The organism is Desulfogranum mediterraneum DSM 13871 (assembly GCF_000429965.1).
In the GTDB taxonomy this organism is placed as follows: Bacteria; Desulfobacterota; Desulfobulbia; order Desulfobulbales; family Desulfobulbaceae; genus Desulfogranum; species Desulfogranum mediterraneum.
Genome location: NZ_KE387007.1, coordinates 1 through 57,671 on the forward strand (window position 1 = coordinate 1; position 57,671 = coordinate 57,671).

The following is a 57,671-nucleotide window of genomic DNA, read 5'->3' on the forward strand; positions in this document are numbered from 1 at the left end:
AGACTACAACGTTGATAGGTCGGGTGTGGAAGTGCAGTAATGCATGGAGCTAACCGATACTAATTAGCCGTGAGGCTTAACCATATCCTTTTTTAAACAAAGTATTTACCCTGCTACTTTAATTGTCACAGTTTTTGATATATCGGTGACCATAGCGAAGAGGCTCCACCCGTTCCCATTCCGAACACGGAAGTTAAGCTCTTCAGCGCCGATGGTACTGCATGGGTGACTGTGTGGGAGAGTAGGTCGTTGCCGATTCTTTTATAGAAAAAGCTCCAATCATCATTGATGATTGGAGCTTTTTTTTTGGGGTTTTGAATCTGGTCCTTTTCCAGCTGCCGGGCAATGATCAGGGCTTGAATCGGAACAAGGCCGGCAGGTTCATGATGTGAGGCCCTTAAAGGGCCCTGAAATCAAAATGACTACAATTCATGATCTCAGGGGCGGATGGAATGGCTCCGTGCCTTCCCAGGGGCTGATGAAGGGGTTTACGGGCCTCGGGATCTGTTTCCCCGCCTTTTCCCAGGCCTCAGTCCATAGTGCTGAACCACAGCCTGAGACCTTCACTCCTCCCGCTCCAGAATCTTGTTTACTGCCGCAACCATACTCTCCTTGGGCAGGAGGCGTTGAATCGAATCTACCCCATCTTACTTTCGCAATATTCGGCTTAGAGAGAGTGCCTCGATCACCATCTTTTCCATGGCGTCCCTGTGGCTGCCCGGCCAGTAGATTTTATCACAGCCCGGGCAACGGAAAAAGGTATCATAATATTTACGGGTCAAGGGTTCCAGCAGGGGCAGCAGATCCTCTTTGGCTGCCGGTTGCAGCAGTGCATTGCACTTTATACAGCGACTGAATGGGTTGAGCCGCCCAGACAGGCCGTAGTAGGCGATAATTTCAGCCAGCTGTTGAATGGGATCTTCTGAGCGGATCAGGTGGCCGTGTTCGATAATTTTTCGCCGGAGCAGACCACGATCCCTGCTCAGGAGGATACATCCCCTCTGGGCAGCCAGCAGGGCGAGCTCGTGATCGGTCCATTGGGGCTGATATAGGGTATCCATCCCGATCATGCGCAGGTAGGTTCGCAGCCTGGCCACATTGACATCCACCAGGAAGCGGAGTCGGGGCAGTGGCTTGGGGCGCAGGAAGCTGGGCCGGCATGGATCCACTGGAGGAACAAGGGGGTAAATCCGGATCTGGTCGCCGGGACAGGGCTGATAAGAAAAGTCTACGCTCTTGCCATTGACAGAGATGGCGCCGATCTCTGTGTGGGGAATGGTGAAGGACTCGATGGTATCTTTGATGGACGTCCGGTGTTCGAGGCTGTGGTAAAGCCTTGGCATCATTCGCAGGGAGCCCTGCAGAAGAGGGCGCAGCGCGCCATGAAACTCCAGACCTATTGCCCCGCTTTCTTGACCAGGGGATATTTTTTTATCGGCACACATAGAGGTGGGCTCCTCTCCGCCCCTTGAACAGGTTTCCCGCACTGCCGGCCGGACGCTCAACGCATGGAAGCTGCTACGCCACCTGGTGTCGGCCTTGTCCGCAGCACAACGTTTGTCTGATCCTCTCAACCCTCCTGCTTACGCCCCTGCCAGCACTCGGCGGATGGTGCTGGCAATCTTGAGCAGCTCATAGGGCTTAACCACAAAGGCACTGATGCCTGCCTCTCGGGCCACCTGTTCGTTGAGCAACTCACTGTAGCCACTGACGAGAATTATCGGGATATCCGGGCGAATCCGGAGACACTGCCTGGCCAACTCAATACCGGTCAGCTTGGGCATGGTCATATCGGTGAACACCAGGTCAAAGGCCTCGGGGCTGCTTCGAAACAACTCCAGGGCCTCAAGGCTATTGGTGGTGCCGGTGATAGTGTATCCCAGGGTTCCCAGCATCTCTTCCCCCATGGTCACCAGCATTGGTTCGTCATCCACCAACAGGATGTGTTCGTCTCCCCTGGGCGCTACCTCTCTTTTCAGAGCGTTGCCACTGTGGCGGAGATCCTTTTCCAACCGAGGCAGATAGACCTGGAAGGCACTCCCTCTGCCCGGCTCACTGTCCACGCTGATCGCGCCATTATGCCTTTCAACGATCCCCAGGACAACGGCGAGTCCCATACCCGTCCCCTCCCCCGTCTCCTTGGTGGTAAAGTAGGGTTCAAAGATCCGTTCCATCAGTGTTGGTTCAATACCTTGGCCGGTATCCCTGATCTCCATCCTGATATATCGACCAGGAGCAAGTTCTGGAATCTGAGCAACAGGCGCATCGGCTGTCTCGACCGGCTCCAGGGTTATTGTCAGCTTGCCCCCTGTTCCGGCCATGGCCTGGGCGGCGTTGCTGCAGAGATTCATCAGGACCTGGTGCATCTGGGTGGCATCGGCGAGAATCGTGTCGTCTGGTTGGCTGATTCGAAAATCCCGACTCAGCTCAATGGTGGTTGGCAGGGATGAGCGGATGAGCTTGAGTACCTCCTTGGCAATCAGGATCAGGGATATCGGTCGTAACTGCTGTTCACTCTGACGACAGAAGGTGAGGATCTGATTAACCAACTCCCCGGCTCGTTTCCCTGCCTGGTAGACCTGGCCCAGATAGCGTTGTACATCAGGGGCAATGGGGCTGCTGGTCAGAGCCATCTCGGTGTAACCGATGATGGCGTTGAGGATATTATTGAAGTCATGGGCAATGCCGCCTGCCAGATTGCCGATGGCTTCCATCTTTTGGGACTGGAGCACCCTGGCCTCCAGTTTTTTTCGTTCGGTGATGTCGATCAGTGAGGCCACCTGCCGGCTGCTCCCCGGGATGGTGACCACCGTGGTAAACACCTCCACCAAGCGATGGTCTTTTCTCTGGATCTGTGCCTCGTAACTGTCGGCTGCTCCTTCAGCCGCCACCTGCGCGTTGGCTTTGCCGAGCCGGAGCTGCTGTCGACATTCCCTGACGATCAGCTGGCTCCAGCTCATGGTTCGCTCTATCTCTTGACGGGAATAACCGGTGAGCCGGATAAATTCAGCGTTGACCAGGGAGATGGAGAGGTCCTCTTCGAAGATGACCATTGCGGTGCCGGTATTGTCAAAGATGGTCCGATAGCGTATCTCCGAGTCGCGTAACTCCTGCTCCATCCGTTTCCGCTCGCTGATATCCAGGACCGTGATGTTGTATTCCCGGGCCGGACCTTCTTCGGTTGTGCTCCCTGCTAGTTTCTCCTTGTCCCTCTGTTGGTGAGGCGAAGCGGCGATCAGTGTTGAGTTTAAGAGGACATCGATAACACGGCCGTCTCTGCGGCGAAATTGGCTCTCAAGACTGGCCATGCCCTTTGCTTTGATCTCGGCATGGATCTGGTCTCCGACCCGGCTGTGCTCATCTTCCGTGAGGTAGATCAGGCGGCTCGACCGTCCCACCAACTCCTCCTCAGCATAGCCCAGGATTTCGCAGAGTCGGGTGTTGACCTCCAGAAAGATGCGATTGGCAACAATGGCAATACCCGTTGGGGATGCCCTGATAATGCTTTCCATCCTGGCCTCTTTTTCCTGCAGGGCTCCGACGGATTGCCGCCGTTCTTTCTCGGCGCGCAGCGCCCTGAGCCCATAGGCGACATCGGCTGCCAGTTGGGTGAGCAGCTGCTGCTCTTCAACGGTAAAGGCCGCCGGTTGCTGGGCCACGATGCAGAGGACCCCGGTCTGGCGGTCAATGAACAGGGGAAAGGCGATCACAGAACGACAGCGTCGCTGCTCAACGGCAGGACACCAGCAGGCAAGGTCCGTGTCTTTGCTCAGGTCCTCATAGACAACCGTTTTACCGGTCCTGATGGCCCGGCCAAGGGGGTTTCTGCCCTCCTGGCGATCCGCCCAGGAAAGATGGATCTCGCTTTTCAGGCAGGCGAGTTCGCAACCGGCATAGGCCACGGGGCGAACGGTTTGGGCCGGATCCTGTTCGGCAAAGGCGACACAGGCCGTCTTGTAGTTACCGCTCTCCACGATGATGCGGCAGATGCCTTCGATAAAGGGCAACTCATCCGTGGAGTGGACCAGGGCCTGGTTGCATTCACTGAACATCTGCAGGGAACGATTCAGTCTGCGCAGTTCTCCCTCTGCCCGGTTTCGCTCCTCGATCTCTGAGCTCAACTCGGCATTGGCCAGGGAGAGCTGATCGGTACGCTCTGCCACCAACCTGGTCATCTCCTGCTGGAGGCTGTAAAGGCGGAGGTGGCTTTCAATCCTGGCCAGAACTTCGACCGGTTCAAATGGCTTGGAGATATAGTCAAGGCCACCGACGGCAAAGCCCTTGAGCTTGTCCTCGGTCTCGCCCAGGGCACTGATAAAGATGATCGGGATATGGCAAAAACGTTTGTCTGCCTTGAGGGTGCGACAGACCTGGTAGCCGTCCATCTTCGGCATCTTGATATCGAGCAGGATGAGATCCGGCAGCTCCACCGCCACGGAGCGCAAGGCCAGGGGACCGCTGGTGGCCGGGCGCACCCTATAGCCGTGGTCAGAGAGTACCTTGGCCAGGAGTTTAATATTGCTCGGGACATCGTCCACGATCAGAATCTGGTGTTTCCCGGCATCAAAGCTCTTATCGTTCATCATCGCCTTCCTGCACGCTGCTCGTCTCCTTTTCCAACAGTTCCAGTAATGGTTGATAATCCATACTCTCGACCTGTGCCTTCAGGGCTGCCTGGGTAGAGGGGGCCTCGACCGTCTCGACAAGCTCCCGCATCCGGAGGGTATCCAGGTGCAGCACGGCCTCATGGAGTTCCCTGCGCAGCTCAGCGGGCAGGGACGCCAGCTGCGCCGGTGTCACCCTCTCTTCCTTATACTCTCTTTGCACTCCTTCTCCCAAGGGTTCGTAGCGATAGCGTACCCCAAGGTAGTGGGCCAACATCCCAAAAATTTCCTGATGACGAAATGGTTTGCATACCAAGTCGTTACAACCGGCGGCCAGAATGGGGCCTCGTTCTTCCTTAAAGGCATGGGCGGTCAAGGCAACGATGGTGACCTCATCTCCCCCCTCAGCGGTCATGGCCCTGATCAGTCTGGTCGCCTCCAGGCCGTCCATCTTCGGCATCCGGATATCCATCCAGATAAAGTCAGGGTGCCAGCGGCCAAAGGTCTCCACGGCCTCTGCTCCATCCTCTGCCTCCCGGACCGAGAACTCGGCGTTTTTCAGGAGATGGACCAGCAGGGTCCGGTTTTCCTCCCTGTCTTCCACCACCAGGATACGGGGGACCTGCTGACCCGCGGCCAGGCCGATGACCCGTTTCTGGGGAGAGGGGACGGAGAGCGGACCCTGCTCGGCCTCTTTGACCGGGATGGCCAGCCGGAAGGTGCTGCCGAGACCAGGCTGACTGCTGAGGCCGAGCTCACCGCCCATCATCCGGGCATATTCTCGACTGATGGTCATGCCCAGGCCGGTTCCGGTCTGGCTGTGCCGGCCGCTTTCGGTCTGGTCAAAGGAGCTGAAGACCCGATCCTGTTCATCTGCAGCAATGCCCGGGCCTGTGTCGCGGACCTCTACGATCAGCACCCGGGATTCAGGGAGCCTGGTGCTGAGGGAGAGGGTCACGGAGATGGAACCCCGGTCGGTGAATTTTTCGGCATTGTCGATGAGGTTGACCAGAATCTGTTGCAGTTTATGGCCGTCCACCACCAGGTAGCGGGGCAGCTGTTCCAGGCCCTCAAGGTGGAAGAGGACACCCTTGGCCGTGATCCTGGGACGGAACATCGCGTCCAGATCGTGACAGAGACCGTGGATATCACAGCCCGCCTCTTCCAGGGGATTGCAACTGGATTCGATTCGGGAAATTTCCAGGATATCGTTGATCAGGGCCAGCAGGTGCTCTCCGCTGCGGTTGATGGTGATCAGGGGCTCCTGCTGGTCTTCAGGGGTTGCAGGGTCCTGCTGCATCAGCTGGGTATAGCCCAGGATAACATTCAGCGGGGTGCGCAGCTCATGGCTCATGTTGGCCAGAAAGGTGCTCTTGGCTTGGTTGGCCGCCTCTGCATGCTCCTTGGCCCGGGCCAGTTCGGCTGTGCGTTCGGCGACCAGTTCTTCCAGGTGATCCCGATAGTGGACCAGCTCCTGCTGGGCCTCTTTCATCTCGGTGATGTCGTTGATGGCGGCGAAGCTGCCGATAAAGGCCCCCTCTCTGTCATAGAGGGGTTTTGGGGTGACCATGCTTACCAGGGACTCACCGTTTTCTTTAATCCACTCCAGCTCATAGCGCTGGGACGCGTTCTTGCGGCGTTCTGCAAACTGGGCACGAAACCTGGTCCGACTCTCCTCGGTGAGCAGGGAGACCAGTTCCCGCCCCAGCAACTCCTCCCTGGGGATATCGATCATGATGGCGAACTGGGGGTTGGCATAGGAGATCTGCTGGTTGAGGTCAATGGAGACCACCCCCTCTCCCATGGTTTCGATCAGGGCACGGTAGCGTTCTTCACTGGCTCTGAGTTCAATTCCCGCCTGTCTGCGTTCGGTGATATCGGCGTGGGTGCCGACCATACGTAGCGGTTTGCCTGACTCATCATGTTCCACCACCATGCCCCGGGAACGGATCCAGCGCCAGTCGCCGGATTGGGTCCGCAACCGGATCTCGATCTGGAATCGTCTGCCGTCCAGGTACTCCCGGACCGTTTGTTGGGCTTGCTCCCGGTCATCGGGATGAATCAAGCCCAGCCAGGAGTCAAAGTTCTGGGGGAAGGCATAGGGTGGGTAACCCAGCATGGTATAGTAACGGGGACTGAAAAAGGCGGTCCCGCTGGGGATATCCCAGTCCCAGACGCCCTCGTTGATGGCGTCCAGGGTCAGGGTCAACCGTTCCTGACTCTTCTGTAGGGCTGCCTCGGCACTTCTTCGTGCCGTCAGGGTGGCCAGCAGCCAGAGGAGCAGCAGAGACTCGGCAACCACAAAGCCGGCTATGGCGAAGATCTTGCCCATATCCCGTTCATAGGGGGAGGCTGGTTTGTTGATGAGGATGCTTCCGGTGGGCAGCTCGTTCTCGTCGATATTGAAGCGTTGCAGCTGGGAGTAGTCAAAGAAGGCCCGGGTAACTCCCTGCCTGAGAACCGGGAGCGTATCAGGATCTTCGCCTGCCAGGATGCGTTTGCCCAACTCGGCGGCAAGTTTCCCCTGGTAGTAGCCGTCAATCAGCTCCCCGCCCACCACACCGTATCCCAGATAGAGCTCCAGGAGGGCATAGATCGGTACCGGGCTGGCTGCAGATAGGCGGCGGGCAAAGTCGGGGGCCGCAAGGTAACGGCCGGCCGCGTCCCGGAGGAATACCCCCAGCAGGACCACGGTGTCATCCGGAAGTTTTCGAACATGCGCCATGGCTGCCTCTTCGGTCATGGCTGGGGCATAGCTGATCTTCAGCCGGGGATAGCGGCCGGTGAGTTGTTCGCGAATAGAGTCGGCCCAGGCCCTGCCGGTCAGATCAGGATCATTGAGGACAAAGACCTCCCTGGTCCCCGGATGGAGCTTGAGGATGATCTCCAGGGTCCTGGCAGCATCAAATTCTTCTACCGCCCCGGTGACGAGAGGCTGGTCCTTTAGCATCTCGTCGCGGAAGAAGTTGACCCCGCAGAAGACCACCGGAACCAGGCCGAACAGCTGCCGGCGATACTGGAGCAGGAAGTTCAGGGCAAAGTTATCCGAGGCCAGGATCACGGCAAAGGAGGTGTTCCTGTACTTATGGGCGTAGAGTGCGCGGAGCATCCCGATATAGGTAGGGTCGGCAATCCGCTTGGTATCCATGTATTCAAAGTGGAGCTCCAACCTGTTGTCAACGGGCTGGAGCGCCTCGGTCACCGCCCTCTTGATGCCATCGTCCCAGCGCAGGCCGGGGTGGTAGGAGGCGAGAATGAGCACATCTCTTCTGGAGGCGTCAACCGGCTCGGCTGTCCATGCCAGGTGATCTGTCGCCAGCAGGACAGCAAGCAGCGCCAAGAGCAGTATGGCTGGTCTCAGGCTGTTTACCCTTGGTCCTCTCAACACGCCTCGCCCTGTTTCCAGGGGGGCAGCCGAGGTCCGTAGGGGCAGGGGTGGGCCCTGCTCTGCCCTGTTGTCTGCTGAAGGGGAGGAGATTCGGTCTGCAGATCGCGTCGGCAAAGAAGGGCCAGATGCTCCCGAGTTCAAGCCGTGGCTCATCTCTGCTCCTTTCAGGCGCAATCCAGGACCTGGCCATCGTTTGCCAGCACTTGGATTGCGGGACCATCTGATCGTAAGGAGTGGGTGGAGCAGCTCAGGCAGGGGTCAAAGGCGCGGATGACCGCCTGGAGGCGGTTGATTACCGCGTCGGTGAGTTTGGGGCCTGTGAGGTAGTGGCGGGCTACCTGGAGCAGGCCCCTGTTCATGGCCAGGTTGTTGTTGCCGGTGGCCACAATTAGGTTGGCCCAGGTCATCAGGCCGTTGTCGTCCACCTGATAGTGATGAAACAGGGTGCCGCGGGGGGCCTCGACCACCCCGATACCCTCTGGGAAGTTGGCCTGACCAAGGGCCCGGACCCGGGGACTGAGGATATCCGGATCTCGGAGCAGGCGTTCCAGGGTTTCCAGGCAGTAGAGGATCTCAATCAGCCGTGCCTGGTGGTTGTAAAAAGAACTGAGCAGCGGACCCTGGTCCTGTCGACGAAACTCGGTCCACTCCTGGTGGGCCAGGGGGGTGGTGATGCCGTTACAGACGTTGAGCCTTGCCGCAGGGCCCACCCGGTAGATACCCTCCGGGTAGCCCAGGGGTTTGTAGTAGGGGGATTTAAGGTAGGAGTCTTTTTCGACGGCTTCACCAATATATTCCTGGTAGCGTGCGGGATCCACCTGATCGGCGACGATCTCTCCCTGTCCGTCGATGAAACGGAGCTTCCCCTCCACATGGGCAAGCTTCCCCTGCTCATCGACCAGGCCTAAAAAGGAGCTGGGGAAGTTGGCAAAGGTCGCGATCTCCCCCTGGTATCTATCCATGGATTGTTTGCAGAAATCCAGGCTGCGTTTGATGATCTCCAGGCCTTGGGGGAGGAGGGAGAGCAGCTGGTCCCGATGCTCCGGGCTCAGCGGTTGGTTGACGCCCCCCGGGACTACCCAGGAGGGGTGGATACGTTTGCCGGCAAAGCCCTCGATCACCTGTTGGCCGATCTTCCGCAGCCGGATGCCGTCCTGGGCAAAGGCGGGGTTTTCCTGTAATACCCCGAAGATATTTCGGTTGTCCGGATCCGAGTCCATGCCGAGCAGCAGGTCCGGTGAGGAGAGATAAAAGAAACTCAGGGCATGGGACTGGATAAATTCCCCACAGTTGAGCAGCTGGCGCAGTTTTGCAGCGGCCTCTGGTACCCGGATGCCCATGATAGTGTCACAGGCCCGGGCCGAGGCCAGGGAGTGGCTGATGGGGCAGATGCCGCAGATCCGTTCCACCAGGGCGACCATCTCGGTGTAGGGTCTGCCGGCACAGAATTTTTCAAAGCCACGCAACTGGGTCACATGGAGGCGTGCATCGGCGACCTTTCCCTGCTCATCCAGGGTGATGGTAATCTTGCCGTGACCCTCGATCCGGCTGACCGGCTCAATAACGAATTGCTGCCCCATAGAGCTGCTCCTGCTGTTGGTTGTTTGCCGTGTTGGCTTTTCTGTTCAAGCGCCGAATCTGCTCTTAGCGCTGAGATCCGGGATGCGGCCTGCCAGTAACTCGCTGAGTAAAAAGAAGATGGCCTCGCTGGGCGGTGGGCATCCCGGCAGGAAGAGATCAACCTCCACATAGGCGTGGAGCGGACGGACTCGGTCCCGCAGAGGCGGCACCTCCTCTTTCGGCAGCTGCAGCTGGCTGCTGGCCGTGGCCGTATAGACATGACGTAGCACCTCTTCCAGCTTGAACGCGTTGCGCATGGCAGGTACATTGGCCGTTACCGCACAGTCACCCAGGGCGACCAGCAGCCGGCTCTGTTTGCGAATCAGCTGTAGTTTCTTGAGGTCGTCTTCGTTGCCCACCGCACCTTCCACCAGGGCGATGTCAACCGCCTCAGGAAAGTCGAGGGTATCCACCAGGGGACTGTAGACCAGTTCAATCTGCTCAGCGAGCTCCACCAGCCGTTCATCTATATCCAACAGGGACATGTGGCAGCCGGAGCAGCCGTCCAGCCAGGTTGTGGCGATACGTGCTTTGTTCATGGGCGTGCTTTCCCTTTTCAAGGTGGCCTCAAGTTACTCCCGCCTGTTTGTCCGCATGGCCAGCAGCTGGGGGAGAAAGTGGCGATGTTTGATCATCTCGGCAACGGATGTCCCTTTTTCTGAAAGGGCACCGGTCGGACAGACCTGGACGCATTTGCCGCAGGCGGTGCAGCTCTGAGAGGAACCCCAGGCTTGGTTCAGGTCGGTGATGACCCGGGAGGAGATGCCCCGGCCCATCACATCCCAGGTATGGGCCCCCTCCACTTCCGCACAGACCCGGACGCAGCGCAGACAGAGGACACAGCGGTTGGGGTCCCGGATAAAACGCGCATGGGAGCCATCCACCTCCAGGCGAGGGTGGAGGTACTCGTAACGGACATGGCTCAGCCCCAGTTCCACGGCCAGCTCCTGCAGTTCACAGTGGCCGTTGGAGACGCAGACCGCACAGACGTGATTGCGTTCAGAGAAGAGCAGTTCCAGGATCTTGCGGCGGTAGTCCTGCAGGCGCTGGGAGGCGGTGCTGATCACCATCCCCTCCTGGGGATAGGTCAGGCAGGCAGGGACCGGCCTGTTCTGGCCGCTGATCTCGACCAGGCATAAACGGCAGCCGCCATGACCGGACAGGCCGTCGAGTCGGCAGAGGGTCGGGATATGGATCTTGTTCTGGCGGGCAATCTCCAGGATGGTCTCATCGGCCCGGCCGCTGAGATCCTGGCCGTCTATCTGCAGAGTGAGGATCCGTGGCGGAGGGGTGTTTTCTTGACTGTTTCGGGAAGCTGGGGAATGGTTCATGGCCTCTCCCTGGTGGTCGCCATGCTGCAATGGTGGGCAGGGCAGCGTTGGTTGTCAATATGGGCCCGGTACTCGTCTCTGAAATAGCGCAGGGTACTCAGGACCGGATTGGCTGCGGTCTGGCCGAGTCCGCAGAGTGAGGTGTTTTTGACCAGGTCGCAGAGTTCTTCCATGGTGGCGAGATCCCCTGGTGTGGCCCGCCCCTGGGTTATCTTGCTGAGCAGGGCATGGAGCTGGGTGGTGCCCACCCGGCAGGGCACACACTTGCCGCATGATTCGCTCATACAGAATTCCATGAAGAACCTGGCCACATCCACCATGCAGGAGCTTTGATCCATGACGATCATCCCGCCGGAGCCCATGATCGAGCCGACCTGGGCCAGGGACTCATAGTCCACCCCCATATGCAGATACTGCTCAGGGATGCAGCCGCCCGACGGCCCGCCGGTCTGCACGGCCTTGAAACGGCCTTGGTCCGGGATGCCGCCGCCGATCTCGAAGACGATCTCGGTCAGGCTGGTACCCATGGGGACTTCGATCAGGCCGGTTCGGCAGACCCGACCGGCCAGGGCAAAGACCTTGGTGCCCTTGCTCTTTTCCGTACCGATAGCGGCAAACCAGTCACTGCCGCGGCGGATGATGGGTGCAATGTTGGCAAAGGTCTCCACGTTGTTGATCAGGGTCGGGCAGCCCTTGAGCCCGCTTTCCGCCGGATAGGGGGGGCGGGGGCGCGGTTTGCCCGGGAGCCCTTCGATGGAGGCAATCAGGGCGGTCTCCTCCCCGCAGACAAAGGCCCCGGCGCCCAGCCGTAGCTGAAGATCGAAACTGAAGCCGCTGTTACAGATATTCTTGCCCAGGATCCCCAGCCGTTCGGCCTGGGCGATGGCCTTGCGTAGCCGTTTCACGGCCAGGGGATACTCTGCCCGGACATAGATGAAGCCTTGGGCTGCACCAAGGGCATAGGCTGCGATGGCGATTCCCTCCAGCACCCGGTGGGGATCGCTCTCCAAGACGCTGCGATCCATGAAGGCGCCGGGGTCGCCTTCATCGGCGTTGCAGATCACATACCTGGTCTGACGGAGTGCCTTGGCAACGGTGCTCCATTTCAGGCCGGTGGGGTAGCCTGCCCCGCCCCGACCGCGCAGGCCGGCCCTGGTGATCTCCTCGATCACCTCGGCCGGGGTCATCTCGCGGAGGACGGTATAGAGGGCCGCATAGCCTTCTGCAGCGATGTACTCTTCGATCCGTTCCGGATCGATGCTGCCGCAATTCTCCAGCACGATCTTGTGCTGCTTGCTGAAGAAGGGCAGGGTGCCTGCACCGTCTGCATCTGTCTTTGCGGTGCTGGTCAGGCCATCGACTATGGACCCGGCATCTGTTGGCGCACATCCCTGATAGAGCCTGTCTGCCGAGGCGACGGCGACCAGGGGCCCGGCAGAACAGAGCCCCAGGCAGCCGACCCCCTTCACCTGGACCTCCTGCTCCAGCTCCCGATCAGCCACGACCTGCTCCAGGCTCTCCTGCACCTCCCTGCTGCCGCAGGAGAGGCAGCCGGCCGCCTGGCAGACATGGATGCGGTGTTGAAAGCCCTGTTGGCGCTGCTCTTCCGCAGCCGCTATCTGTTGGAGGTCTTTATGCTTCAGGGTCATGGCTGAGCCACCTCTCTAGCTGTTCTTCCATCAGCGCTGGGTTGAGTTTACCGGCAACCCGGCCGTCAAAGACCGCCGCCGGCGCCAGCCCGCAGGAGCCCAGGCAACGGGCAACCACCAGTGAGACCTTGCCGTCTTTGCTGGTCTCGCCGGGACCGATGGCAGCGGATTGTTGGATTTGGTCGAGCAGGGCAGAGGAACCACCGATATAGCAGGCCGTACCCATGCAGACCACACAGCTGTGTTCGCCGGGCGGCTTGAGCGAGAAGTAGTGGTAAAAGGTGGCCACCGCATAGACCCGGCTCAAGGGGACCCGGAGGACATGGGCCACATAGGCCATGGCCTGGTGGTCAAGAAAGCCGAAGGTGTCCTGGACGGCATGGAGCGTTTCAATCAGGGCCTCGGGCTGATTGTTGTTGAGGCGCATGGTGCGGTTGACCTGCCGCCATTGACGATCTTGGGTCAGGGCGGCAAAGTCTTTTTCCGAGCAGATGTTGGCTTCAGCCTGCTGTCTCATGATTCCCCCCGGTGCTCGGAGCACCTGTAGAAGTGGACCTCAGTGAAGTGAAAGAGAGCTGCCGGCTGCGTATACCGGTAGAGATGTATCTATTATAGTGCTAATTTTTTGCAAGAGCCAATAAATAAAAGTGTCATTTTAGAGGTGTGAAATATTGGTCTTTTTCCTCTTGGCCTTGACAGGCTGCTCGGTGGAGCAGGCCCCTGTCTTGGGCCCATTCTCACGACAACAATATCGCAGCTCCCTTGGGTGCTCGATTCGGGCTCAGGGCGTTGGGAGATTCGGATAGACCCAAAAAGATCAGCAGCTCGCTTGATTGCTTTGGGGGTGGAGAGCTTTTGTGCTACCATCGATCCAGATGTCAACAGCAGGGGGCTGGAGTGGTTTGGCCTGCAAGGGAAGATCTATTCAGAATCAAGAGGGAGAGCAATATGCGGTTCGTTCAGCTGGTACTTTTCGTAATGGTCGTCCTCCTGGCCGGGTGTGCAGGGTTCAATCTTGATGCCCCAAAGGGGGTTGTCGACAATACCTTCTACTCCTCAAAGTTTCCCAGAATCATGGTTGAGGTGGAGGAGACCCTCCACTATCAGCAGAAGGAAAACAACAGGGAGCTTGCCCTGGGCAGTAATCTCAGGAGATCGACCCATGTAGAGCAGGATCTCTACGCCTTTGTCAGTGAGGATAAGAAAAGCGTTCTGGTGATCCGGGTCGAGCGGCTGCGGGAGCTCAACTGGTATATGAACACCCCGGACTACTCTCAGCAACCCAACTGCTACGCCAGCGGCACGGAGAGCCTGGCCGGGGTCCGATTCAGCACCGGGATCTCTGCAGTCAGGAAAAAGAACCACACCCTGCTGCTCAAGAGTTATGGGGCCGTTTTTGGGGATGCGATCCTCTTACAGATCTTTTACGCCGAAGAGGTGGCTGATAGCTGGGCGCAGACCACCTCCCTGCAGAGCAAGGAAAAGGCGGCTGAGCTGGAGGCCTTTAATCAGCGGGCAGGGCGCAGCTTTACGGTGGGCGACTACAGGGAACCTGCAGCCCTGGCGGCCAGCAATTAGGGGGAGCTGGCTGTAGCTTCCGGGATATTTAGAGTAACTCCAGTGATCAAGACGGACTTTCTTGAGTCGGTCAAACAGGCAAACTATGGAAGAGGCCCTCTAACTATGGAAGAGGCCCTCTGTTGGTGATCAGATAGAATCGGAACGATTTGCTGGCTGCTGCTGTCCGGTTTTCAGAAGGGAGATGAGGAGCAGGCTGGTGAACAACGACAGCAGGCAAACACTTACGACCCCATGCCATCCATAGGCGCCCCAGACCGGTCCTAATACCATTGAGGCTAAGCTTCCCCCGCCAATGCAGAAGAAGATATAGAGAGATGAGGCGCTCCCTAAAAGCTCAGGCGAGACGCTGTCTCCAACCAGGATGAAGACCAAGGGCTGACAGAGATAGACCGAGAGAAACAGGATCAGCAGGCCAAGGCTTATCCCGGGGAGAGTTGATGATATCCCCACCATACAGCAGGAGATGAGAGCGGCAGATAGTCCCCAAAGGATGATCTTGCCAATGCTGACCCTGTTGGCCAACTTTCCTGAAAATGGGGCAACAAGTGCTGTGATGCCGGCAAAGCTGATCCAGCCAATCTCTCTGGAGCTGAAGTTGAACGGAGGGTTGTTGAGTCGGTAGCTGAGGAAGGTAACAATGCCCATGAAGCTAAAAAAGAGTGTGCCTCCGACCAGCATCAAGCCAAGAGTTCTCATCCTCAACAACAGTTGATATGATTTTTTGTAATCATCCGCAAGGCTAAGAGTTTTCCCCTCCTTTGGTTCCTGGGGAGAGGGAAGTGAAAGCAGGGTCATTGTCGAGGTTATCAGGACCATCACGGCAAGGGTCCTGTAGCTCCACTGCCAGCCGATGACGGACGTCAAAATGCCTGATAATACTCTGCCAAATATCACCCCTAAGGTTGCAGCTGCGACGATTGTGCCAACATAAAAACCCCTATGGGGGTGGGGTGCAAGCCTTGAGATGTATGGAAACATTGCAGCAGGAATCAGCGCCGCACAAAAACCTATAGCTGTCATACCAGCCAACAGACCGTTAAAGCTCGCTGCAAAGGAGGTTGTGATCAGCGTTATGGCCAGCATCGCCGCACCCCAAAAAGAAATTTTGGCCAGGTTTCCCCTGTTCATCAAGGGCCCTGCAAGAAGAAAGGTTATTGAGTAACTCAGAGAAACGGTACTAAACGAGATCCGTGCCAGGGCGATGTTGACCTCGAAATATCGTGAGAGCTCCAGGAAAATTGACTGATTCATAAACACCGTGGAAACGGCCAGCATCGTCGCTGAGCAAGCGGACAAAATTGTTACTATTTCAGTCTTTTGCACGGTGGTCCTCGTCTCGTGATTGTCGATTCTTACGTTGCGTGGTACGCTGATCCTGTACTGTTAATCTGTATTGTATTATACAAATGTAAAATATAATATCAAGAGTAAGGGCGATAGATGAGCAAACTCGATTTTTCGATATTACGAACATTACGCATCAAGAAGGGGGTCTCGGCCGAAGATGTTGCCCGGGCAACTGGCCTGACGCGAGCCACAGTGGTTAAAGTTGAGAGTGGGGAGGGGAACCCTACAATGAGTACGGTTGGAGCACTCGCAGAGTATTTTAAGCTCTCCTCCAGCGAATTGATTAAGATCGCCGAAGGTTCCAGTTGCGAGAAGGTGGTCTCCAGATCCATGAAACGCGGAAAGGTCAAGGGCCGTATGCTCTCCTTCAAGGATCTCGAACTGTTTCATTTTCAGGTGAGCGCCGGTGCAGAGGTCGAATCAGATCCAAAACTCCATGAACACACCAGAGAGGTCTTTTTGGTGTTACAGGGAAACGTTCTGGTTACCGTTGGTGAAGAGGTCCATGAATTGAATTCAGGTGATGCCATTCGCTTCAAGGCACTCCAGCAACATAGCCTGTCGGTGCTTGAGGATTCAGAGATCGTGATGATGCATTACAATGTTTGATGGTCCCTTTTTTCAGAGAGGGCCTCTTCGCTAACAGTAGCCGTGGAACCTGTTGCAAGGGGAATTGCTCAACCACCTGCCCCTGGCAGGGGCCCTGATAACAGGGGCTGGATTTTTTACGCTGGCCAGCTGGAGAAAAGTGGTTCTTGAGCGGAGAAAAATGCGCAATTTCTTGCCTGACCAGGGCTGTGTCATTATTGTCTGCCTGTTAAGAGAAGTGCTTAAAGGGTGCACCTGGGGTGCCGGATAATTGGAAGGAACAGGGAGGAGCTTGGATGATGGATGCGGAAAAATTACTGCGCAAGGTGTTGGCTGGAGCGGTGCAGGGCAGCAGCGGCAAGAAGAAGAAAAAAAAGAAACATAAACGAAGTGATGATCTTATGGGAGGGGTCCTGGGTGGACTTGCCTCGGGCAAGGGCCTGATCACGGCCATCGGGCTGGGCGTTGGCGCCTATGAGATCCTCAGGAAGAAGTCGCCTCCAGCCGTCGGCCACACTCCTGCGCCTCCCCCGGGGAGCAACTCCTTCTCGGCCGGCCCGCCTGTTGGTGCTGCTGTGCCGCCCCCTATTCCTCGCTCCTCCCCTGTGCAGGCTGCTTCGGATCCGGCTGCAGGGACGGCAGGGCGTCCACTGAGCCCGGCAGAAGAGGAGAGCGGAGGCGCTGAGCAGGAGTTGGCGCTCAGGCTGATCCAGACCATGGTGGCGGCCGCCCATGCCGACGGGAGCATGGACAGTGGAGAGGAACAGCGGATCCTGGCCCAACTCCAGCAACAGGGGCTTGATCAGGAAGAGAAGCTCTTTCTCCTGGCCCAGCTGCATCACCCCAGAACCATCGACGAGTTGGTGGCCGGGGTCGATGAACCCCAGGTTGCCCAGGCCATGTACAGTCTGGCCGCCTCCACCATCGTGGTGGACACCCCTGCGGAGCGGCAGTGGCTGGATCAGCTGGCCGCCGCCCTCTCCCTCTCCGCCAACATCCAGCACTTTATCGAGCAGGAGCTGTAAGCGCGGCCGAGCCGACCAACAGGTTGGCTGTCCCCGCACCATGGGACGGGGCCGCTGGCCGGGCTGGAGCTGCTACTTCTTAGATGTTGTTTTGCTGCTGGTTTTCTTTTTCTTGGTCCGCCTCTTCACCTTTTTTTTCTTCCGGTCCCGGTCATAGGGGCTGTCCACCTCATACTGCCGGCCGTTGATCTCCAGGTCCAGGTCGCCGTCCGCCTCAAAGCTGTATTCAAAGGGGAGGTCGGTCCTGGGTTGCTGGAGACGGTTGAGCAGGTAGTTCTTGCCCTGGTAACTGACCTGGACCTGGTTGGCGGAGAGATAGCGGGCCTCAAAGGGAGGCGGCTCGCCACCGCAGGCGGCAAGCAGGAGGGGGACCGCGCAAAAGAGGAAGAGTCGGTGAGAGAGGTGCATGGTGTCTCCTGGACTGATCATGGATGGGAAGGCCTTTCCGATGAGCATAGCATGAACCAGGGGAGAGTTCATGGTCAAGCTGCACGCTTTTGCTTAAAAAAAAGCCGGCTAAGGGGGGCAGCGGTTCATGGGCGCTGTGCCGGTGGGCTGGGTGGATGGACCCGCTCGTCGCGGGAGGCGGAGATCTCCGGGAGCCGGCAGCAGGAGCCATTGCGGGGAAGGGTGATATCCAGTCGGGTCCCCTCTCCGGGGGTGGAGCTGATCTCCATGCTTGCCCCGATATTCTCCAGTCGATCGCCAAGGGTGGAGAGGCCGAAGCCCCTCTTCATGGTCTTGATATCAAAGCCGCTGCCATTATCCTCGATCTCGATCCGATGGCGCTCCTTCTCCCGGGTGAGGACCACCGAGGCGTAGCCGGCCCGGGCATGTTTGATACAGTTAATCACCCCCTCCCGTACCGAGCGGTAGAGGGTGACGCGCTGGTGTTCGTTGAGCTTGAGGGGCTCGTCCAGCAGGTTGAGAAAATCCATCTCCAGGTTATGGCGGGTCGAGGTGTCTTTTACCAGCCATTCCAGGGCCGCCTCCAGACCAAAGTCATAGAGCACCGGGGGACTGATCTGAAAGGTGAGGGAGCGGGTCTCCTCCAGGGCGGTCTGCAGGTGGTGCTCAACCTCCAGGAGGTCCTCCTGGCCGGGGGTCTTGCGGTTATGCCTTCTCAGGCCCGAGAGACCAAGGGCCAGCAGCTGGCTGACCGAGTCGTGGAGGTCCTCGGCCAGGGCCCTGCGCTCCCGTTCTTCGGTGGTGACCAGTTCGGTAGAGAGATTGCGTAAGCGTTGCTCGATATTCTGGCGCTCAGCGTCCATCAGTCGTTTCTGGATGTTGACCAGGTGCTCGGATTTTTCCCTGATGATCCGCTCCCGGCTGAGGATCTCCCGGTTATGTTCGGCCTGGATCAGCTCGGTGTTGCGGATCAATGCAGCCACCGTGGGTACGGCAGAGAGCAGCCTGGTCCAGATGCGTTGGCGAAATCCGGGGTCCTGGAAGGTCAGTTCAAAGTCATAGATGGCCTGGCCCGGTTCACCATACTCCCGGGGACCGGCCTCGATGCAGCTGAGCTTGCTCTGAATACGGCTTACCCCGGCCAGCCGGGCATAGGATTCAAACACTCCCCGGTGCCATTCCATGCCGAACTCCTTCATGATGATGTCCGGCCTGTGGATCAGGCGGATGACGATATGCCCCCTTTTCATGCTCCGGATGAGTGCCTCCTTGGTCCGGTTGTACTTGTCGTTTTCCCGGACAAGCCGTTCTGTCAGCCGGTAGGGACCGATCAGGGGGACGCCGATGGCGGTTTTTAGGCAGGATTGACTCTGGTAAAAGCTGCTGCCGCAGAGGTAGGCAAAACCCGGATCAGGAAGCAGCTCCTCTATGGCAGTATAGAGGGCCATCATCAGCCGGTTGGAAAACCAGTAGTCTGCAGACTCCAGATGGTGGAGGCTGAGTGGTTCGAGTCGGCCGTTCTCCAGGTTCTTGAGGCTAAAGGGCTCGCCTTGTTGGACCAGGGAAAGGAGTTCATCCAGGTCCAGCTCCGGATGGTGCCGGCGCAGACAGACGATCAGCCAGGCGGTGTTGAGGCTGGAGACCTGTTTGGCCATGGGGGCAGGCAGCAGGCCGCTTGGGGCCTCCTGGCCCGCCTGGCCCCGGCCTTGTGGCTGGTCAATCTGAGTCGATACGCATGCCATGGGCTGGGCCTGAAGAGAGGGAGCGGTTTGGGAGCAGCCGGCTGGGGAGCTGGCTGCCCGTTATTGAGGAATCTCGCGTCAGCAAGAAGCCTTGAGGGGGACGAGTTAGAGCTGCCAGGAGAGGGTCATGGCCAGGGAATGGTTGTCCTGGCTGTGGCTGCCGTTGAGCACGGCTGCCGGACCGTCATTGTCGATCTCCCGATCCTGATAAAAATCATAGGCATAGCTGAGGCGATAGCTGAGCCTGCCTAACTGTTTGCCGATACCAACGGTGAGGGTCTGTTTGTCCATACCACTGGTGCCGGGCTCAAAGGTGGCATCAGGCACCGGATTCTCCTCATAGAGGTAGCCCAGAGAGAAGCGGTAGCCGGCAGCGTTCTGATAACTGCCGCCTAGCATGTAGCCCCAGACATCATCCCAGTTCTTGGGGATGAAGGTCTGCCGTTTCCCGGCCACGGGCAGGGCCGTGGTGACGCTCAGGCGCTCATAGCTGGAGTAGTGTTCATAGCGCAGGGCCGCCTCTACCACCCATTGGGGGCTGGGTGCATAGGCGATGCCGACAAAGAATTGAGCGGGCAGGGTCAGCTCTGCAGCCGCCGAGGTGGCAGGGAAGAGCGAGGAGAGCATGGTCGGTGCGGTTTTTGGCAGGTCATAGTGGAGGTCGCCGTCCAGGTCGAGCTCCACCTGGCTGCGGTAGGAGGCGCCGATGGTCCACTGCTCGACCGGGTTGAGAGTGGCGCCGATATTCCAACCATAGCCGGTGGCGTCACCCTTGAAGCGTTGGCGGCCGTCGGCCTGGGCAAAGGCCTGGAGCGGGATCATCTGCTCCAGGGTGGCTTCGGAGCGTACGGCCCTGATGCCGACAGCCACGGCCAGGCGTTCATGGAGTTGCATGGCCAAGGAGGGGTTGATGTCCCAGGTGGTCAGCTCCGAGGAGGTGGTGAGGTAGCGAAAGATGGTATCTTCGGGAAACTCGCTTCGCAGGCCAAAGCTGTTGTTGACCCCCAGGGCCAGGGAGCTGCGCTCTGAGAGGCGGTAGCTGGCACTGAGGTGCATCGGGGTACAGATGTTGTGCTCCGACTCATAACTCTGCCCGGTGCGTGTGGAGTCCAGTTCTTTCTCCGGGGATACCAGGGTCAGGCCCAGGTCCAGGTTGAAGCCGTTGAATTCCAGCTGCAGGGCCGGGTTGTAGAAGAGGGAGGAGAGGCCTTCGGCGTGGGCCACAGAGGCGTTAGCTACCCCCATGGGGCCTGCCCCCTGGGTAAAGTTGGAAAAACCGGCTGCCTGGGCGCTTCCGCAGGGGATCACGGTCAGGAGGATGAGGGCCTGGATCGTAGAGAGAGAGCCTGGCCACAGGCAGCGTTTTATTGCGGCTGTGTTGCTGCTTCCGGGGCCGGGACAGGGTAGAGAGATTCATGCTACTCCTTGGTCAACAGTGGTTTGGTAGAGGGGGCTTTTCCCGGGAGCCGTTGGCGAAGATGGCCGCTTCCAGCCTCTTCCTGTCCAGGCCATGGTGCGGGGGCTGGTGTTGGTCCAGGTTCTGGTGGTGCGTTTGAGCGGCTTCAGGAGGCAGAGCGGCTCTGTACCTGGAGAAAAAACGCGAATATACCATGATTGCCCTCTTGTTCAGCAAAAAAGGGCAGAGAGACAGTCCCGATAGACAGCTCCGAAGGGCTCAGGGTACCACCGGGTGGCGACGCTGCGCTGCTCCCTCTGCTGCCGGGCCGATGATCTTGCCGGATCTGCCCAGAGGATAGGGGTGTTTACGGTACCAGACCGAGACCACCTCGATGTTGAAAGGGCGTTTGAGGCTGTAGATCTTGACGAACTCCTGCTCCAGCTTTTCCGGATCATAGTAGTAGCGGTAGATGGAACCTTCCGGGTTGTCCCTGCCCCGGCCATCGTTGATGGTACCATTGATATGGATCATCAGGTAGTTGACCTCCTCCATGGTGTAAGCGGGGTGAAAGCCGTTGAGGTTGATCAAGCCACGGTGTTCCATCCGAGGCCGGAGGATATGGTCGGCATGGGTGAAGTGGAGGATCCGTTCTCCTGGAGGGATATTCTCCCGCATCCATCGGCAGGCCTGTTCCAGGCCGTCGGACGGGGTCTGGGCAACACTGCGGTAGCCGATGGTGGAACGACCTCCCAGGTAGCGTGCTCCCAGCCACTGATAGCCGTTGAGGTGGGTGTAGGGGTAGGTGCGGACCAGGTCGATGGTGGTGGTGACCAGGGCGGCAGCGATCAGGATCCAGGCTGTCCGTCGGTAGCGGCCCAGGAGGTTCTGCACCAGGTCGGCCAGGAGGATGGCGGCAACGGGGAAGAGGGGCATCATGAAGTAGGTCTGGGCATGGACCATCTTCAGGATCAGGAAGGCCAGGTAGAGCAGAAAGAAGATCAGCGGGGTCCGCAGGGCTGGACGCCGCTGCCATTGGCAGAGGGCTGCCACGATCCCCAGGCAGAGGCCGATACCCATGATCAGGCCGGACTTGAGGAGCAGCACCAGGAAGTGGAGCACGGCCGCCTCTCCGGCAAAGGCCCAGCTGAAGGCATCGTTGCTGGAGGTGAAGATCGCCGCCAGGCTGGTGAGGATGGTCGGATTGGTGATATGGACCGGCGGCAGGACCAGGAAGGTGACCGCGGCCAGGGCCAGGACCAGCAGGGGAGAGCCGAGGTAGCCGGCCCTGTGTTTGCGTTTGAGGCCAAGCAGAAGCAGCACCAGCAGCCAGAGGCCCAGGGCGCAGAGGTAATGGCCGAGTACCGCGGCCTTGCTCAGGCCTTGATAGGCAGCGGGGAGCTCCTCAAGGTCTGCCGGGCCAGCCAGATAGTAGCCCCCGGCCACCACCAGCAGTCCCAGGCTCAACAGCCCCAGGCAGAGCACGGTTCTTCCCAGGCCGAATTTCGCCACAGGGGCAGGAGGGAGGGGCAGCCTGCCTGCCGTGGGCAGCAGCAGGCTTAAGGTGGCGGCTACCACCAGGGCTGCTCCCGAGGCCTTGGCCGAGAGCACCAGGCCCAGGCAGAGGCCGCAGGCCAGGACCCACTTCAGGGTCTGCTCCCTTTTCAAGGCCGTCACCAGGTAGAGCAGCCAGCTGGCCAGGCAGGTGATGAAGATGTCGCCCTCGGTAAAGGCCACCCTGGAAAAGGAGAGGAAGTAGGGGCTGATGGCCATGATCAGGCAGGCAATCAGGCCGGTCTGTATGCTGAACTCCCGGCGGCAGTAGAGAAAAACCGCGACCAGGGTGAGGATACCCAGGAGGCAACCGACCAGGCGGGCTGCATGGAGGGGGTTGTCGCTGAGATTGAACAGCAGCCAGGAGCTATACATGGGCAGGCGGACGTTGGTGGCATCGAGATCGCTGCCCCTGAGCCAGCCCTGGGGGGCGGCATCGTAGCTCTGGGCAATGGTGAGGTCGGTCTGTTCATCAAAGGAGATCCCGATCTGGGGAATCATCGGTACGATCAGTACCGTATAGAGCAGGATGATGGCTGTCAGAAGTACATAGGGGAGAGCCGTGTTGCGGGGCATGTGTATCATGGGAAGCGAAGATCTGTCCGGTTGCTGACCGGGATTTGGCGGGCTGAACCGCTGGTTGGCTTTGCCGGCGGGGGCGTGAATGGGGCGTGGCTATCGCTCCGGGCAGCAGCGTTTGGGCTTCGGTCCGGCACCGGTCGAGTTTGTGACCGTCGATCATGAGGCGACAGCGTGCACGGCCGCAGAGGATACCACATTGGGAGAGTGGCGTCATGGGGAAAAACTGTTCTGCCCTGATTTCAGCTGTGGCGGTCGGTGCAGGGCGGCTTGGAGCGGTTGGTATTGATTGTTTTTCAGGCGGCGTTCTTGTTTGATAGCCAGGGCCTGGCTCCGGCACAGAGGATCAGAGGAGCCCCGGGTGCTGGTTGATCTCTTCCTCGATCTTATCCGGATCCGGGGCATTGTAGCGAATCAGGTTCTGGAGATGGACCAGGCTCTCCGGCTCGATCTGGTTGAAGCAAATCGCCACCTGCTCAGGCGTCACCCGGATAATCTCACCCTCTACCTCGATCCTGGGCTGGGCCTCGGGGCTGTCACCCAGCGGGATGGTGATATGGCAGGGCCCCTGCCGGGCATACTCCGCTTGTGCCGGGATCAGGCAGCCGCCGATGGCGATATCATCCAGGGTATCGATCAGGTAGGCCGAACCATCGGCCAGGGTCAGGGTCAGAGAAAAGTTGAGATGGATGCGAGAAAATTTTCTTTTTTCCGATGGCATAGTTCACACCTGGTCAGGGGTTGGGGAGGTCATCAGCTGCCTCCTGCTGAGGTCTCGGTCCACTCTTCCCGGTGGACCCGGGCAGGGTTGTAGCGGGTTCGCGCTTCAGCCGTCTTGGCCGGCCAGCCCAGGGCAACTGCGGCAACCGGGATGATCCGCTCAGGCAGACCGAAGAGTTCGGCCAGACCGCTCATCCGTTCTTTTCGCGGGTGCACGCCGACCCAGCAGGCGCCCAGTCCCAGGACATTGGCAGCCAAAAGCAGGTTCTCCATGGCCGCGCTGAGGTCCTGGAGCATGAAGGAGAGCTCCTGATCCAGGGCCAGCTCAATATCCCCGCAGACCAGGATTCCCAGCGGCGCCTGCCGCAGCATCCGGCCATAGGGCTGGATCCTGGCCATGGCGCGAAGTCTCTGCCGATCGCGAATGACCAGGAAGTGCCAGGGATCCTTCTTCTTGGCCGAGGGCGCGGCCATGGCAGCCTGGAGGAGGTCTTCCACCAGTTCGTCGCTGACCGCCTGCTCGGTGAAGGAGCGGATACTGCGTCGGGAGAAGATGAACTGCAGCGCAGGGTTCATCGGCTCACTCGTCCGTGGCCCGCCGGCTCTGTCGGGCGTCACGATTTTGTTGGAGATAGTCCGTGACCAGGGCTGCGGCATTTTCCGGGCTATCCACCACCTTAAAGAGGTTGAGGTCTTCGGGGGCGATGCAGCCCTGGAGGACCATCTCCTTTTGGACCCAGTCGAGCAGGCCCTGCCAGTAGCTGCTGCCAAAGAGAATGACCGGGAACTTTCTGATCTTGTTGGTCTGGATCAGGGTCAGGGATTCAAAAAACTCGTCCATGGTGCCGAAGCCGCCGGGGAAGATGACATAGGCCATGGCATGGCGGACAAACATCAGCTTGCGCACAAAAAAGTAGCGGAAGGTAATGCTGACGTTCTGATAGGGGTTGGGCGCCTGTTCATGGGGTAGGACGATGTTGAGCCCCACCGAGGTGCCGCCGGCCTCAATGCAGCCGCGGTTGGCGGCCTCCATGATCCCCGGTCCGCCGCCGGTGATGACGGTCAGCTGCTGGGCGGTGAGCAGGGCAGCGGTCTTGAGGGCGGCCTGGTAGTAGGGGGAATCTTCCTGGAAACGGGCGCCGCCGAAGACCGAGGCCGCCGGACCGATATCGTTGAGGGTTTCAATGCCGTCAATGAGCTCCGACTGGATCCGAAAGATCCGCCAGGTTTCTGAAGTTCTCAGGTCTTCCATAGGGGTACCGGTGAAAAGGCCCCGCTAGCGTGCGCTACCGGGGCCGATTGAATTGATCTGAATCAGAGGGCGTCGAGGGGATGCCAGGCCAGGCCCATCTCCCTGCTTCGCCCTCCTGATGATATGTTATAACAAACCGTCAAAGAAGTCATTACCCTTGTCGTCGACCAGGATAAAGGCCGGGAAGTCGACTACTTCGATCTTCCAGACCGCTTCCATACCCAGTTCCGGGTAATCGAGGCACTCGACCTTCTTGATGTTCTCCTCAGCCAGCAGGGCTGCAGGACCGCCGATGGAGCCCAGGTAGAAGCCGCCATGCTTCTTACAGGCATCGGTGACCTGCTGGGAGCGGTTGCCCTTGGCGATCATCACCATGGCTCCGCCCTTACCCTGGAGCAGATCCACGTAGGAGTCCATCCTGCCGGCCGTGGTCGGGCCAAAGGAGCCCGAAGGCTTGCCTGGCGGGGTCTTGGCCGGACCGGCGTAGTAGACCGGGTGATGCTTGAGGTACTCGGGCAGCGGCTCACCGCTGTCCAGCAGCTCCTTCCACTTGGCATGGGCAATATCCCGGCCAACGATGATGGTTCCGCTCAGGGAGAGCGGGGTGGAGACCGGGTGCTTGGTGAGCTCGGCCAGGACCTTGTCCATGGGTTGGTTGAGGTCGACCTTGACCACCTGGGCGTCGCTGCGGTCACGATACTCTGCCGGGATCAGCCGGCCGGGATCGCTGTCCATCTGCTCGATCCAGAGGCCGTCCTGGTTGATCTTGGCCTTGATGTTCCGGTCTGCAGAACAGGAGACCCCCATGCCCACCGGACAGGAGGCGCCGTGACGGGACATCCGGACCACCCGGATATCGTGGGCAAAGTACTTGCCGCCGAACTGGGCGCCCAGGCCCAGCTTCTGGGCCTCTTCGAGCAGCTCAGCCTCGAGCTCCACGTCCCGGAAGGCCTGGCCCAGCTCGTTGCCGCTGGTGGGCAGCTTGTCCAGATACTTGGCAGAGGCCAGTTTGACGGTCTTCAGGTTGCTCTCTGCGCTGGTGCCGCCGATGACAAAGGCGATGTGATAGGGTGGACAGGCGGCGGTTCCCAGGGTCTTCATCTTCTCCACCAGGAACTTTTTCAGGGTGCCGGGGTTGAGCAGGGCCTTGGTCTCCTGGTAGAGGTAGGTCTTGTTGGCGCTGCCGCCGCCCTTGGCCAGGAAGAGGAACTTGTAGTCGTCCCCGCCAGTGGCGTAGATGTCGATCTGGGCAGGCAGGTTGGTCTTGGTGTTGACCTCATCATACATGTTGAGGGGGGCATTCTGGGAGTAGCGCAGGTTCTCTTCGGTATAGGTGGTGAAGACCCCGGCAGAGATCTGCTCGGCATCGTCGCAGCCGGTCCAGACCTTCTGGCCCTTCTTGGCAACCACACAGGCGGTGCCGGTGTCCTGACAGACCGGCAGCACGAACTCCGAGGCCACCTCGGCGTTGCGCAACATCGCCAGGGCCACTTCCTTGTCGTTGGCCGAGGCCTCGGGATCGCTGAAGATCTTGGCAACGCTCTCGTTGTGGGCAGGGCGCAGGAGAAAGGAGACCTCGCGCATGGCCTGGTTGGCGATCACCTTGATGGCTTCCGGTGCGACCTTGAGGATCTTTTCACCATTGAACTCTTCTACGGAGACGTACTGTTCAGAACCTTCAAGTAAGCGATACTTGGTTTCATCTTTTCCCTGGGCAAAGGGATCCTGATATACAAACTCTGCCATGATACTACTCCTTATGGGTTGAATAGAGTGGAACCGATTGGCCGGCAATCGGTATATTCAAAAAGGTATACCCCCCTTTTAGATCGTGTTGCTGAGGCGGCTGTGGCGCCGGGAGTTATGGCTCCGGCCAGCTGCAGACACCGCCCCTTTTTTTACTCCGCCAGGCAACCAAAGGCAAGTCCCTGGTATCAGAAAGTCAATTTTTCCTGGAAAAACCAACGAATGGGCCATGAATGGCTATTCATTAACCAGGCTCAGTAGCTCAGCTTGGTCCCTGCTGCGGCAAAGAAAAAGCGTTCCTTGAAGTGGTGGTGCAACCTGGCGCTGTTGTCCAGGCCGGTACAGTGGGAGGCGCCGATATGGGGGATCTCAAAGGCCTCCAGGGCCTCCACCGTGGCCTGAAACTGGTCGCTGCCGGCAAAGCCCAGGTGGGTGCCGCCAAAGAGGGCATGGATGGGTTCGCCGGGGAACCGGGCGCTGACGTGGTTGAGGATGTTGATCAGACCGGCATGGGCACAGCCCAGGATGACCACCAGGCCCTGATCCGAGCGGACCACCAGGGACTGGTCGTCCCGGAGCTGGTCCTGGACCCATCTCCCTTCACCGGCCGGGCATTTCATATGGGGATCAGGCGGCTCAAAGGTGGAGATCCTGGGAATTTCACCGCTGAGGAAGATCCTGGGGAAGATCTCGGTCAGCTCCCTGATGGGGAGGAAACGGGCACCCAGGGACTCCAGGTATTCCCGGCGAAAGTGGATGCCGATCTCCCGGCACTCCTCGTCCTTGAGCCAGTAGCGGCTGCTGAAGCCATCGGGATGGAGAAAGACATCCGTGGGGCCGGTGCGGCGGAGGGCATCGGGCAGGCCGCTGGTGTGGTCATAGTGGCCATGACTGATGACGATTCCGTCCAGCTGGTCCAGGTGAACGCCCAAGCGCTCGCTGTTGTGGAGCAGACCCAGGCCCTGGCCGGTGTCAAAGAGGATCTGGTGGTCGTCGGTGGCCACATGGACGGCCCAGCCGTGTTCGCCGATCAGGCCCAGGGCGGTGGTCACTGAATTTTCACAGAGTACCGTACAGTCACATCGCATAGCTGCCTCCTCAATCGCTGTTCATGTTGTCTGGCAGAAAGTGTATACCCTCCAGCTACAGTCTCTACTGCCAGGGCCAAGGGTTTTCCAGGAAAAGTCCAGTTGCCTGCCATTTTTCTTGCTGGGTTCCAGGGTAAAAGAACTGCTGTCCTGCTCAGGCTGAGTCTGTGGGACGGCTGGTGGGACAGCCCCCGTGCTGTCGCCGAGGGTGGGCTTGGGGCTGAAGCGGAGCAGCTCGATCAGACCAACTCCGCCATCACCTGGTTGGCCAGGGGCTTGCCCTTGGCGCTCAGGCGCAGCCGGGAGCCCTTGAGCTCCACCAGCTGCAGCTCCACCAGCCGGCTGAGGGTCTGGCCGTAGTAGCTGAGTCCATCGATGCCGAAGCGGCGGTGAAGGGCCTCCAGGTCCACCCCCCGGATCAGGCGCAGGCCGATGACCACGGATTCGCGAAAGTAGCTCTCCTGGTCCAGGGTCTCCTGGTCCCCCCAGGCCGGGGTGCCGGCGGCCACGGCTCGGCAGAAGCGGCTGAGCTGCTTTATTCCGGTCCAGCGCCTGCCCCCATGGCCGCTCACCGCAGCCGGTCCCAGGCCCAGGTAGCTGCCGTTATGCCAGTAGTTGAGGTTGTGACGGCACCGGTGGCCGGGGCGGGCATAGTTGGAGATTTCGTAGCGCTCCAGGGGGCTGGAGCCGAGGATGATCCGGGTCTGTTCCATCATGGCCAGGACCTCCTCCTCCCCGGGCAGGCGGAGCTCCCCCCGTGCCACGGCCCTGGTCAGGGGCGTACCCTCTTCCAAGGTGAGTTCGTAGAGGGAGAGGTGATCCGGTTCCAGGGCCAGCACCGTTTCCAGGGTCTGCCGCCACTGCGCCGCGTCCTGGCCAGGGAGGCCGTAGATCAGGTCCAGGCTGAGGTCGCTGAAGCCTGCCGCGCGTGCCGCCTGAAAGGCGCGTAGCGCCTCTTCCCGGTTGTGGCCGCGGCCGATCAGGGCCAGGGTGGCATCGTCCAGGGACTGGACCCCGATGGAGAGGCGGTTGAAACCGGCCCGGCGCAGTGAGTTCATCTCCCGGGGGCTGATGGTGGCCGGGTTGATCTCCATGGAGACCTCGGCCTGGGGCTCCAGCCGGAAGGCCCGGGCCAGGCGGCCCAGGAGCTCTGCCGGCAGTTCCCTGGGCAGGATAGAGGGGGTGCCGCCGCCAAAGAAGATGGTGGCAAAGGGGAGCCGGTCCCAGGGGGGACGGCGGCTGAGCAGCTTCAGTTGGCCGAGCACAGCCTGGTAATAGTCGCGGATATCTGTGGGGCTGCCGACAAAGGAGCTGAAGCTGCAGTAGCTGCACTTGCTCTGACAGAAGGGGACATGGAGGTAGAGGCCGGGGCCGATGGCGGTCATGATCGCTGGTTCACTGGCTGGGGAGCGGGTTGTCTGGTGAGCAGGGGGCGGAGCAACTGTTCAGCCCAGCTGGGCCAGCAGCCCGCTGCACTGTTCACGGATCTGCTCCATCCGGCCATGGTCGGCAAAACTGTAGACCTCTTTGCCGGCGCCGATGATCAGGTGGTCCAGCAGCCTGATGTGGAGGAAGGAGCAGGCCAGGTAGAGGGAGCGGGTCAGCTCCTGATCCTGGCTGGAGGGCATCAGTTTGCCTGAAGGGTGGTTATGGGCGATGACCAGGGCCGCGGCATTATGGGCCAGCGCCTCTTTGATCAGTTCCCTGGGGTAGATGGTGTTGACCGCCACCGTGCCCTCGGCCACCACCCGGGCATCGATAATGCCGTGGGCACTGTCCAGAAAGACCACGGTGAGTACCTCTCGCTCCAGGCCCCGCATGGTGTGGATCAGGTAGTCGGCCACCTCCCGGGAGGAGTGGAGATAGTGTTTGCCTTTCAAGCGCTGGCGGAGGTAGCGGCGTGCCACCCCCTGGATGAGCTGGAGGGCAAAGACGTTCTTGGGGCCGATCCCCTTGATCCCTCTGAGCTCATGGCCAGGGGCATCCAGCACCGCAGGCAGGGAACCGAAGTGGGCCAGGGCTGCCCGGGCCGCTGCCTTGCAGTCCGAGCGGGGGGTGCCGAAGCTGAGCAGCAGCTCGACCAGTTCTCCATCGCTGAAGGCCTCGATTCCCTGGTCCAGGAACTTGTCCCTCAGCCGCTGGCGATGGCCCCGGCCCTTCTGCTGCCACTGCTCCCTGTTCACGGCCTTTGTCCCAAGGGCTTAGGGGGTGTTCAGCTCTTGCTGAAACAGCTTGTTGGCCAACTTGGGATTGGCCTTGCCCTTGGTGCGCTGCATCAGCTGGCCGACAAAGAAGCCCATCACCTTGGTCTTGCCGTCGCGAAACTGCTGGGCCTGTTCCTGGTTTGCGGCAATGATCTCCCGGACCATGGCCTGGAGTTCGCCCTCATCACTCATCTGGACCAGTCCCTTCTCCTTGACAATGACCTCCGGATCCTGGCCCTTGTCCAGCATCTCGGCAAAGACGGTCTTGGCGATCTTGCCGGAGATGGTGTTGTCCTCGATCATCTTCAGCAGCCGGGCCAGCTGGCTTGGCCGGACCGGGCAGGCCTCGATCTCCTCGGCCCCATACTCACGGAGCAGCTCGGTGCCCATGAAGTTGCCCAGCTTCTTGGCATTGCCATACTCGGCCAGGGCCAGCTCAAAGTAGTCGGCCAGTTCCCGGGAACTGGTGAGGATCTCGGCATCATAATCGTTTAGGCCCAGCTCCTCGCAGAAGCGCCTGCGCCGGTGGTCGGGCAGCTCGGGCAGGCCTGCGGCAACCGTGCTGATCCAGTCCTGGTCCACCACCACCGGTACCAGGTCGGGATCAGGGAAGTAGCGATAGTCATGGGCCTCCTCCTTGCCGCGCATGGTCTCGGTCTGGGCCTTGTCCGGATTCCAGAGCAGGGTCTGCTGGATGACCCGGCCGCCGTCCAGAAGGACGTCCCGCTGCCGCCGGACCTCGTACTCCATGGCCAGCTGGACGTTTTTAAAGGAGTTCATGTTCTTGAGCTCGGTGCGGATTCCAAACTCCTCCTGGCCCACCGGCCGCAGGGAGATGTTGGCATCACAGCGGAAGCTGCCCTCCTGCATGTTGCCGTCGCAGATATCCAGGTAGCGGACAATGGCGTGGAGCTTCTTCAGGTAGGCGGTGGCCTCGGCCGGGGAGCGGAGATCCGGTTCACTGACGATCTCCAGCAGGGGGGTGCCGGTGCGGTTCAGATCAACATGACTGACCGGCTCGAGCTCGTCATGGACCAGTTTGCCAGCATCTTCCTCCATGTGAATCCTGGTGATGCCGATGGTCTTTTTGGTTCCCTCCACCTCGATCTCCAGTTTGCCGTGCTCGGCAATGGGCAGTTCAAACTGGGAGATCTGATAGCCCTTGGGCAGGTCGGGATAGAAGTAATTCTTGCGGGCAAAGATGTTCTCCTGGTTGATGGTGGAGTCTGTGGCCAGGGCCAGCTTGATGGCCGCCTCCACCACCTGTCTGTTCAACACCGGCAGGGAGCCGGGCATCCCCAGGCAGACCGGGCAGGTATGGGTGTTGGGCGGAGCCCCGAATTCCGTTGAACAGCCGCAAAATATCTTACTTTTCGTGTTCATCTGGGCATGCACTTCCAGCCCGATTACAATTTCAAAATCCATGGAAATCCTATCTCTGTGCAAAAAATGTGTTAACGGTGGGGGGATTGGTTCGAGCTAATCCTGATACTCCTGATACTCCTGCTTATCCTGGCTGGTATCCGGGGCGATCCAGTTGCGGATGTGGACCAGCTCCTCGGTCCATCTGTTGGTGGCACGGATGGAGATGAACTGGGCGAAGAGGCTGTTGACCAGAAAGGTCAGCTCTTCAAACAGGGCCACCCGCTCCAAGATCTGGCCCTCCAGGCTGTCCGGATCTTTGCCGCCATCCTCGGTTCCCGCCGTCTTGGGCAGGCGGACGTTGCGAAATTCCAGGGTGGCTGCAGCCAGGGTGACCCCGTACTCATGGTCTCCCCGGGCCAGGCGCAGGCGGGCCTGTTCCGGTTTCTTGGCCAGGCGCAATCCTTCCCGGGCCTCTTTGAGCTCGGTCTGCAGGCCCCGGCAGATCACCTTTTCGCTGGCCTCGCCTTCGCCGTACTCCAACAGCATGTGTTTTTCAAAGATAACAAGGACGTCGCCGATCCCGGGAAGGTCGACATAGCCTCCCCTTTCCTCGGACTTGTACCATAACCAGGCGAGAAACTCCTGGCCGAGAAACCTTTTTTCCTGTATCAGATCAACAAGATCCATTGATGATGTCCACTGTCATAAGTGATGGTTGCCGGGAGGGTCGGCTGCGACCTTCCCGGATAAAAGCCGGCATGATTAAAGCGCTCTTTTCTTCCAGGAACCCTACGCGCCCTTTCCCCCTTTCCTTGGAGCATTCGCACCCATCTTCCGTCCTGGCGGCGAGGCCGGTATCCAATCAGGAGGCCTGGGAGTCCGTCGGGCTCAAGAAAAGTGAAACATGTAATTTGTTGTAATTATTGTATTTAATTCAAAAATCGATATTATGCGAAAAGTATCAATAGCTTATCTGTCTCAAAGTTTGAAAGTCCGACAGACTCCTAGGGCGCCATACTGTTCAGGAATGACGACGACTACCAAAGCACCTACACCCTCGCGACAACATCTGACAGGAGAGCAAATAGTTACCCTGCCCAGATCCTCTCTACCGCATCCTGCAGACCGATATATAAAGGAGCTCTTTGCCCCTCATGCATACGTCTCTACCGTCATGCCCGCGCAGGCGGGCATCCAGGGTTGCTCCGCATATACTTTCCTTCTTTCACGTCTTGCCCCCGAAGGCTGAGTGTATTATTCCGTTTGCTCATTCAAGATGAAGACGCAAGGATTCTTCTTCATTCCTTCAAAACTGGATTCCCGCCTTCGCGGGAATGACGCTTCATCTTCATCTTGATCAGCGGAGTACCTCCCAGGAGTCTGTCGGACTCAAGAAGGGCTAAGCCTGTAATTTGTTGTAATTATTATATTTAATGAAAAAATCGATATCAAGCGAAAAGTATCACGTTGTGTAATATCAATAACTTATCTGTCTCAAGGTTTGAAGGTCCGACAGACTCTTAGAGTTCAAGGGAGAGCGAACTTCCCTCTGACTGCTGTTCCTGTTGCCTCAATACCTGCTCAAAGATCGCCGTGGCCTGTTGCTGGTATTGGTCCGCCTCCTCGTTCTTTCGTTGACTGAGACAGACCTTGGCCAACTCCTGGAGGATGGCGCCCACACTGGGGTGCTCCTTGCCCTGGTTCTGCTCTGCAATGGCCAGGGTCTGGAGGTAACAGGCCTCTGCCTCGGCATACATCCGTTGGAGGCGGTAGGATTCGGCCAGGCTGTTCAGGCTGATGGCCAGTTGCGGATGGGTGGGGCGCAGGGTACTGCGGCGGATGGCCACCAGCTGCTCGTAGAGGGGCACCGCCTCCTTCTCCAACTCCAGTTCCATGCACAGGGCGGCCAGTTTTTCCAGGACCGCGCTGTTGTTGGGGTGGTCCTTACCCAGGCTCTTTTCCATGATCCCCAGGGCCTTCTTGTAGAGGGACAGGGCCTTGTCGTACTCGCCCAGGGTCTCCTGGAGTTCACCGATCTGGAACCAGCTGAGAGCCAACTCCGGGTGCTCCTGGCCCAGCTCCCTGGAGAAGAGGGTCATGGCCTCCTTGTAGAGGGGGCCGGATTTCTGGTATTGGCCGCTGACCACATAGGTATAGGCCAGGTCCCGTTTGATCCGGGCCAGTTCCAGCGGGGCAATGGCATGATCCTGGTTGCCCAGGCGGACACACTGCTCCAGCCAGTGGATGGCCTTGTCGTACCGGTAGAGTTGCCGGGCCGTGGTTCCGGCGGCATAGAGGTAGGAGAGCTTGCTCCCATCCTGGGCAATGGCCTGTTCGTAGCGGCCCAGGGCGGTGATCAGATCTATCCGGCACGCTGCCAGGCGACCGCTGTAAAAGGTGGCCCTGGCCTGGTCAGCTGAGCCCAGACCGCTGACCTCGGCCAGCAGGGCCTCTGCAGGGGCGGCCTCGCCGCTCAGCAGCTGTGCTCTGGCCTGTTGAGTTTTTTCCGGGTCCAGCTGGGCTTGGAGCTCATCGAGCAGCTGGAGCACCTCCTGGTAGCAGGCCAGTTCCTGGCGGTAGTTGTCGTCCAGGAGGGTGAGCTTGTCGTTGATGACCACCATCTTGCGCTGGAGGATATCCCGCTGTCCATCCTCCTGGGAGCTGATCGCCTCTTCCAGGGCCCGACGCTGTTGTTCTTCCTGGCTGTTTAAGCGGCTGCCATACTCCTCCAGGGAGAGGCTGATCGCTGCCACTGCTGCCAGGGGGGCCATCTCTTCCCTGAGTTCTGCCGAGGGTGCTGGAGACGGCTTCTCTTGCCGTCCGGATGGGGCGTCCGCCTGGCCAGTTTCAAGCGCTTCGACCTCTACCTCTGCTACCTCTGCTTCTACTTCTTCTACCGCTTCGGCCAGCGCCTCTGCAGCGACGGCAGCCTCGGTTTGCCCTGTCGTTGCTGCCGCTCCGGTCTCTTCTGAGCCAGGCTGGGCAGGTTCAGGCTCATCGCCGCCAGGTGCCTCGGCTTGAATCTCGGGTTCCGGGCTGGCGACTGCTGCTTCGGGCAACGGCTCGGGCTCGGCTTCCGGTTCAAGCTCAGGCTCCGCTTCAATTTCAAACTCAAGCTCAAGCTCTGCCTGCGGTTCCGCTCTATCCTGTGCAGCCGCAGCCATTTCCTCCCGCTCCTCCTTCATCTCTGTTTGAAGAGGAGGCGGGGGCAGTTCCTCTTCCGGGCTTTCCGGGGCCAAGGGGCCAGCTACCTCATGTCTAGATACCTCATCCGCTGTCACGGTTGCAGGCGCAGCAACCTGTTCCTGGTCGGCGGGTTCCTCGCTCACCAGAGGTTGCGGCTCTTCTTCGGTTTCCAGAGCTGCAAGGGGGGAGGGTGCTGCCTGCTCTACCTGTTCTTGGGGGCTTGGTGCACTCTCTTTTTTCTGGAGCACTTTTTTGACAACAACGACAACCACAAGCAGTACAACGATGCCAAGTCCGAGAAGCAGGTAGATATTCATTGTCCCTCCGTATGGATAGGTGGTGAGTAGGCGAGCGTTTCTCTGGGTACAACAGGGGCTTAGAGCAGGATGGCCGGCCCCATGTTGTCGTATCCGGCCGCAGCCTCTCCCTCTGCCATCCTCTGGCCGATCAGCCAGGGGATCTGGAGTACCAGCGACATCTCAAAGGTCTCCTTGAACAGATCCTCCAGCAGGGCATGGGCCTTCTTGCTGGTGGAAAAGAAGAGCAGGGTGTTGTCGGAGAGGTTCCAGCAGAGGTCGTAGGTGGAGGGGATGGGGGCTGATTTGCGGACCAGTTCTGCCCGGACCCGTTCCTTGATCTCCAGGCGGGCGGCCCGGCTCAGGCGGGGTAGCTCTTTTTCCTGCTTGATCCGTTCCTCTTCCTTCATGGTGTACTTCTTGAGGACCGCCGGCGAGACCTTGCGTTCGTCGATTCGCATGGTCAGGACCACGTAATCACCGGCTGCGTAGGAGCTGTAGGCAAAGTCTGAATCAAACATGTTGGCCACCGAGACCCAGCCGATGGAGTATTCATCCATGGTGTCGTCTATGTCCTGGAAACTATGTGCCACCACCCGATCTGCAACAAAGTCCCAGAAATGATCAGGTAGTTCGCCTGTGACTGAAAAGCGTGTAAATGATGCCGAGCCCGAGAGTAATCCCATAACCGTCCACAATTTCAAGATGTTTTTTATGTGCCCCGCCCGGGGCGCACTTTTTTTGTTTCGTCTCCAGGGTATCTCGAATACGCAGGTTTTTCAATCAGAGTCAAGCCGGGCGGAAAAATTCGGGATAGCCATACCTTTGAAGGTATAGGGGACAACTCCAGGTATGATGCCGACTTGGCAGAAAAAAGAGCTCTTCAAGCTGGCCTTTAGTGATATAGCAAACCTGGAAAGAGGCAACAAGATATTTAGATGATCTGGATTGATTAGAGGAGAGAGGATTCCCCCAGGGCCCCGCTTTCTGCCGACAGGGAACTCTGGCAGCTCGATCCGGGACCCCTCTGGGTGGGGGGAGGGGCAAGCCGGAAGGAGCAGGGGCAGGCAGCGATCAGGAGGGCTCTGTTATTTCTTGGCTGCGCTCTGCCAATAAAAGAAGCAGTCCCTTTCTTTTTTTGTTGACACCCTCGGTTCAAACGAGTAAAAAGGGCTCCTCAAAACACGGGGGTCGTTAACTCAGCCGGTAGAGTATCTGCCTTTTAAGCAGAGAGTCGCGCGTTCGAGCCGCGCACGACCCACCATTTTTATATACAGACCTGTCCCCATCGTCTAGTCAGGTCCAGGACACCGGCCTTTCACGCCGGCAACAGGGGTTCGAATCCCCTTGGGGACGCCATATACAAAGGCCCTGGGCATCATGCTCAGGGCCTTTTCTGTTTTCAGGGCTTCGGCTGGAGAGAGCCTTGGCCGCGGATGGCAACTCTTCATCTCTCGGGTTGTTGCCGTTATCGCTCCCCAACCGTCCCGAGCAGGTCGGGGAAGGGTTCTTCAAGTCTGAAAAAAAAACGTCTCTTGGTACAACTCCCTGTTGACACCAGCCACGGAACCGGGTAAAAGAGCACCTCGAAACACGGGGGGTCGTTAACTCAGCCGGTAGAGTATCTGCCTTTTAAGCAGAGAGTCGCGCGTTCGAGCCGCGCACGACCCACCATTTTTATATACAGACCTGTCCCCATCGTCTAGTCAGGTCCAGGACACCGGCCTTTCACGCCGGCAACAGGGGTTCGAATCCCCTTGGGGACGCCATATACAGAGGCCCTGAGCATCATGCTCAGGGCCTTTTCTGTTTTCAGACCACCTTGAAGCGTTGCCCCCTCTTTATCCCTCGACCATATTGTTGAACAAAGGATTCCGGAGAGAGGGCCCCAGGAAAAGTGGAGAAGCATGGCCTTTTTCAGCCATTCTATGGTAAGATATACTATGGTTTGCGTTTTTGATAGTTAAGGAGTCAGGGGGAGGGGAGCGATCCTGAAGCCGACTCCGAAGAGGAGAAAGGGGCGGAGAGTATCTTTCAGCTCTGTCTTCAACAAGCCAACTGTTGCCCAGCCTGACCACTGTTCTATGCTTCAGCCCAAGACCCTGCAGCAGCGCACCATTATCTATCTCATCCTGCCGGTCTTTCTTTTCCTGACCCTGGTGGGGCTGGTGGGTTTTCGGGCGGTGAGGAGCCTGCTGCTCGAGCAGTGGGGCCAGACCGCCCTGGCGCAGCTGGACAAGGCTGCCCACAATATCGATATGCAGCTGAAGCGGCCCAAGGATCTGCTGCTGCTCCTGGATGGGATCAGCAGGGCAGATGCAGAGCGTCGGGTGCACGAGTTCATTGTTGAGCGACTCCGCCAGCTGGACGGAGTGGTGGCCATTGATACCCAGTGGCCTGCCCGCCTGGCCAGTCAGGGGCTGCGGATACGGCGACCGATGGAGTTGTACCAGCGACACCGTCGGCGGGAGGCCGTTCCTGTCGGGCGATTGGAGGTCAAGCCGCCCCAGTATACCGCCGAGTTGGGTAAAAAAACGGTCCTGCTCTCCAGTCAGCTGGCCAACGCCAGCAACGAGCTGGTCGGCAAGGTGGAGGTGATGCTGGATTTCGGCCGGCTCATTGCCCAGACCACCCAGTCGGAGTGGTGGCAGACCTATACGGCCTATATCATTGATCAGGAGGGCCACATCCTGGCCGGAACGACCGCTGCCGATTCAGGCCTTCCGCTCGACCACGCCCTCAGCTTCGGGGAGGCAGGTGCGTTGGAACAACGGACCCTGGAAGCCTTGAGACAGGAGCGCTCAGGGCTCATCTTCGGTACAGGCTCGCCACCCACGGAAATCAGCGGTTTCTACCGTCTGCATGAGGCCCCCTGGACCATGGTGATCATAGCCCCGGGAGAAGAGGTGCTCCAGCCCATTGTTCGCTTCCGGGCGATCTCCTTTCTTGCCTTCCTCTCCTGTATCGTGATCCTGCTCTGGTTCATCCGTTCAAGTCTCAGCAAGACCACCCAGGCCATTGAACAGGTCTCACAGGCCGCGGATGACCTGGCCAACGGTCTGTTTTCCCGTCCCCTGGAGGTGACCAGCGAGGACGAGGTGGGCGATCTGCTGCGCAGCTTCAACCGGATGACCAGCCAGTTGCAGCGAGGGGTGCAGCTGCAGAGGGCCATGGCCATTGCCAGGGAGGTTCAGCTGACCCTGCTGCCCCAAAAGGACTATCTCGGTCAGGGGCTCACAGCCAGCGGGATCAGCATCTACTGTGACGAGACCGGCGGGGATTACTTTGACTTCATAGAGTCGGAACATCGCCCCGGCACCGTCCATCTGGTGGTGGGCGATGTGGTCGGTCATGGGATCGGTGCCGCCCTGCTCATGGCTACCCTCAGGGGGCTGCTGCGGGCCAGGGTTCAGCAGGAGGGGAGTGCGGACGAGCTCATTGGCGATGTCAACCGCTACCTCTGTCGGGATACGCTCCCCTACGGCAACTTTTCCTCCCTCTTTTACCTGGAGATTGAAGCCGAGCGTCGTCTGATCCGCTGGGTCAGGGCCGGCCATGATCCGGCCCTGCTCTATCTCTGCCAGGAGGAGTGCTGGCGTGAGCTCCAGGGGCAGGGAATGGTTATGGGCCTTGATCCCGGGGCCGGATTCCGGGGAGACAGCCTGGTGCTGGGGCCGGGGCGCCATATCCTGCTCATCGGCAGTGACGGGGTCTGGGAGGTGGAAAACGAAGAAGGTCAACCCTTTGGCAAGGAGCGGCTCAAGGAGGTCGTCCGCCACCATGCCCATGCCCGGCCCAGAGAGATCCTGGAGCGGATCACCGAGGCGATTACCCGTTTCAGGGGCCGGGTGGAGCCGGTGGATGATATCACCCTGGTTGCCGTTGCCCTGGAGGCCGAGGCTGCAGATCGCCCCGCTGTGATGACGGTGCAGGAATCAACAGGGAGAGATGATGGCTGAGCAGGAATCGATCTCCATGGAGGTGACCAAGCGCTCCCTGCTGTTTTGGGCCTTTCGCGGCAACCTGCGCCTCCAGCTCCTCCTGCTGGCGCTGATCGCTGTCCTGGTGGTGGCCCGGGTGGTCCCGCTGGAGATGCAGAAACGGATCGTCAATGAGGCCATCTTTCTCCGCCGCTTTGACGACCTGCTGCTCTACTGCGGGATCTATCTGCTGGCGGTCACCATAACCGGGGGGACCAAGCTCTGGATCAACTTTCTCCAGGCCACCATCGGCGAACGGGCCTTGTTGGCCATGCGAAGAACACTCTATCGCCACATCCTCAGCCTGCCCCTCCACTTCTTTCGCAGTACCCAGCCCGGGATGGTGGTCAGCTCGCTGATGACCGAGCTGGCCTCGGCAGGCTCCTTTGCCGGGATGGCCCTGGCCGTGCCGGTGGCCAATGTCCTGACCCTGCTGGCCTTTGCCGGATATCTGCTCTGGCTCAACCCCCAGTTGGGTCTGCTTACCCTGGCCATCTATCCCCTGGTGGTCTTCCTGATCCCCTATCTTCAGAAAAAAGCCAACCGACTCAACAAGCAGCGGGTGGATCAGTCCCGGCAGGTGGCTGGCCAGATCACCGAATCCATCACCGGGATCAACGAGATCAATGTCCATGGCGGCTACTTTGCCGAGCAGGGGAAGTTCAACCGCCTGGTGGAACGGCTGCGCTCCATCCGGCTGCGCTGGATGTTATTTCGTTTCAGTATCAAGACCGTGAACAACTATTTTGTCAGTCTGGGGCCCTTTGTGGTCTTTATTTTCGGTGGTTATCTGGTGATGAACGGCCGCTTGGAGCTCGGTTCCATGGTCGCCTTTCTCTCTGCCCAGGAAAAACTCTACGATCCCTGGAAGGAGTTGATCGAGTATTACCAGTCCTACCAGGATGCCTCCATCCGTTACCGGCGGACCATGCAGACCTTTGATCGTCGGCCCGAGGTCCCCCTGGATGATTGGCAGCAGGCGCCCCTGGCGATCAAGGGCCGATTGATCCTTCGGGATGTGGGCTACCGGACCGCCGAGGGCAAGGAGCTGCTCCGGCGGGTCAGTTTTTCCCTGGAGCCTGGCCAGCATCTGGCTCTGGTGGGCTTCTCCGGCAGCGGCAAATCCACCCTGGTGCAGTGTGTCGCCAAGATGTTTGCCTATACCAGCGGCTCCATTCAACTGGATGGCAGAGAGGTCAAGGCTCTCTCCAAGGCAGAGATCATTCAGCAGCTGGGCTATATCTCCCAGAATCCCTTTATCTTTTCAGGATCCATCCGGGAGAATCTGCTCTATGCCCAGCGTGCGGCTCGCCATGCAGTGGCCGGCACACCGCAGGGGGAGGAGGACCCTTCGCTGGACCAGCTAATCCTCAGTCTCCAGCAGGCCGGCTTTTTTGTAGATGTGGTTCGCTTTGGCCTGGAGACCCGTTTGGAACTCTCCACCGAGGCCATCAGGGCCAGGGTCGTTGCCATCCGGAACCGCTTTCGGGCAAATTTTGGGGAGCGTCTTGCCGAGTATATCGAATTCTACGATCATCAGGCCTGCCTCCACCACGCCAGCATCCTGGAGAATATCATCTTTGCCACCAGCACGGATCCGGCCTTTGCCACCACCAGGCTCCCCGAAGACCCCCGGTTCCGAGCCTTTCTGGTCGCACATGGGCTGGTGGCGCCCCTCCTCCACCTGGGGCTGATCCTGGCCAAAGGCTCTGTCGAGTATCACCTGGCCAAGGCCGGAAAACCGGATGGAGAACCCTCTGTTGCTCCAGGCGAGTCCACAGGGCATGAGCCTCCCACCCCCATGAAGGCTCAGGAGCTGGTCGCCTATACGGCCCTGCTTCATCGTCTGGACGAGGCGGGGCTCGACCAGCTTGCAGCCGAGGACCGGGATTGTCTGCTGCGTCTGGCCCTGGCCTATACCCCGGCCATCCATACGGTCTGCGCCATGCCGGCTGAGCTGGAGGGCCATATCCTGATCTGGCGGGATGCCTGGAAGGTGTGGAGCCGCCGTAAACTCCCCGGGGTCTTTACCTATCTGCGCCGGGATGCTCCCATCTTTGATCAGTCGGTGCTCAACAACATCCTCTTTGGCAGGATCAAGAGCGGTCCCAGGGCTCCCCAGGAGAAGATCAGCCAGGCCATCATCCATCTCCTGATCGAGGAAGATTGCCTGGAAGACGTTGCCGCAGCAGGGATGGAGTATCCGGTGGGCAATATGGGCGACAAGCTTTCCGGTGGTCAGAGGCAGAAGCTGGCCATTGCCCGGGTACTGCTCAAGGAGCCTGTCCTGATCCTCATGGATGAGGCCACCTCGGCCCTGGACAACGCCTCCCAGACCAGGATTCAGCGTCTGATCCAGGAGCGGTGGAAGGGGCGGCGAACGGTAATCTCCGTGGTCCATCGTCTGGACACGATCAGGGGCTATGATGCCATCGGGGTGCTCAAGGGTGGAGAGTTGATGGAGTACGGGGGCTATGAGGAGTTACTCGAGCGAAAGGGGGGCCTGCATGAACTGGTTGGCGGACACCGTTGAGGAGAGCTTGTCCGGCAAGGGTCCTCAGGCGGCTGATGAGGAATCCTGGAGGCAGGGGGGACCAAGGTGAAGATGAACGAGGCGGAATATTTTCTGGAGAGAACAGAGCAGAGCCTGGATGATTTTCACGACTGGCTGGCCGGACTGGGGCAGAGCTGGGGCCTCTCCCGGACCATGGTTCTGGAGATCAACCTGATCATCGAGGAACTCTATACCAACTGTATCAAGTATGGTGGTGGCCCTGATTCCGGGCCTGTGCGGGTGGCCTTGGCAAGGAGCAGTACCGAGGTGCAGATCCTTATCGAAGATAGAGGGCCGCCCTTTGATCCCCTGAAGGTGCAGCCACCTGATCTGATTCAGCCCATGGAAGAGCGGCAGGCCGGGGGGCTGGGGCTGCATCTGGTCCGCCATTTTGCCGATAGCTGTGGCTACGCCCGTCGGTCTGGAAAAAATATACTGCGCCTGACCAAGGTCATCGGCTGCGGATGAGCCAAGGGCTGAAAAGCGATGCCCCCTGTTACCTCCATGGAGAGAACAACGATCAAGCCTATGAAAATCATTGAACGCGACAGCAACGACTACCTGACCATTCAGATCTGCGGCCGCCTGGATTCCGGGACCGCCGGAGAGCTGGAAGCGTGGACCGGGACCTTTATCCCGAACCCGGCCCATCCCCTGGTCATCGATTTTGCCGAGCTGGACTATATCTCCAGCGCCGGCCTCAGGGTGATGTTTAACTTTGCCCGGGAACTGAAGGGCAGCGGCGTTCGTTTTGCCGTCTGCCGCTGTCAGGATCATGTCCGGGAGATCTTTGAGATCTCAGGATTTGATACCTTTATTCCCCTCTACGCGAGCCCGGAGGCCTTTGTGGCCCAGTAGGGCCTCCCAGATTGGGATCGGTTCGCTGTATCCGGACACTGCGGGCTGCCTGAGTCGTCCCGGGCGGTGCCAGGGGCGGTTTTGTTGGGGCCGTGCTCCTGGGGGCAAGCAAAAACACCTTATCCATAGGGGCGGATGTTCTCTGTTTACATACCATGGTTTTTGCCCGTCGTTAGCCGGGAAGGAGTAGGTACCATGTCGAAATCTATACGGATAGTTGGGGTTCTCTTCTGGCTGTCGGCCATGGTCGGGCTCGGTGGCTGCGTCAGCCTGCCCAGGGGAGAGCTGGTGCCCGATGCCCAGGTAAGCGCCATGTTCAAGAGCGCCACCGTGCTTCCAGGCTACAGCTATTACACCACTGGGCCCCGGGGCAGTGCCAATGCGGTTATCGCCCTGAACAGGCAGTACCGGCTGATTTCAAGGCTGTGGAGCCCGCTGGCCCAGCCCGATCAGCAGCTGGCTGCGGTTATCGCCGGTACCAGGGAGCAGCGGAGTCCCATGTGTTTTTTTTCCGGGGCCGTGATCAGGGATCTGCACGGAGAGACCGTGGGCTACTGGTATTCCAAGTGGGAGCGCTCGGCAGTCCGTTTTCCGGAACCCGGGCTGATTCAGGTCTTTCCCCCGGTGGAGCCGGATGTCGGCCCCTGTGCTCCGGAGGGGGCGCTGCGCTGGTAAGCAGTCGGCCTTCAGGCCAGCTTTAGTTTGCCAGGGCAGAGGTCTCCCTGTCCTCCATGCCTTTGAAGGCAGTGCCGGGAAGGTCCGGGAGATGGGCTCTGTTCTGGCTGTGGCTACGGTTTTTTTGCAGTTGCCTTGCCTTGATGGCATAGCGCTCTCCGCTGGCTGGGGAGATAGCCCTGTTGAGCAGCAGCAGGAAGAGGATGCTGCAGCAGGCGGCCATGACCAGGACGGCCTTGTTTTGTTGTTTGCTGGTGAGCATGAGTACTCCCTGTTGATGATGATCCTGGGGGGCGTGGGGGCGCTACAGCTCTGTTGCCGGTGAGCAGCCTCTGCTCCAGAGTCTGCACCCCTACGGATCAGGACGCAAGGGCTGCTCCTTTCTTCCAGGGAGCAGAGGGCTGGGGGCAGTCCCGGGCCATCGCGAAGCTGAACCGGTCGGGACCCTTGCAGCGGCCCTCCCCTTAGTTGCCCTTCAGCTTGCTGAAGGGCGTATCCATGGCATCCACCCACTTGACCGCCCCGGTGGTGGTGTCCAGGACATAGATCTGGGTGCTGCGGTCTCTGACCACCACCTCCATGGCATATCTGCCTGTGGGGGGATGGGAGCCTGCTCCGGAGAGGAGCAGCAGGGCCAGCACACTGCAGCCGGCGAGCAGGAGGAGGAATCCGTTTTTTTGCTGTTGTGGGTTCAGCATGATCATGCTCCTTATGGTGGGGTGGCCCCTGGCCGGAGAGCTCAGGGGAGCTTGCACTCCACGCTCTCTACCTTGTCTGCCATGGTCTGGTCCCGATCCATGCGGGTGCCCAGCTTGATGGTGGTGGTGATCCTGGGGGCCCCCATGGCATGGACCTGTTGGTGGCACTGTTTCACCGCTGCCATGACCTGGTCCCACTCTCCCTCAATATTGGTCCCATAGGCGTGGAGCTGACTCTTGAGGCCGGCCTGTTGCAGGATCTGGTGGCAGGCCGCCACATAGGCTGAAACAGAGACACCGACCCCCATGGGGACGATACAGAGATCCATGATTACCTTCATTGCTGCTCTCCTCTTCTTGTTCTATGCGTATGCCGGCGGGCTGTTTTTCCTGCAGACCAGCCGCTGTTGCGGTCGCCTCAACCAGGCAGGGATTTTTTTCCCCAACCCTTCCCTGCACTATGCTACAATGTGAACAGCTATTCAAGAGCAACTCCACCCAGAGGCTTGATTCATGCGTATTCTGATTCTGGAAGATAACCGGCCCGTGCAGAGGCTGCTCCAGTCGCGGCTGGAGGCAGCGGGCCATCAGGTTGAAGCGGTCAGCAACGGCCACCAGGGCTTTCAGCTCGCCACCTCCAGTGCCTATGACGTCATCATCAGTGACATCCAGATGCCCCACTGGGACGGCTTCAAGTTCATCGACGCCATGGCGGTCATCTGTCCCCAGCTGCCCATCATCATCACCACCGCAGCCCTGGAGGATGGAGAGGTTGCAGCCCGGCTGGAGGCCTGCTCCAATGTGGTCTGCGTCTTTGGAAAACCCGTGGATTTTGAGGGCCTCTTTGCCCGCCTGGCCAGCATCATTCCCCAGAGTCACACCAGTATCAACAAGATGGCCCGGATTGTCTGCACCATCGGGCCTGCCTGCGATACTCCGGAGACCCTGGGTAAGATGATTCTGGCCGGGATGGATGTGGCCCGGCTCAACTTCTCCCACGGCAGTTATGAGCAGCATGAGCAGAGCCTCTGCGCCGTTCGTGAGGCCGAGCAGGTCTGGGACAAGCCCATTGCCGTGCTCCAGGATCTCAGCGGGCCCAAGATTCGCACCGGTGCCATGGAGAACGGGGCCATCCGACTGAAAACGGGCCAGACCATCACCATCCAGAGCGATCCCGTCCAGGGCTCCTCCCAACGTTTTTCCACCTCCATGCCCGGGGTGGTTGCCGATCTGCGTGCCGGTGACCAGATCCTCCTGGATGATGGCCTGTTGGAACTCCATGTCCTGGAAGATAGCGGCGAGGAGGTGCTCTGTGAGGTGGTGGTGGGGGGCATCCTCCAGTCCAACAAGGGGATCAACCTGCCCTCCACCGACCTTTCCCTGCCCAGCGTCACGGCCAAGGACTGGCAGGACCTGGACTGGGGGCTGGAACACTCGGTGGACTATGTGGCCCTCTCCTTTGTCCGCACCGCCGAGGAGGTCGCTGCGGTCCGTGACCATATCCATCGTGCCGGTAAGCGTAACATCAAGGTGATTGCCAAGATCGAACGGCCGGAGGCGGTGCAGAACATCAGGGAGATCATCGAGGTGGCGGACGGGATCATGATTGCCCGGGGAGATATGGGGGTTGAGCTGCCGGTGGCCAAGGTGCCGCGCATCCAGGAACGGATCATCCGGCTCTGCTGGGAGCAGAACGTCCCGGTGATCACCGCCACCCAGATGCTCGACTCCATGACCACCCATGCGCGGCCCACCAGGGCCGAGGTGACCGATGTCAGTATGGCCATCAAGGAGGGGACCGATGCGGTGATGCTCTCCCAGGAGACGGCCACCGGGGTGGATCCCGTCAACGTGGTGCGGACCATGGCGGCGATCATCTGTGAGGAGGAGCGCTATACCAGCAGCTCGGCCGCGCATTTTCAGCAGTTGGTCAGTGATTCTTCGCTGAACCCGGCTCTGGCGGCAGCGGCCAGTCTGATCAACATCTCCGCCACCCTGCTGCTGGATCCCGGTGGGGTGATGTACCCCTCCCTATCCAAGTGGAACCGCAAGGTGCCGGCCCTGCTGGTGACCCGCTCGATCCACGTGGCCCGCCACTCCAGTCTCTACAACAATCTCTTTCCGCTGATTATTCGGGAGGAACTCCGCCGTGACGAGATGGTCCAGCGCTCCATCGACCTGGCCAAGGAGTGGGGCTATCTCCGGACCGGCGATATGATCGGGGTGCTGGAGGGCTCCCGGCTGACCAGCAGCGGTTTTCAGCAGCTTGGCGCGGTGCAGGTGGTGCGAGTGGACTAGGGCCGCCTATGATGATGATGGGGTAAGGTGGAGCCAGGTCGCGGCCCAGGGGCGAGCTACTCCCCCAGGTAGGCCTTGACGATGGACTCGTCCTGCTGCAGTTTGCCGGCCTTGCCCTTGACCACGATCTCTCCGGTCTCCAGGACATAGCCGTAGTCGGCCAGCTTGAGGGCGGCCTTGGCATTCTGCTCCACCAGCAGGATGGTCACCCCCTCGGCGTTGAGTCGCTTGATGATTTTCATGATCCCCTGGACCATGAAGGGGGCCAGCCCCATGGAGGGTTCATCCAGGAGCAGCAGCTTGGTATCGGTCATCAGGGCCCGGCCCATGGCCAGCATCTGCTGTTCACCCCCAGAGAGCAGGGCGGCATCGCGCTGCCTGCGTTCATGGAGCACCGGGAAGAGTTCGTAGACATGCTCCATCCTCCGCCGTCGTTCGCTCTCATCCTTGAGGGTAAAGGAGCCCAGCTCCAGGTTCTCCTTGATGGTCATCCCCTTGAAGATCCTCCGCCCCTCAGGCACGTGAATCAGTCCCATGGAGACGATCTCATGGGGCGACTTGGTGGTGATCTCCTCGCCCATGAAGCTGATGGAACCGGCCTTGGCCCGGTTCAAGCCGGAGATGGTCCTGAGGGTGGTGGACTTGCCGGCGCCGTTGGCACCGAGCAGGGTGACAATCTCACCCGCCTCCACCGAAAAGGAGATCCCGCGGAGGGCGTGGATCTTGCCGTAGTAGGTCTCCACGTCACGAATTTCCAGAATCACGTCACTCATGCTTCCTCGTCGTCCTCTCGGCCCAGGTAGGCCTCAATCACCTTGGGGTCGTTTTGGATCTGGTCTGCAGATCCTTCGGCAATCTTCTGGCCGTAATCAATGACCGTAATATTTTCCGATACCTTCATCACCAGGCCCATGTCATGTTCGATCAGGAGAATGGTGATGTCGAGCTCGTCGCGGATGCGGCGGATCAGCTCGATCAGTTCGATCTTTTCGTTATGGTTGAGCCCTGCCGCAGGTTCATCCAGGAGCAGCAGCTTGGGCTTGGTGGCCAGGGCCCTGGCCCACTCCACCCGGCGCTGGTCGCCATAGGGCAGGTTGGCGGCAACCCAGTCCTTCTTGTCCAGGATACCGACAAAATCCAGGCACTCCTGGCTGATCCGGTGGACCCTTGCCTCCTCCCTGCGTTGTCCCGGGGTCTGGAAGATGGCGGCCAGGGCACCGGCATGGGTGCGGCAGTGGAGGCCGGACATCACATTCTCCTCCACGGTCATGGACTTGAACAGCCGGAGGTTCTGAAAGGTCCGGGCCATCCCCTGCCGGGTGATCGTATGGGGCTTCTTGCGGAGGATGGAGCGTTCGGCAAAGCGGATGCTGCCGCTGTCCGGTCGATAAAAACCGGTGAGGCAGTTGAACACCGAGGTCTTGCCGGCACCGTTGGGACCGATCAGGCTGGCGATGCTGCCCTGGGCCACCGAAAAGTTGAGCCCTTGGATAACCTTGAGCCCGGAAAAACTGAGGACGAGATCTTGAACGTGGAGAAGAGGCATTGCAGTTCTTATGGCAAAGATAAGGGAATTCAGGTTCGCCTTGCCGGCCAGATTCCTTCGGGCCGGTAGAGGATAATGACCAGCATGACCACGGCAAAGACCAGCATCCGCATGGAACCGATGCCGCGGAAGACCTCGGGAAAGAGGACCAGGGCAAAGGCGCCGATGACCACCCCCGGGATCTTGCCCATGCCGCCGAGGACCACGCCCACCAGGATCAGGACCGACTGCTGGAACATGAAGGTCTCCGGTGAGATGGCCGTCATCTTGGCGGCAAAGAAGCAGCCGGCCACGCCGCCGAAGATGGCGCCGATCACATAGGCATAGAGCTTGATCGCAACCCGGCCGATGCCCATGGCCTCGGCCGCGTCCTCGTCTTCCCGCACATACTGCCAGGCGCGGCCCAGCCGGGAGTGCTGCAGGCGGTAGCTGATAAAACAGGCCAGGATGGCCAGGGCCAGGAAGACGTAATAGAAGTGGTTGATCTGGTTGAGGTGGAGGCCGAAGAGGGAGGGACGTTCAATCCCGATCAGGCCGCTGGCCCCGCCGGTGATCTCCAGGTTACGGGCACAGATGCGGACGATCTCACCAAAGCCCAGGGTAACGATGGCCAGATAGTCGGAGCGCAACCGCAGGGTCGGCCCGCCGATGATCACCCCGGTGATCATCGAGGCGACCACGGCCACCGGAATGGTCAGCCAGAAGTTGACCCCGAACTCGGAGGTGAGGATGCCGGTGGTATAGGCGCCCACGGCAAAGAAGGCCGCATAGCCCAGGTCCAGCAGGCCGGCATAGCCGACCACGATGTTGAGGCCCAGGCAGAGGACCACATAGAACCAGGCATTGGTCAGGATCTCGAGCACATAGTTGTTGGCAACCAGGGGGAGGACCATGGCCATCCCGGCCAGAATCATCAGGATGGTGATCCGGTTGCGTTGGATGGCCAGCCAGTCGAGCAGCATCGAGCGGCTTGGGGCCGGGGCCGCCTTGGGAGTCTGGGATTGTTTGCTCATGGGGCTTACATCCTTTCAATCTCTGTTTTACCTAATAATCCTGTCGGCTTGAACACCAGAAGCAGGATGAGGATGCCAAAGGAAAAAACATCCTTCCACTCTGAGCCGATAAAAGGGATCTGGGTGCCGAAGGCCTCGAGCAGGCCAAGCACCAGGCCGCCGAGCATGGCGCCCCGGATGGAGCCGATGCCGCCGATAACCGCTGCGGTGAAGGCCTTCAGGCCGATGACAAAGCCCATGAAGAAGTGGACCGATCCGTAGTAGACCCCGGCCATGACCCCGGCCGCCGCTGCCAGGGCAGAGCCGATGAAGAAGGTCAGGGTGATGACCTTGTTGACGTTGATCCCCATCAGCCTGCAGGCATCCTGGTCAATGGCAATGGCCCGCATGGCCTTGCCGTACATGGTACGGTTGATGAAGAAGAACAGGGTGACCATCAACAGGGCGGCCGAGACCACCAGGGCGATCTGGGTATAGGTGACGAAGACGTTGCCCATCTCCAGGCCCTCAAAGCCCAGATCCGTGCTAAAGGCCTCGTACTCGCCATCGGTCAGGGCCATGACGCCGTTGGAGAGGACCATGGAGACCGCCAGGGCGGTGATCAGGATGGAGAGTCTGGGGGCGGCCAGCATGGGCAGGTAGGCCACCCGCTGGATAAGCACCCCCAGCAGTCCCACGGTGATCATGCTCAGGATCATGGAACAGAGGATGCCGCCCCAGCTCTCTCCCAGCAGGCCGCTGACCAGAGAGAGAAAGAGGAAGCCGATAAAGGCCCCGCACATGTAGAGGTCCCCGTGGGCAAAGTTCAGCAGCTTGATGATACCGTAGACCATGGTGTAGCCCAGGGCAACCAGTGCGTAAAACGAGCCGAGAATCAGTCCGTTGGCCAACTGTTGAAGCAGTATGTCAAGGGTAGACATAGAGGTATATTCGTTTGGTTCGGTATCCCGGTTCCGGCCGTGGGGGCCACGGTCCGGATCCGGGATACGGGGTAGTTGGAAGGGAAGAGCAGGGTACGACTACTTATTCAGCACCCATTTCCCACCCTTGGCAATCAGGGTGACAAAGTTACTGTGGGCCAGGGTGTTCTTCGGGGTAAAGGAGATCGGTCCGGCAATGCCCTTGAAGTCCTTGGTGGCGGCAATGGCCTTGATAATCGCGGCCTTGTCGGTGGAGCCGGCACGCTGGATGGCATCGGCCATCAGTTTCATACCGTCATAGGCCAGGGAAGAGTAGGCATCGGGATCCTGATCGTACTTCTTCTTGTAGGCCTCGCTAAAGGCCTTGGCCGCGGGCAGGTAGTCTACCGTGGGGTTGGAAAAACAGAAGACACCCTCGGTGGCCTTTCCGCCTATCTCGAGCAGCTTCGGAGAGTTGGAGCCATCGCCTACGGCAATGAGCTTGCGGTAGCCGGCCTGGCGGAGCTGCTTGATCACCAGGGCGCCGTCGGCGTAGTAGGCGGTCCAGAAGATGGCATCCGGGGCCTTGGACTTGATCCGGGTGACCAGGGAGGAATGATCCTGCTCGCCCTTGTTGACGACCTCGTAGGCAACCACTTCCTTGCCCAGGGAGGACCACTTTTCCTTGGTCAGTTTGGCCAGGTCTTCCGAGTAGCCGTCACCCTGGTGGATGATGGCCAGCTTGTTGGCGCCCTTAGAGGTAAAGAGTTCCACCGCGGTGTTGACCTGGTCGTAGCCCGTGGAGTTGACCAGGAAGGCGTTGCCCTGGTTGGCGTCGATCAGCTTGGTGGAGTTGGAGGCGGCAATGATAAAGGGGACACCGGCATCGCCGTAGAGCTTCAGGGTAGGCAGGGTCGCACCGGAACAGTAGCCGCCGACCACGGCGGCAACATCGGCAGAGACCAGTTTGCTTGCTGCTGCGGTGGCCTGTTGGGGGTCGCAGGCATCGTCGCCGGTGGTGGTGGTGATCTTCATGCCCAGGACGCCACCGGCCTGATTGATCTCATCGGCGGCGAGGAGGATGGCGTTTTCCATGTCCTTGCCGGCGGTGGCCTCAGAGCCGGTGGTGGGAACCATGATCCCTATCTTCAGATCAGCAGCCGTTGCTGCCTGGCCCAGCATGAACAGTCCTGTCAGGGCACACCCGAGTGCGGCCGTCAACATACTTTTTTTCACAGTGACCTCCTTTTGCACAAATGATTAATTTGGAACGGACCATCTTCCGCGACAGTGCGGTGAATCCTGCAAAAAGCTGGAATCAAGGAGCCATGAGACACCAGATTCGACGGGTTAGTCAAGTAAAATCAAGTGCCGCCGGCCCGGCAGATCCAAAAGCAGAGTTGCCACAAGGTGTGGTCGCTTGGCCGTTGTACTGAAATACGCTTAAACTGTGGATATGTTGTGGGATCGTTATTCTTCACCAGGGAGGGCTCACAGAGGCCGTGGTGAGAGAATCTGTTGACACTAATGGTTTAACCATTATAATGTTATTGAAAAATCAACCTTTGTCAAGGAAGCAATGAAAAAGCTGTTTCATAAGGCGCAACAGAAGCGGGTCTATCAGGATGTGGTGAACCAGATCCAGGAGGCTATCCTGGATGGCGAGATCGAGGCCGGCAGTAAGCTGCCGGCCGAGCGGAGCCTCTGTGAGATGTTTCAGACCAGTCGGGGCACTTTGCGGGAGGCCCTGCGGATCCTCGAGCAGAAGAGCCTGATCGAGATCCGCCTGGGCACCAATGGCGGAGCCTATGTCAGGGATGTCAACGGGGAACTGATGGCCGAAAACCTGGCCATGCTGATCCACTCCAAGGCCGTATCCCTGGCTCATCTGGCGGAGTTCCGGGAGGGGGTGGAGGCCACGGTGGGAGGGCTTGCTGCCCAGCGGGCCACCAGCGTGGACTGTGAGGAGTTGCACGGACTGCTGGCCAGGGCCGAGCGTTTTCGGGACGGCGGTTTGGAGCAGTGGGATAGCTTTGTCCGGGTTGATGAACAGATCCATACCGCCATCGCCCGGATCGCTGGTAACCCGCTTTACAGCTTCATCCTCAAGAGTGTCCACGACAACATTCACCGCTACTACGACAAGTTTCTCTTTGTCGGCAGCCAGGAGCTGGAAGAGAACTACCAGGACCTGGCGGCGATCATCACCGCCATCTGCGACCATGACAGCGCAGCTGCCGCCAGCCTTTCCAAGGGGCATGTGCACCGCTTTGCCGTCTATATGAAGGAGAAACTGCGTTAGAGGTAAAAGAACAGCTGCCCAGGCACTGAATATACATCGAGGTACGTATCTTACCCACCCTATCCCACCTTATCCAAGGGAGCGTATTATGGAATCGCACAAGGAACAACTCTACCAGCAGGCGGTGGCCCTGGCTGAACAGTGGCAGAATCGAGCCAATGAACTGCTGACCAGGGAGGAGAAGCATATCCAGGAGCAGATGAAACGGCTGCTCACCCACCCGGGCGATAAGGTGCTGCTCAGCAAGATGATCGACCAGTCCTTTCGCTCCCACGATGCCAAACGGGTGGCGGATCAGATCAGTCACCTCATCGACGAGGAGGGGGTGCCGGAATTTTTCAGCCGGGTGGAGAAGCTCTTTATCCAGATGTTCAAGGGGGTGGGCAAGCACTTCTCTGCCCTGGCCGTGCCCACCATGATCGACCAGATGCGGGCCAGCAGCAGCCGGGCTATCATCCCCGGGGAACATAAGGAACTCCACGCCCATCTCCAGAAGCGTAAGCAGCAGGGTATCCGGATGAATATCAATCACCTGGGGGAGGCTGTCCTGGGTGAGGAGGAGGCGGCCCGGAGGCTGGCCACCTATATCAGGGATATGGAGGACCCGGATGTGGAGTATATCTCCATCAAGATCTCCACCATCTACTCCCAGATCAACTCCCTGGCCCTGGACGAGACCGTGGAGATCCTCAAGGAGCGCTTGGCAGCCATCTATCGGGTGGCCAAGGTCAACACCTTTACCCGGCCTGACACCACCACGGTGGCCAAGTTCGTCAACCTGGACATGGAGGAGTACCGGGATCTGGAGATCACCTATGCCGCCTTTGTCGCCACCCTGGATCAGGAGGAATTCAAGGACTATTCCGCAGGCATCGTCCTCCAGGCCTACCTGCCCGACTCCTTTGCCATGCAGCGTAAGCTCACCCGCTGGGCCAGGGAGCGGGTGAAAAACGGCGGTGCTCCGGTGAAGCTGCGGATCGTCAAGGGGGCCAACATGGAGATGGAGAGGCTGGAGTCCGCCCTGTTCAACTGGCCCCTGGCTCCCTATGACAACAAGCTGGAGGTGGATGCCAACTACAAGCGGATGGTCAGCTACGGCATGGAGGCGGAGAACATCCGGGCGGTCAACCTGGGGGTGGCCTCCCATAACCTCTTTGAACTGGCCTATGCCGCCAACCTGGCCCGGGAAAGGAACCTTACCCCCTACTTCTACTTCGAGATGCTGGAGGGCATGGCCGACCATGTCCGCCGGGCCCTGAGTGAGGCGGCCGGAGATGTGCTCCTCTATGCGCCGGTGGCCTCCAAGGATGAGTTCATCAATGCCATCGCCTACCTGATCCGGCGGCTGGATGAGAACACCTCGCCGGAGAATTTCCTGCGCTACTCGCCGGACCTGCATGTCGGCTCGGATGAGTGGAATTTCTTGAAAAACGGATTTCTCCACTCCTGCCGCCTCCAGGAGCAGGCCCAGGACGGACCTAACCGGATCCAGAATCGGACCAGTGAGCAGTTTGCTCCCGAGGTTTCCAGCTATCATAGCTTGAGCTTCACCAATGAGCCGGATACGGACTGGTCCCTGGCAGGCAATCGCCAGTGGGCGGAGTCCATCCGGGAGCGCTGGCTGAAGAAGGGGGACGAGGCTCCGCTGGAGGTTCCGGTGGTCATCGGCGGTCAAGAGCTCTTTGCAGGCCTGGAGCAGCGGCAGGACTTTGATCCCAACCAGCCCGAGGCCCGGGTCTGCGTTGCCCGCCACGCCCTGGCCGGTCCAGAGGAGGCCCTCAGGGCTCTGGAGGTGGCCCGCCAGGATCCCGACGGTTGGCGGGAGTTGACTGCGGCAGAGCGTCATCAGTTCCTGTCCCGGGCTGCCATGGAGATGCGCAGGTCCCGAGGGGAGCTCATCGGGGCGGCGGCCGCCGATACCGGTAAGCTCTTTTCCGAGGGAGACGTGGAGGTCTCGGAGGCCATTGACTTTGCCGAGTTCTACCCCCTGAGCGCCCGGCAGCTGGCTGAAATTGATCATGTCGAGGGCCAGGGTCAGGGCGTGGGCCTGGTGATCTCGCCCTGGAACTTTCCCATCGCCATTCCCTGCGGCGGCATCGTCACCGCCCTGGCCGCCGGCAATACCGTGGTCTTCAAGCCGGCCTCTGATGCCGTGCTCACCGCCTGGATACTCTGTCAGTGTTTCTGGCGGGCCGGGGTTTCCAGAAACACCCTTCAGTTTGTGCCCTGTTCCGGCTCCCAGGTGGGCCCCTTGCTCACGGCCAGCAAGGAGGTGGACTTCATCATCCTCACCGGCGGTACCGAGACCGGCCTGCAGATCCTGGAGCAGACCCCTGGAGTCTATCTGGCGGCTGAGACCGGGGGCAAGAATGGTACCATTGTCACCGATATGGCAGATCGTGATCAGGCCATCAAGAATGTGATTCACTCCGCCTTCAGTAACTCCGGCCAGAAGTGCAGCGCCACCAGCCTGCTGATCCTGGAGAAGACCATCTATGACGACCCCCACTTCCGGCGGCAGCTGGTGGACGCGGCCCGCAGTCTCAAGGTGGGACCGGCCTGGAAGTTCAGCAGTAAGGTCGGTCCCCTGATCAAGGAGCCGACCGGCGATCTCAAGCGCGGCCTGACCCTCCTGGAGCCCCAGGAGGAGTGGGCCCTGGAGTCCGGGATGGTGGACAACAACCCCCTTATCTGGTCTCCGGCCATCAAGTACGGGGTGCAACCCGGTGGCTATACCCATATGACCGAATTCTTCGGTCCGCTCCTCGGGGTGATGCGGGCCGAGAGCCTGGACCATGCCCTGGAGCTGGTCAACCAGACCGGCTATGGTCTGACCAGCGGTATCGAGACCCTGGATCATCGGGAACAGGAGCAGTGGAAGGAGCAGGTCTTTGCCGGCAACCTCTACATCAACCGGGGCACCACCGGGGCCATTGTCCTGCGTCAGCCCTTTGGCGGCATGGGCAAGTCCGCCCTGGGACCAGGGCTGAAGGCGGGCAGCCCCGACTACGTGACCCAGTTCATGCACTTTAGAGAAATCGCGCCGCCGCCCATCCGGCCGGTGGCTGAGGATCATCCCCTCCACCAGCTGGCCCAGGAGTGGACCAGGCTGCTCCAGTGGGGCAAGCTGACCGAGATCAGGGAGGAGTTGAGCCGGGTGGTCAGCAGTATCTACTCCTACCTCCACCGGATGGAGCAGACCTTTGGCCGGGAGCAGGATTTCTTCCACCTCCGCGGTCAGGATAACATCCTGCGCTACCTGCCCATCAACAGGGTGGTGATCCGTCTCCATCCCCAGGATAACCACTTCGAGACCCTGGCCCGGATTGCGGCGGCTCGGGTTGCCGGCTGCGCCGTCACCCTGAGTGTCCCGATGGGGCTCGAAAACGGGGTAACCGCCTTTCTGGACAGTCCCCATGGGCAGGCGCTGCTCCAGGGGGTTGAGCTGATCGAGGAGGGAGATGGGGAACTCATTGCCCGCCTGGCAGAGATCGACCGGATCCGCTATGCAGCGCCCGACCGGGTCCCCCAGGCCCTTGCGGCGGCAGCAGCCAGGACCGGTTTCTATATCGCCAGAACCCCGGTCTACATGGAGGGGCGCCTGGAACTGCTCCAGTACTTTCAGCAGCAGGCCATCTGCGACAACTACCATCGCTACGGCAACCTGGGAGAGCGTTCCTTTAGCTGATCCTGGGCTCCAGCCGGAGTGAGCCCGGCTGGGAGGTGTATCTCTGTCTGGGATGCACCTCCCCATCGTTTAGGCCTTTATGCCTTTACGTGGTTACGCGTTTACGCCAGGGCTTGCAGCCTGGTGAGCGTTCATGGTATCCTTGCTCACGCTTCTTGTTGATGCCATTGCCCCCGGGCTCTTGTTCCCTGATCGTTCCGGGCAGGAAGGGCGGAGGCTGATGGTCATCGGCTGCCTCTCTTCTTTGAATCTGTTTTTTTAAGTGTGCCCATGGATCCCGCCGGTCTGACCACCTTTGTTGCTGCCTCCCTTGTCCTGACCCTCTCACCCGGGGTGGATACCATCCTGGTGATCCGCAACGTCCTCCGCGGCGGCTCCTGGGACGGCCTCTTTACCGCCCTGGGCATCTGCAGCGGCCTCTTTGTCCATGCCCTGCTCTCGGCCTGCGGGGTCTCCGTGATCCTGCTCCAGTCGGCCCTGCTCTTTACCCTCCTGAAGGGTGGCGGGGCCCTCTACCTGATCTGGCTTGGCCTGAAAAGCTGCATCAGTGCCCTGCGCGGAGGTTCGCCCCTGGATCTGTTCATCCCCCCCTCAGCCAGCCGTGATTGCAGCTGGCGCCTCTCCCTCAGAGAGGGGCTGTTTTCCAACCTGCTCAATCCCAAGCCCATCATCTTTTACATGGCCTTCCTGCCCCAGTTCATCGCTCCTGGTGATTCCGTCCTGGTGAAATCCCTGGGTCTGACCTGTATCCATTTTGCCTTTGGCATACTCTGGCTCGGTACTGTCTCCCTGGCCCTGCAACGGATCAGCGGCTTGCTGCTGCGTCCTGCGGTGGGGCGGAGCCTTGAGGGGCTCTGCGGCTCTGTGCTGCTCTTCTTTGGGGTGCAGCTGGCCCTGGTGGAGCGGTAAACCGATTTCTTCGGATCTCAGGGAGGGGAACTTCGATCCCCTCAGCTGATCGCGTTGGAGCAGGGGGCGCCGGCGTCTCGGCCAGGGGAGGAAAATGGGGTAAGGGGCGCCGGCTGAGCGGCGGTGGGGGGAGTTCTTCCTTCCCCCACTGGTCAGAGGGGGAAGGAAGAGGGCGGGGATGGTTAGATGATGGGCTTCATGGCGCCCATATAGGAGCGCAGCTCTTCACCAACCAGTTCCACCGGGGTGTAGCGGATGGCCTCGTTGACCTTGATCAACTCGATGTTGTCCACACCGTTATCGCTGGTCTCCAGGCCCTTGCCGATGACATCGCTGTTCACCTTGGTCATGAACTCGGCCAGCATGGGCACAGCCTGGTGGGCAAAGAGGTAGCAGCCATACTCGGCGGTATCGGAGATAACCACATTCATCTCATAGAGCTTCTTGCGGGCAATGGTGTTGGCGATCAGGGGGACCTCGTGGAGGGACTCGTAGTAGGCAGATTCTTCCTTGATCCCGGCAGCCACCATGGTCTCAAAGGCCAGCTCAACCCCGGCCTTGACCATGGCCACCATCAGGATGCCGTTGTCAAAGTAGGCCTGCTCGGCAATCTCGGCATCCGTGGACTGAGACTTCTCAAAGGCGCTTTCAGCGGTCTCGGCCCGCCAGGTGAGCAGGTTGAGATCGTCGTTATCCCAGTCTGCCATCATGGTGGAGGAAAAGTGACCGGACATGATGTCGTCCATGTGTTTTTCAAACAGGGGGGTGAGGATCTCCCGCAGCTCTTCGGCCAGGTAGAAGGCCTTGATCTTGGCCGGGTTGGAGAGCCGGTCCATCATGTTGGTGATGCCGCCATGCTTGAGGGCCTCGGTGACGGTCTCCCAACCGTACTGGACCAGCTTGGAGGCATAACCCGGCTCGATGCCCTGGGCGATCATCTTGTCGAAGCAGAGCAGGGAACCTGCCTGGAGCATGCCGCAGAGGATGGTCTGTTCGCCCATGAGGTCGGACTTGACCTCGGCCACAAAGGAGGATTGGAGCACGCCGGCCCGGTCGCCGCCGGTCCCGGCGGCATAGGCCTTGGCCAGTGCCCAGCCCTGTTCCTGGGGATCGTTTTCCCGGTGGACGGCGATCAGGGTGGGGACGCCGAAGCCGCGCTTATACTCTTCCCGCACCTCGGTGCCGGGGGATTTTGGGGCCACCATGATTACGGTCAGGTCTTCCCTGATCTTCATCCCCTCTTCCACGATGTTGAAGCCGTGGGAGTAGGAGAGGCAGGCGCCCTGTTTCATCAGCGGCATCACCGCAGAGACCACGTTGGTGTGCTGCTTGTCCGGGGTCAGGTTGATCACCAGGTCGGCGCCGGGGATCAGGGCCTCGTAGTTATCCACCACAAAACCGTTCTCTGAGGCGTTCTTCCAGGACTGGCGTTTCTCGCTGATGGCGCTGTCGCGCAGGGCATAGGAGACATCCAGGCCCGAGTCACGCAGGTTAAGCCCCTGGTGGAGCCCCTGGGCGCCGCAGCCGACGATGACGATCTTCTTGCCCTTGAGGGCGTCGACGCCGTCAAACTCCGAGGCAT

General features: G+C 59.7%; 45 protein-coding genes, 4 tRNA genes and 2 rRNA genes (1 of these 51 running past the window's edge). 18 read left to right on the top strand and 33 right to left on the bottom strand.

Translation table 11 applies throughout. The features are described from left to right. Together G494_RS0119400 and rrf are read left to right on the top strand one after the other, a co-directional pair. Positions 1 to 84 (top strand): 23S ribosomal RNA (locus G494_RS0119400); the annotation flags it as partial. A 57-nt stretch (positions 85 to 141) separates the two neighbouring features. Further along, positions 142 to 258, top strand: a 5S ribosomal RNA gene (rrf, locus tag G494_RS0119405). A 389-nt stretch (positions 259 to 647) separates the two neighbouring features. Here the strand turns inward: rrf and G494_RS24590 are convergent. The 8 genes from G494_RS24590 to hoxE all read right to left on the bottom strand — a co-directional run bounded on the left by G494_RS24590 (position 648) and on the right by hoxE (position 13,109). Next, on the bottom strand, positions 648 to 1,445 hold the full coding sequence (locus G494_RS24590) for a Mut7-C RNAse domain-containing protein (protein ID WP_051305896.1): 798 nt from the start codon (positions 1,443 to 1,445) through the stop codon (positions 648 to 650). Positions 1,446 to 1,583: 138 nt separating this feature from the next. Beyond that, the gene (locus tag G494_RS25845) at positions 1,584 to 4,586 is read right to left on the bottom strand and encodes a response regulator (RefSeq protein WP_084457116.1); all 3,003 of its coding nucleotides are present in this window, start codon (positions 4,584 to 4,586) and stop codon (positions 1,584 to 1,586) included. Beyond that, complete coding sequence (locus tag G494_RS25850) at positions 4,573 to 7,866, bottom strand: PAS domain-containing protein (protein WP_153305963.1); 3,294 nt, start codon at positions 7,864 to 7,866, stop codon at positions 4,573 to 4,575. The genes G494_RS25845 and G494_RS25850 overlap by 14 nt, the downstream gene beginning before the upstream one ends. Positions 7,867 to 8,156: 290 nt before the next feature. Then, complete coding sequence (locus G494_RS0119430) at positions 8,157 to 9,572, bottom strand: Ni/Fe hydrogenase subunit alpha (RefSeq protein ID WP_028585846.1); 1,416 nt, start codon at positions 9,570 to 9,572, stop codon at positions 8,157 to 8,159. A 45-nt stretch (positions 9,573 to 9,617) separates the two neighbouring features. After that, the gene (locus G494_RS0119435; protein WP_028585847.1) at positions 9,618 to 10,151 is read right to left on the bottom strand and encodes an NADH-quinone oxidoreductase subunit B family protein; all 534 of its coding nucleotides are present in this window, start codon (positions 10,149 to 10,151) and stop codon (positions 9,618 to 9,620) included. A 33-nt stretch (positions 10,152 to 10,184) separates the two neighbouring features. Then, positions 10,185 to 10,943 carry a bidirectional hydrogenase complex protein HoxU gene (hoxU, locus tag G494_RS0119440; protein ID WP_051305899.1) on the bottom strand — a complete coding sequence of 253 codons (759 nt, stop codon included), beginning with the start codon at positions 10,941 to 10,943 and terminating at the stop codon, positions 10,185 to 10,187. Further along, positions 10,940 to 12,592, bottom strand: coding sequence for a NuoF family protein (locus tag G494_RS0119445; protein ID WP_028585849.1), 1,653 nt, complete (start codon positions 12,590 to 12,592; stop codon positions 10,940 to 10,942). The genes hoxU and G494_RS0119445 overlap by 4 nt, the downstream gene beginning before the upstream one ends. Next, positions 12,576 to 13,109 carry a bidirectional hydrogenase complex protein HoxE gene (hoxE, locus tag G494_RS0119450; protein ID WP_051305900.1) on the bottom strand — a complete coding sequence of 178 codons (534 nt, stop codon included), beginning with the start codon at positions 13,107 to 13,109 and terminating at the stop codon, positions 12,576 to 12,578. Before hoxE ends, G494_RS0119445 begins: the two co-directional genes overlap by 17 nt. A 431-nt stretch (positions 13,110 to 13,540) precedes the next feature. On the opposite strand from hoxE, the gene G494_RS0119455 reads away from it, so the two are divergent. Further along, positions 13,541 to 14,170: a hypothetical protein gene (locus tag G494_RS0119455; RefSeq protein WP_028585851.1), complete on the top strand. Its 630-nt coding sequence runs from the start codon at positions 13,541 to 13,543 to the stop codon at positions 14,168 to 14,170. Between the two features lie 129 nt (positions 14,171 to 14,299). Here the strand turns inward: G494_RS0119455 and G494_RS0119460 are convergent, their stop codons facing one another. After that, positions 14,300 to 15,496, bottom strand: coding sequence for an MFS transporter (locus G494_RS0119460; RefSeq protein ID WP_153305964.1), 1,197 nt, complete (start codon positions 15,494 to 15,496; stop codon positions 14,300 to 14,302). Positions 15,497 to 15,613: 117 nt separating this feature from the next. On the opposite strand from G494_RS0119460, the gene G494_RS0119465 reads away from it, so the two are divergent. Next, on the top strand, positions 15,614 to 16,129 hold the full coding sequence (locus G494_RS0119465; protein WP_028585853.1) for a helix-turn-helix domain-containing protein: 516 nt from the start codon (positions 15,614 to 15,616) through the stop codon (positions 16,127 to 16,129). Between the two features lie 275 nt (positions 16,130 to 16,404). Continuing rightward, a complete protein-coding gene (locus G494_RS0119470) occupies positions 16,405 to 17,133 on the top strand; it encodes a DUF533 domain-containing protein (RefSeq protein ID WP_028585854.1) in 729 nt (242 codons plus the stop codon). Positions 17,134 to 17,205: 72 nt separating this feature from the next. On the opposite strand, the gene G494_RS0119475 is transcribed toward G494_RS0119470, so the two are convergent. From G494_RS0119475 to rdgC, 15 genes are all read right to left on the bottom strand, one after another. Then, a complete protein-coding gene (locus G494_RS0119475; protein ID WP_153305965.1) occupies positions 17,206 to 17,541 on the bottom strand; it encodes a hypothetical protein in 336 nt (111 codons plus the stop codon). Positions 17,542 to 17,666: 125 nt separating this feature from the next. Then, positions 17,667 to 19,283, bottom strand: a complete 1,617-nt coding sequence (locus tag G494_RS25855; RefSeq protein WP_084457120.1) for a sensor histidine kinase — start codon at positions 19,281 to 19,283, stop codon at positions 17,667 to 17,669. Positions 19,284 to 19,388: 105 nt separating this feature from the next. Then, positions 19,389 to 20,591, bottom strand: coding sequence for an OmpP1/FadL family transporter (locus tag G494_RS0119485; RefSeq protein ID WP_028585856.1), 1,203 nt, complete (start codon positions 20,589 to 20,591; stop codon positions 19,389 to 19,391). A 367-nt stretch (positions 20,592 to 20,958) separates the two neighbouring features. Then, on the bottom strand, positions 20,959 to 22,818 hold the full coding sequence (locus tag G494_RS0119495; RefSeq protein WP_084457123.1) for a glycosyltransferase family 39 protein: 1,860 nt from the start codon (positions 22,816 to 22,818) through the stop codon (positions 20,959 to 20,961). A 340-nt stretch (positions 22,819 to 23,158) separates the two neighbouring features. Next, complete coding sequence (locus G494_RS25860; RefSeq protein WP_028585859.1) at positions 23,159 to 23,533, bottom strand: PilZ domain-containing protein; 375 nt, start codon at positions 23,531 to 23,533, stop codon at positions 23,159 to 23,161. Between the two features lie 32 nt (positions 23,534 to 23,565). Continuing rightward, positions 23,566 to 24,108, bottom strand: coding sequence for a nitroreductase family protein (locus G494_RS0119505; protein ID WP_028585860.1), 543 nt, complete (start codon positions 24,106 to 24,108; stop codon positions 23,566 to 23,568). Positions 24,109 to 24,112: 4 nt separating this feature from the next. Next, a complete protein-coding gene (locus G494_RS0119510) occupies positions 24,113 to 24,784 on the bottom strand; it encodes an LOG family protein (RefSeq protein WP_028585861.1) in 672 nt (223 codons plus the stop codon). A 126-nt stretch (positions 24,785 to 24,910) separates the two neighbouring features. Further along, the gene (locus tag G494_RS0119515) at positions 24,911 to 26,530 is read right to left on the bottom strand and encodes a fumarate hydratase (protein ID WP_028585862.1); all 1,620 of its coding nucleotides are present in this window, start codon (positions 26,528 to 26,530) and stop codon (positions 24,911 to 24,913) included. Between the two features lie 254 nt (positions 26,531 to 26,784). After that, positions 26,785 to 27,618 carry an MBL fold metallo-hydrolase gene (locus tag G494_RS0119520; RefSeq protein WP_028585863.1) on the bottom strand — a complete coding sequence of 278 codons (834 nt, stop codon included), beginning with the start codon at positions 27,616 to 27,618 and terminating at the stop codon, positions 26,785 to 26,787. 239 nt (positions 27,619 to 27,857) lie between these two features. Next, positions 27,858 to 29,003, bottom strand: coding sequence for a radical SAM family heme chaperone HemW (hemW, locus tag G494_RS0119525; RefSeq protein WP_028585864.1), 1,146 nt, complete (start codon positions 29,001 to 29,003; stop codon positions 27,858 to 27,860). A 60-nt stretch (positions 29,004 to 29,063) separates the two neighbouring features. Continuing rightward, a complete protein-coding gene (gene radC, locus G494_RS0119530) occupies positions 29,064 to 29,801 on the bottom strand; it encodes a RadC family protein (RefSeq protein ID WP_028585865.1) in 738 nt (245 codons plus the stop codon). 18 nt (positions 29,802 to 29,819) lie between these two features. Next, entirely contained in the window at positions 29,820 to 31,247 is a 1,428-nt protein-coding gene (gene gatB / locus G494_RS0119535) for an Asp-tRNA(Asn)/Glu-tRNA(Gln) amidotransferase subunit GatB (protein ID WP_028585866.1), read from the bottom strand. Between the two features lie 54 nt (positions 31,248 to 31,301). Continuing rightward, entirely contained in the window at positions 31,302 to 31,874 is a 573-nt protein-coding gene (locus tag G494_RS24615) for a hypothetical protein (RefSeq protein ID WP_051305903.1), read from the bottom strand. Between the two features lie 833 nt (positions 31,875 to 32,707). After that, complete coding sequence (locus G494_RS0119545) at positions 32,708 to 34,690, bottom strand: tetratricopeptide repeat protein (RefSeq protein WP_028585867.1); 1,983 nt, start codon at positions 34,688 to 34,690, stop codon at positions 32,708 to 32,710. 59 nt (positions 34,691 to 34,749) lie between these two features. Beyond that, positions 34,750 to 35,262, bottom strand: coding sequence for a recombination-associated protein RdgC (rdgC, locus tag G494_RS0119550; protein ID WP_232362605.1), 513 nt, complete (start codon positions 35,260 to 35,262; stop codon positions 34,750 to 34,752). Positions 35,263 to 35,857: 595 nt separating this feature from the next. Between rdgC and G494_RS0119555 the strand changes: the two genes are divergently transcribed. From G494_RS0119555 to G494_RS0119595, 9 genes are all read left to right on the top strand, one after another. Then, positions 35,858 to 35,933 (top strand) — tRNA-Lys (locus tag G494_RS0119555). A gap of 17 nt (positions 35,934 to 35,950) precedes the next feature. Further along, positions 35,951 to 36,028 (top strand) — tRNA-Glu (locus G494_RS0119560). 239 nt (positions 36,029 to 36,267) lie between these two features. Next, positions 36,268 to 36,343, top strand: a tRNA-Lys gene (locus G494_RS0119565). Positions 36,344 to 36,360: 17 nt separating this feature from the next. Then, positions 36,361 to 36,438, top strand: a tRNA-Glu gene (locus G494_RS0119570). Between the two features lie 315 nt (positions 36,439 to 36,753). Beyond that, positions 36,754 to 38,628 (top strand): SpoIIE family protein phosphatase, encoded by a 1,875-nt coding sequence (locus G494_RS24620; RefSeq protein WP_035247700.1) that lies wholly within the window; start codon positions 36,754 to 36,756, stop codon positions 38,626 to 38,628. Further along, positions 38,618 to 41,182, top strand: a complete 2,565-nt coding sequence (locus G494_RS0119580) for an ABC transporter ATP-binding protein/permease (RefSeq protein ID WP_051305904.1) — start codon at positions 38,618 to 38,620, stop codon at positions 41,180 to 41,182. Before G494_RS24620 ends, G494_RS0119580 begins: the two co-directional genes overlap by 11 nt. Before the next feature lie 72 nt (positions 41,183 to 41,254). Further along, positions 41,255 to 41,671, top strand: a complete 417-nt coding sequence (locus G494_RS24625; RefSeq protein ID WP_051305905.1) for an ATP-binding protein — start codon at positions 41,255 to 41,257, stop codon at positions 41,669 to 41,671. A gap of 60 nt (positions 41,672 to 41,731) precedes the next feature. Next, entirely contained in the window at positions 41,732 to 42,061 is a 330-nt protein-coding gene (locus G494_RS0119590) for an STAS domain-containing protein (protein ID WP_028585870.1), read from the top strand. 195 nt (positions 42,062 to 42,256) lie between these two features. Next, entirely contained in the window at positions 42,257 to 42,736 is a 480-nt protein-coding gene (locus G494_RS0119595) for a hypothetical protein (RefSeq protein ID WP_028585871.1), read from the top strand. A 22-nt stretch (positions 42,737 to 42,758) separates the two neighbouring features. Here the strand turns inward: G494_RS0119595 and G494_RS0119600 are convergent, their stop codons facing one another. The 3 genes from G494_RS0119600 to G494_RS0119610 all read right to left on the bottom strand — a co-directional run bounded on the left by G494_RS0119600 (position 42,759) and on the right by G494_RS0119610 (position 43,775). Continuing rightward, a complete protein-coding gene (locus G494_RS0119600; RefSeq protein ID WP_028585872.1) occupies positions 42,759 to 42,998 on the bottom strand; it encodes a hypothetical protein in 240 nt (79 codons plus the stop codon). A gap of 202 nt (positions 42,999 to 43,200) precedes the next feature. Then, entirely contained in the window at positions 43,201 to 43,434 is a 234-nt protein-coding gene (locus G494_RS0119605; RefSeq protein WP_153305966.1) for a hypothetical protein, read from the bottom strand. Between the two features lie 41 nt (positions 43,435 to 43,475). Continuing rightward, the gene (locus tag G494_RS0119610; protein ID WP_028585874.1) at positions 43,476 to 43,775 is read right to left on the bottom strand and encodes an MTH1187 family thiamine-binding protein; all 300 of its coding nucleotides are present in this window, start codon (positions 43,773 to 43,775) and stop codon (positions 43,476 to 43,478) included. A gap of 172 nt (positions 43,776 to 43,947) precedes the next feature. Here G494_RS0119610 and pyk point away from each other — a divergent pair, with 172 nt between their 5' ends. Continuing rightward, the gene (gene pyk, locus G494_RS24630) at positions 43,948 to 45,732 is read left to right on the top strand and encodes a pyruvate kinase (RefSeq protein ID WP_028585875.1); all 1,785 of its coding nucleotides are present in this window, start codon (positions 43,948 to 43,950) and stop codon (positions 45,730 to 45,732) included. 56 nt (positions 45,733 to 45,788) lie between these two features. Here the strand turns inward: pyk and G494_RS0119625 are convergent, their stop codons facing one another. The 5 genes from G494_RS0119625 to G494_RS24635 form a co-directional block, all read right to left on the bottom strand. Continuing rightward, positions 45,789 to 46,505, bottom strand: a complete 717-nt coding sequence (locus G494_RS0119625; RefSeq protein WP_028585876.1) for an ABC transporter ATP-binding protein — start codon at positions 46,503 to 46,505, stop codon at positions 45,789 to 45,791. Next, positions 46,502 to 47,278, bottom strand: a complete 777-nt coding sequence (locus tag G494_RS0119630) for an ABC transporter ATP-binding protein (RefSeq protein ID WP_028585877.1) — start codon at positions 47,276 to 47,278, stop codon at positions 46,502 to 46,504. The genes G494_RS0119625 and G494_RS0119630 overlap by 4 nt, the downstream gene beginning before the upstream one ends. A gap of 29 nt (positions 47,279 to 47,307) precedes the next feature. Then, the gene (locus G494_RS0119635; protein WP_208597721.1) at positions 47,308 to 48,291 is read right to left on the bottom strand and encodes a branched-chain amino acid ABC transporter permease; all 984 of its coding nucleotides are present in this window, start codon (positions 48,289 to 48,291) and stop codon (positions 47,308 to 47,310) included. A 5-nt stretch (positions 48,292 to 48,296) separates the two neighbouring features. Continuing rightward, on the bottom strand, positions 48,297 to 49,211 hold the full coding sequence (locus G494_RS0119640; RefSeq protein WP_028585879.1) for a branched-chain amino acid ABC transporter permease: 915 nt from the start codon (positions 49,209 to 49,211) through the stop codon (positions 48,297 to 48,299). Between the two features lie 99 nt (positions 49,212 to 49,310). Next, entirely contained in the window at positions 49,311 to 50,426 is a 1,116-nt protein-coding gene (locus tag G494_RS24635) for a branched-chain amino acid ABC transporter substrate-binding protein (RefSeq protein WP_208597722.1), read from the bottom strand. A gap of 343 nt (positions 50,427 to 50,769) precedes the next feature. On the opposite strand from G494_RS24635, the gene G494_RS24640 reads away from it, so the two are divergent. From G494_RS24640 to G494_RS0119660, 3 genes are all read left to right on the top strand, one after another. After that, positions 50,770 to 51,492 carry a FadR/GntR family transcriptional regulator gene (locus G494_RS24640; protein ID WP_051305906.1) on the top strand — a complete coding sequence of 241 codons (723 nt, stop codon included), beginning with the start codon at positions 50,770 to 50,772 and terminating at the stop codon, positions 51,490 to 51,492. Between the two features lie 88 nt (positions 51,493 to 51,580). Then, complete coding sequence (locus G494_RS0119655; RefSeq protein WP_028585880.1) at positions 51,581 to 55,180, top strand: proline dehydrogenase family protein; 3,600 nt, start codon at positions 51,581 to 51,583, stop codon at positions 55,178 to 55,180. Between the two features lie 270 nt (positions 55,181 to 55,450). Continuing rightward, a complete protein-coding gene (locus tag G494_RS0119660) occupies positions 55,451 to 56,089 on the top strand; it encodes a LysE family translocator (RefSeq protein WP_028585881.1) in 639 nt (212 codons plus the stop codon). Positions 56,090 to 56,271: 182 nt separating this feature from the next. Here G494_RS0119660 and ilvC read toward each other — a convergent pair whose 3' ends face one another. Then, positions 56,272 to 57,671, bottom strand: the 3' portion of a protein-coding gene (ilvC, locus tag G494_RS0119665) for a ketol-acid reductoisomerase (RefSeq protein WP_028585882.1). The gene runs 73 nt beyond the window's last position; 1,400 of the gene's 1,473 nt are visible here — the last part of the coding sequence; its start codon lies beyond the right edge, outside the window; it ends in the stop codon at positions 56,272 to 56,274.

Bases quoted from the DNA above. Each gene is read 5' to 3' on its own strand.
- G494_RS24590 (WP_051305896.1), bottom strand. From the start codon at position 1,445: ATGTGTGCCGATAAAAAAATATCCCCTGGTCAAGAAAGCGGGGCAATA.
- G494_RS25845 (WP_084457116.1), bottom strand. From the start codon at position 4,586: ATGATGAACGATAAGAGCTTTGATGCCGGGAAACACCAGATTCTGATC.
- G494_RS0119430 (WP_028585846.1), bottom strand. From the start codon at position 9,572: ATGGGGCAGCAATTCGTTATTGAGCCGGTCAGCCGGATCGAGGGTCAC.
- G494_RS0119435 (WP_028585847.1), bottom strand. From the start codon at position 10,151: ATGAACAAAGCACGTATCGCCACAACCTGGCTGGACGGCTGCTCCGGC.
- hoxU (WP_051305899.1), bottom strand. From the start codon at position 10,943: ATGAACCATTCCCCAGCTTCCCGAAACAGTCAAGAAAACACCCCTCCG.
- G494_RS0119445 (WP_028585849.1), bottom strand. From the start codon at position 12,592: ATGACCCTGAAGCATAAAGACCTCCAACAGATAGCGGCTGCGGAAGAG.
- hoxE (WP_051305900.1), bottom strand. From the start codon at position 13,109: ATGAGACAGCAGGCTGAAGCCAACATCTGCTCGGAAAAAGACTTTGCC.
- G494_RS0119455 (WP_028585851.1), top strand. From the start codon at position 13,541: ATGCGGTTCGTTCAGCTGGTACTTTTCGTAATGGTCGTCCTCCTGGCC.
- G494_RS0119465 (WP_028585853.1), top strand. From the start codon at position 15,614: ATGAGCAAACTCGATTTTTCGATATTACGAACATTACGCATCAAGAAG.
- G494_RS0119470 (WP_028585854.1), top strand. From the start codon at position 16,405: ATGATGGATGCGGAAAAATTACTGCGCAAGGTGTTGGCTGGAGCGGTG.
- G494_RS0119475 (WP_153305965.1), bottom strand. From the start codon at position 17,541: ATGCACCTCTCTCACCGACTCTTCCTCTTTTGCGCGGTCCCCCTCCTG.
- G494_RS25855 (WP_084457120.1), bottom strand. From the start codon at position 19,283: ATGGCATGCGTATCGACTCAGATTGACCAGCCACAAGGCCGGGGCCAG.
- G494_RS0119495 (WP_084457123.1), bottom strand. From the start codon at position 22,818: ATGATACACATGCCCCGCAACACGGCTCTCCCCTATGTACTTCTGACA.
- G494_RS25860 (WP_028585859.1), bottom strand. From the start codon at position 23,533: ATGCCATCGGAAAAAAGAAAATTTTCTCGCATCCATCTCAACTTTTCT.
- G494_RS0119505 (WP_028585860.1), bottom strand. From the start codon at position 24,108: ATGAACCCTGCGCTGCAGTTCATCTTCTCCCGACGCAGTATCCGCTCC.
- G494_RS0119510 (WP_028585861.1), bottom strand. From the start codon at position 24,784: ATGGAAGACCTGAGAACTTCAGAAACCTGGCGGATCTTTCGGATCCAG.
- G494_RS0119515 (WP_028585862.1), bottom strand. From the start codon at position 26,530: ATGGCAGAGTTTGTATATCAGGATCCCTTTGCCCAGGGAAAAGATGAA.
- G494_RS0119520 (WP_028585863.1), bottom strand. From the start codon at position 27,618: ATGCGATGTGACTGTACGGTACTCTGTGAAAATTCAGTGACCACCGCC.
- hemW (WP_028585864.1), bottom strand. From the start codon at position 29,003: ATGACCGCCATCGGCCCCGGCCTCTACCTCCATGTCCCCTTCTGTCAG.
- gatB (WP_028585866.1), bottom strand. From the start codon at position 31,247: ATGGATTTTGAAATTGTAATCGGGCTGGAAGTGCATGCCCAGATGAAC.
- G494_RS24615 (WP_051305903.1), bottom strand. From the start codon at position 31,874: ATGGATCTTGTTGATCTGATACAGGAAAAAAGGTTTCTCGGCCAGGAG.
- G494_RS0119545 (WP_028585867.1), bottom strand. From the start codon at position 34,690: ATGAATATCTACCTGCTTCTCGGACTTGGCATCGTTGTACTGCTTGTG.
- G494_RS24620 (WP_035247700.1), top strand. From the start codon at position 36,754: ATGCTTCAGCCCAAGACCCTGCAGCAGCGCACCATTATCTATCTCATC.
- G494_RS0119580 (WP_051305904.1), top strand. From the start codon at position 38,618: ATGATGGCTGAGCAGGAATCGATCTCCATGGAGGTGACCAAGCGCTCC.
- G494_RS24625 (WP_051305905.1), top strand. From the start codon at position 41,255: ATGAACGAGGCGGAATATTTTCTGGAGAGAACAGAGCAGAGCCTGGAT.
- G494_RS0119590 (WP_028585870.1), top strand. From the start codon at position 41,732: ATGAAAATCATTGAACGCGACAGCAACGACTACCTGACCATTCAGATC.
- G494_RS0119595 (WP_028585871.1), top strand. From the start codon at position 42,257: ATGTCGAAATCTATACGGATAGTTGGGGTTCTCTTCTGGCTGTCGGCC.
- G494_RS0119600 (WP_028585872.1), bottom strand. From the start codon at position 42,998: ATGCTCACCAGCAAACAACAAAACAAGGCCGTCCTGGTCATGGCCGCC.
- G494_RS0119605 (WP_153305966.1), bottom strand. From the start codon at position 43,434: ATGCTGAACCCACAACAGCAAAAAAACGGATTCCTCCTCCTGCTCGCC.
- G494_RS0119610 (WP_028585874.1), bottom strand. From the start codon at position 43,775: ATGAAGGTAATCATGGATCTCTGTATCGTCCCCATGGGGGTCGGTGTC.
- pyk (WP_028585875.1), top strand. From the start codon at position 43,948: ATGCGTATTCTGATTCTGGAAGATAACCGGCCCGTGCAGAGGCTGCTC.
- G494_RS0119625 (WP_028585876.1), bottom strand. From the start codon at position 46,505: ATGAGTGACGTGATTCTGGAAATTCGTGACGTGGAGACCTACTACGGC.
- G494_RS0119630 (WP_028585877.1), bottom strand. From the start codon at position 47,278: ATGCCTCTTCTCCACGTTCAAGATCTCGTCCTCAGTTTTTCCGGGCTC.
- G494_RS0119635 (WP_208597721.1), bottom strand. From the start codon at position 48,291: ATGAGCAAACAATCCCAGACTCCCAAGGCGGCCCCGGCCCCAAGCCGC.
- G494_RS0119640 (WP_028585879.1), bottom strand. From the start codon at position 49,211: ATGTCTACCCTTGACATACTGCTTCAACAGTTGGCCAACGGACTGATT.
- G494_RS24640 (WP_051305906.1), top strand. From the start codon at position 50,770: ATGAAAAAGCTGTTTCATAAGGCGCAACAGAAGCGGGTCTATCAGGAT.
- G494_RS0119655 (WP_028585880.1), top strand. From the start codon at position 51,581: ATGGAATCGCACAAGGAACAACTCTACCAGCAGGCGGTGGCCCTGGCT.
- G494_RS0119660 (WP_028585881.1), top strand. From the start codon at position 55,451: ATGGATCCCGCCGGTCTGACCACCTTTGTTGCTGCCTCCCTTGTCCTG.